Annotated in this window: 64 protein-coding genes, 2 pseudogenes and 1 other annotated feature (1 of these 67 only partly in view); of the genes and pseudogenes, 42 read left to right on the forward strand and 24 right to left on the reverse strand. The window is 36.2% G+C overall.

Going from position 1 to position 56124, the window contains the following annotated elements:
* Window positions 1-999 carry a catabolite control protein A gene (gene ccpA / locus AC0OM3_RS00235; protein WP_001103300.1) on the forward strand — a complete coding sequence of 333 codons (999 nt, stop codon included), beginning with the start codon at window positions 1-3 and terminating at the stop codon, window positions 997-999.
* A gap of 34 nt (window positions 1000-1033) precedes the next feature.
* Here the strand turns inward: ccpA and AC0OM3_RS00240 are convergent, their stop codons facing one another.
* Together AC0OM3_RS00240 and AC0OM3_RS00245 are read right to left on the reverse strand one after the other, a co-directional pair.
* Complete coding sequence (locus tag AC0OM3_RS00240) at window positions 1034-1396, reverse strand: DUF4288 domain-containing protein (RefSeq protein WP_003302999.1); 363 nt, start codon at window positions 1394-1396, stop codon at window positions 1034-1036.
* A gap of 1 nt (window position 1397) precedes the next feature.
* Window positions 1398-1634, reverse strand: coding sequence for a DUF3949 domain-containing protein (locus tag AC0OM3_RS00245; protein ID WP_000637900.1), 237 nt, complete (start codon window positions 1632-1634; stop codon window positions 1398-1400).
* Between the two features lie 334 nt (window positions 1635-1968).
* Here AC0OM3_RS00245 and AC0OM3_RS00250 point away from each other — a divergent pair, with 334 nt between their 5' ends.
* On the forward strand, window positions 1969-2241 hold the full coding sequence (locus AC0OM3_RS00250; protein ID WP_000636586.1) for a DUF3917 domain-containing protein: 273 nt from the start codon (window positions 1969-1971) through the stop codon (window positions 2239-2241).
* Between the two features lie 50 nt (window positions 2242-2291).
* Here AC0OM3_RS00250 and mscL read toward each other — a convergent pair whose 3' ends face one another.
* The 3 genes from mscL to AC0OM3_RS00265 form a co-directional block, all read right to left on the reverse strand.
* A complete protein-coding gene (gene mscL / locus AC0OM3_RS00255; protein WP_000266999.1) occupies window positions 2292-2690 on the reverse strand; it encodes a large-conductance mechanosensitive channel protein MscL in 399 nt (132 codons plus the stop codon).
* A 128-nt stretch (window positions 2691-2818) separates the two neighbouring features.
* The gene (locus AC0OM3_RS00260) at window positions 2819-3745 is read right to left on the reverse strand and encodes a Gfo/Idh/MocA family protein (RefSeq protein ID WP_001039692.1); all 927 of its coding nucleotides are present in this window, start codon (window positions 3743-3745) and stop codon (window positions 2819-2821) included.
* A 79-nt stretch (window positions 3746-3824) separates the two neighbouring features.
* Entirely contained in the window at window positions 3825-4505 is a 681-nt protein-coding gene (locus AC0OM3_RS00265; RefSeq protein WP_000475117.1) for an ankyrin repeat domain-containing protein, read from the reverse strand.
* A 149-nt stretch (window positions 4506-4654) separates the two neighbouring features.
* On the opposite strand from AC0OM3_RS00265, the gene AC0OM3_RS00270 reads away from it, so the two are divergent.
* The 3 genes from AC0OM3_RS00270 (at window position 4655) to AC0OM3_RS00280 (ending at window position 7191) form a co-directional block, all read left to right on the forward strand.
* Window positions 4655-6109, forward strand: a complete 1455-nt coding sequence (locus tag AC0OM3_RS00270; RefSeq protein WP_474210978.1) for a sensor histidine kinase — start codon at window positions 4655-4657, stop codon at window positions 6107-6109.
* 1 nt (window position 6110) lies between these two features.
* Window positions 6111-6800 (forward strand): response regulator transcription factor, encoded by a 690-nt coding sequence (locus AC0OM3_RS00275; protein ID WP_033673118.1) that lies wholly within the window; start codon window positions 6111-6113, stop codon window positions 6798-6800.
* 118 nt (window positions 6801-6918) lie between these two features.
* Complete coding sequence (locus AC0OM3_RS00280) at window positions 6919-7191, forward strand: hypothetical protein (protein ID WP_000502923.1); 273 nt, start codon at window positions 6919-6921, stop codon at window positions 7189-7191.
* Between the two features lie 219 nt (window positions 7192-7410).
* On the opposite strand, the gene AC0OM3_RS00285 is transcribed toward AC0OM3_RS00280, so the two are convergent.
* From AC0OM3_RS00285 to acuA, 4 genes are all read right to left on the reverse strand, one after another.
* Window positions 7411-8271, reverse strand: coding sequence for an alpha/beta fold hydrolase (locus AC0OM3_RS00285; RefSeq protein ID WP_474210979.1), 861 nt, complete (start codon window positions 8269-8271; stop codon window positions 7411-7413).
* 235 nt (window positions 8272-8506) lie between these two features.
* A complete protein-coding gene (gene acuC, locus AC0OM3_RS00290; RefSeq protein ID WP_474210980.1) occupies window positions 8507-9673 on the reverse strand; it encodes an acetoin utilization protein AcuC in 1167 nt (388 codons plus the stop codon).
* Window positions 9670-10314 (reverse strand): acetoin utilization AcuB family protein, encoded by a 645-nt coding sequence (locus AC0OM3_RS00295; RefSeq protein WP_474210981.1) that lies wholly within the window; start codon window positions 10312-10314, stop codon window positions 9670-9672. The genes acuC and AC0OM3_RS00295 overlap by 4 nt, the downstream gene beginning before the upstream one ends.
* A gap of 17 nt (window positions 10315-10331) precedes the next feature.
* Window positions 10332-10964, reverse strand: a complete 633-nt coding sequence (gene acuA, locus AC0OM3_RS00300; protein WP_000581396.1) for an acetoin utilization protein acetyltransferase AcuA — start codon at window positions 10962-10964, stop codon at window positions 10332-10334.
* Window positions 10965-11140: 176 nt separating this feature from the next.
* On the opposite strand from acuA, the gene acsA reads away from it, so the two are divergent.
* The 3 genes from acsA to tyrS all read left to right on the forward strand — a co-directional run bounded on the left by acsA (window position 11141) and on the right by tyrS (window position 15237).
* A complete protein-coding gene (gene acsA / locus AC0OM3_RS00305; protein WP_474210982.1) occupies window positions 11141-12859 on the forward strand; it encodes an acetate--CoA ligase in 1719 nt (572 codons plus the stop codon).
* Window positions 12860-12943: 84 nt separating this feature from the next.
* Window positions 12944-13504 carry a maltose acetyltransferase domain-containing protein gene (locus tag AC0OM3_RS00310; RefSeq protein WP_002026426.1) on the forward strand — a complete coding sequence of 187 codons (561 nt, stop codon included), beginning with the start codon at window positions 12944-12946 and terminating at the stop codon, window positions 13502-13504.
* A gap of 176 nt (window positions 13505-13680) precedes the next feature.
* Window positions 13681-13910: a binding site (T-box leader), on the forward strand.
* A gap of 70 nt (window positions 13911-13980) precedes the next feature.
* On the forward strand, window positions 13981-15237 hold the full coding sequence (gene tyrS / locus AC0OM3_RS00315) for a tyrosine--tRNA ligase (protein WP_000512092.1): 1257 nt from the start codon (window positions 13981-13983) through the stop codon (window positions 15235-15237).
* Between the two features lie 78 nt (window positions 15238-15315).
* Here tyrS and AC0OM3_RS00320 read toward each other — a convergent pair whose 3' ends face one another.
* A complete protein-coding gene (locus AC0OM3_RS00320) occupies window positions 15316-15705 on the reverse strand; it encodes a YjdJ family protein (RefSeq protein ID WP_081114006.1) in 390 nt (129 codons plus the stop codon).
* A gap of 63 nt (window positions 15706-15768) precedes the next feature.
* Between AC0OM3_RS00320 and AC0OM3_RS00325 the strand changes: the two genes are divergently transcribed.
* Entirely contained in the window at window positions 15769-15897 is a 129-nt protein-coding gene (locus AC0OM3_RS00325) for a hypothetical protein (RefSeq protein ID WP_000050940.1), read from the forward strand.
* Window positions 15898-15984: 87 nt separating this feature from the next.
* Here AC0OM3_RS00325 and AC0OM3_RS00330 read toward each other — a convergent pair whose 3' ends face one another.
* On the reverse strand, window positions 15985-17133 hold the full coding sequence (locus AC0OM3_RS00330; protein ID WP_474210983.1) for a type I restriction endonuclease: 1149 nt from the start codon (window positions 17131-17133) through the stop codon (window positions 15985-15987).
* Window positions 17134-17345: 212 nt separating this feature from the next.
* A complete protein-coding gene (rpsD, locus tag AC0OM3_RS00335) occupies window positions 17346-17948 on the reverse strand; it encodes a 30S ribosomal protein S4 (protein WP_000135311.1) in 603 nt (200 codons plus the stop codon).
* 399 nt (window positions 17949-18347) lie between these two features.
* On the opposite strand from rpsD, the gene megL reads away from it, so the two are divergent.
* Complete coding sequence (gene megL, locus AC0OM3_RS00340; protein ID WP_474210984.1) at window positions 18348-19523, forward strand: methionine gamma-lyase; 1176 nt, start codon at window positions 18348-18350, stop codon at window positions 19521-19523.
* A 61-nt stretch (window positions 19524-19584) separates the two neighbouring features.
* Here megL and AC0OM3_RS00345 read toward each other — a convergent pair whose 3' ends face one another.
* Window positions 19585-20064, reverse strand: a complete 480-nt coding sequence (locus AC0OM3_RS00345; protein WP_000494343.1) for a GAF domain-containing protein — start codon at window positions 20062-20064, stop codon at window positions 19585-19587.
* Between the two features lie 147 nt (window positions 20065-20211).
* On the opposite strand from AC0OM3_RS00345, the gene refZ reads away from it, so the two are divergent.
* Window positions 20212-20850, forward strand: a complete 639-nt coding sequence (gene refZ, locus AC0OM3_RS00350) for a forespore capture DNA-binding protein RefZ (protein ID WP_000814921.1) — start codon at window positions 20212-20214, stop codon at window positions 20848-20850.
* Between the two features lie 11 nt (window positions 20851-20861).
* On the opposite strand, the gene AC0OM3_RS00355 is transcribed toward refZ, so the two are convergent.
* Window positions 20862-21806, reverse strand: coding sequence for a DMT family transporter (locus AC0OM3_RS00355; protein WP_002181039.1), 945 nt, complete (start codon window positions 21804-21806; stop codon window positions 20862-20864).
* 124 nt (window positions 21807-21930) lie between these two features.
* Here AC0OM3_RS00355 and AC0OM3_RS00360 point away from each other — a divergent pair, with 124 nt between their 5' ends.
* The 8 genes from AC0OM3_RS00360 to AC0OM3_RS00395 all read left to right on the forward strand — a co-directional run bounded on the left by AC0OM3_RS00360 (window position 21931) and on the right by AC0OM3_RS00395 (window position 31671).
* Window positions 21931-22770 (forward strand): LysR family transcriptional regulator, encoded by an 840-nt coding sequence (locus tag AC0OM3_RS00360; protein WP_000362521.1) that lies wholly within the window; start codon window positions 21931-21933, stop codon window positions 22768-22770.
* A 210-nt stretch (window positions 22771-22980) separates the two neighbouring features.
* The gene (gene ezrA, locus AC0OM3_RS00365) at window positions 22981-24693 is read left to right on the forward strand and encodes a septation ring formation regulator EzrA (RefSeq protein WP_000377300.1); all 1713 of its coding nucleotides are present in this window, start codon (window positions 22981-22983) and stop codon (window positions 24691-24693) included.
* A 378-nt stretch (window positions 24694-25071) separates the two neighbouring features.
* Entirely contained in the window at window positions 25072-26214 is a 1143-nt protein-coding gene (locus AC0OM3_RS00370) for a cysteine desulfurase family protein (RefSeq protein ID WP_089148223.1), read from the forward strand.
* Window positions 26215-26221: 7 nt separating this feature from the next.
* On the forward strand, window positions 26222-27436 hold the full coding sequence (thiI, locus tag AC0OM3_RS00375; RefSeq protein ID WP_074593284.1) for a tRNA uracil 4-sulfurtransferase ThiI: 1215 nt from the start codon (window positions 26222-26224) through the stop codon (window positions 27434-27436).
* Between the two features lie 80 nt (window positions 27437-27516).
* The gene (locus tag AC0OM3_RS00380) at window positions 27517-27714 is read left to right on the forward strand and encodes an alpha/beta-type small acid-soluble spore protein (protein ID WP_000091640.1); all 198 of its coding nucleotides are present in this window, start codon (window positions 27517-27519) and stop codon (window positions 27712-27714) included.
* A 196-nt stretch (window positions 27715-27910) separates the two neighbouring features.
* On the forward strand, window positions 27911-29497 hold the full coding sequence (mbcS, locus tag AC0OM3_RS00385) for an acyl-CoA synthetase MbcS (protein WP_474210985.1): 1587 nt from the start codon (window positions 27911-27913) through the stop codon (window positions 29495-29497).
* Window positions 29498-29599: 102 nt separating this feature from the next.
* On the forward strand, window positions 29600-30031 hold the full coding sequence (locus AC0OM3_RS00390; protein ID WP_000600361.1) for a VOC family protein: 432 nt from the start codon (window positions 29600-29602) through the stop codon (window positions 30029-30031).
* Between the two features lie 71 nt (window positions 30032-30102).
* Window positions 30103-31671, forward strand: coding sequence for an amidohydrolase (locus AC0OM3_RS00395; RefSeq protein WP_474210986.1), 1569 nt, complete (start codon window positions 30103-30105; stop codon window positions 31669-31671).
* Window positions 31672-31823: 152 nt separating this feature from the next.
* On the opposite strand, the gene AC0OM3_RS00400 is transcribed toward AC0OM3_RS00395, so the two are convergent.
* Window positions 31824-32627: an NAD kinase gene (locus AC0OM3_RS00400; RefSeq protein ID WP_000785185.1), complete on the reverse strand. Its 804-nt coding sequence runs from the start codon at window positions 32625-32627 to the stop codon at window positions 31824-31826.
* A 205-nt stretch (window positions 32628-32832) separates the two neighbouring features.
* On the opposite strand from AC0OM3_RS00400, the gene AC0OM3_RS00405 reads away from it, so the two are divergent.
* The 5 genes from AC0OM3_RS00405 (at window position 32833) to ackA (ending at window position 37192) form a co-directional block, all read left to right on the forward strand.
* Complete coding sequence (locus AC0OM3_RS00405; protein ID WP_002164202.1) at window positions 32833-33471, forward strand: DUF2953 domain-containing protein; 639 nt, start codon at window positions 32833-32835, stop codon at window positions 33469-33471.
* Window positions 33472-33483: 12 nt separating this feature from the next.
* Entirely contained in the window at window positions 33484-33879 is a 396-nt protein-coding gene (gene ytfJ / locus AC0OM3_RS00410; RefSeq protein WP_000350003.1) for a GerW family sporulation protein, read from the forward strand.
* A gap of 134 nt (window positions 33880-34013) precedes the next feature.
* Window positions 34014-34514 carry a thiol peroxidase gene (gene tpx / locus AC0OM3_RS00415; RefSeq protein ID WP_000024529.1) on the forward strand — a complete coding sequence of 167 codons (501 nt, stop codon included), beginning with the start codon at window positions 34014-34016 and terminating at the stop codon, window positions 34512-34514.
* Window positions 34515-34712: 198 nt separating this feature from the next.
* A complete protein-coding gene (locus AC0OM3_RS00420) occupies window positions 34713-35699 on the forward strand; it encodes a class I SAM-dependent methyltransferase (protein WP_000084367.1) in 987 nt (328 codons plus the stop codon).
* Window positions 35700-35998: 299 nt separating this feature from the next.
* Complete coding sequence (gene ackA, locus AC0OM3_RS00425) at window positions 35999-37192, forward strand: acetate kinase (protein ID WP_000034575.1); 1194 nt, start codon at window positions 35999-36001, stop codon at window positions 37190-37192.
* 23 nt (window positions 37193-37215) lie between these two features.
* On the opposite strand, the gene AC0OM3_RS00430 is transcribed toward ackA, so the two are convergent.
* Entirely contained in the window at window positions 37216-37650 is a 435-nt protein-coding gene (locus AC0OM3_RS00430) for an NUDIX hydrolase (RefSeq protein WP_000283502.1), read from the reverse strand.
* A gap of 70 nt (window positions 37651-37720) precedes the next feature.
* On the reverse strand, window positions 37721-38356 hold the full coding sequence (locus tag AC0OM3_RS00435) for a DUF1796 family putative cysteine peptidase (protein WP_001054295.1): 636 nt from the start codon (window positions 38354-38356) through the stop codon (window positions 37721-37723).
* Window positions 38357-38493: 137 nt separating this feature from the next.
* Here AC0OM3_RS00435 and AC0OM3_RS00440 point away from each other — a divergent pair, with 137 nt between their 5' ends.
* The gene (locus AC0OM3_RS00440; protein ID WP_001256852.1) at window positions 38494-39327 is read left to right on the forward strand and encodes an EcsC family protein; all 834 of its coding nucleotides are present in this window, start codon (window positions 38494-38496) and stop codon (window positions 39325-39327) included.
* Window positions 39328-39358: 31 nt separating this feature from the next.
* Here AC0OM3_RS00440 and AC0OM3_RS00445 read toward each other — a convergent pair whose 3' ends face one another.
* A complete protein-coding gene (locus AC0OM3_RS00445) occupies window positions 39359-40012 on the reverse strand; it encodes a YitT family protein (protein WP_001244525.1) in 654 nt (217 codons plus the stop codon).
* 855 nt (window positions 40013-40867) lie between these two features.
* On the opposite strand from AC0OM3_RS00445, the gene AC0OM3_RS00450 reads away from it, so the two are divergent.
* Window positions 40868-41077 (forward strand): hypothetical protein, encoded by a 210-nt coding sequence (locus AC0OM3_RS00450; RefSeq protein ID WP_474210987.1) that lies wholly within the window; start codon window positions 40868-40870, stop codon window positions 41075-41077.
* A 14-nt stretch (window positions 41078-41091) separates the two neighbouring features.
* Here AC0OM3_RS00450 and AC0OM3_RS00455 read toward each other — a convergent pair whose 3' ends face one another.
* Complete coding sequence (locus AC0OM3_RS00455; RefSeq protein ID WP_000417120.1) at window positions 41092-41409, reverse strand: hypothetical protein; 318 nt, start codon at window positions 41407-41409, stop codon at window positions 41092-41094.
* 166 nt (window positions 41410-41575) lie between these two features.
* On the opposite strand from AC0OM3_RS00455, the gene AC0OM3_RS00460 reads away from it, so the two are divergent.
* On the forward strand, window positions 41576-42781 hold the full coding sequence (locus tag AC0OM3_RS00460; protein WP_000412307.1) for an argininosuccinate synthase: 1206 nt from the start codon (window positions 41576-41578) through the stop codon (window positions 42779-42781).
* On the forward strand, window positions 42778-44166 hold the full coding sequence (argH, locus tag AC0OM3_RS00465; protein WP_000041258.1) for an argininosuccinate lyase: 1389 nt from the start codon (window positions 42778-42780) through the stop codon (window positions 44164-44166). Before AC0OM3_RS00460 ends, argH begins: the two co-directional genes overlap by 4 nt.
* A 66-nt stretch (window positions 44167-44232) precedes the next feature.
* Here the strand turns inward: argH and AC0OM3_RS00470 are convergent, their stop codons facing one another.
* A complete protein-coding gene (locus AC0OM3_RS00470) occupies window positions 44233-44418 on the reverse strand; it encodes a hypothetical protein (RefSeq protein WP_000342764.1) in 186 nt (61 codons plus the stop codon).
* Between the two features lie 95 nt (window positions 44419-44513).
* Here AC0OM3_RS00470 and AC0OM3_RS00475 point away from each other — a divergent pair, with 95 nt between their 5' ends.
* Window positions 44514-45209, forward strand: coding sequence for a hypothetical protein (locus AC0OM3_RS00475; protein ID WP_001252920.1), 696 nt, complete (start codon window positions 44514-44516; stop codon window positions 45207-45209).
* A 41-nt stretch (window positions 45210-45250) separates the two neighbouring features.
* On the opposite strand, the gene AC0OM3_RS00480 is transcribed toward AC0OM3_RS00475, so the two are convergent.
* Window positions 45251-45709, reverse strand: a complete 459-nt coding sequence (locus AC0OM3_RS00480; RefSeq protein ID WP_001066673.1) for a universal stress protein — start codon at window positions 45707-45709, stop codon at window positions 45251-45253.
* A gap of 147 nt (window positions 45710-45856) precedes the next feature.
* Here AC0OM3_RS00480 and AC0OM3_RS00485 point away from each other — a divergent pair, with 147 nt between their 5' ends.
* From AC0OM3_RS00485 to AC0OM3_RS00525, 9 genes and pseudogenes are all read left to right on the forward strand, one after another.
* On the forward strand, window positions 45857-46648 hold the full coding sequence (locus tag AC0OM3_RS00485) for an SDR family oxidoreductase (protein WP_033703588.1): 792 nt from the start codon (window positions 45857-45859) through the stop codon (window positions 46646-46648).
* 213 nt (window positions 46649-46861) lie between these two features.
* Window positions 46862-47995, forward strand: coding sequence for an alanine dehydrogenase (gene ald, locus AC0OM3_RS00490; RefSeq protein WP_001219405.1), 1134 nt, complete (start codon window positions 46862-46864; stop codon window positions 47993-47995).
* A 139-nt stretch (window positions 47996-48134) separates the two neighbouring features.
* A pseudogene (locus tag AC0OM3_RS00495) lies at window positions 48135-48562 on the forward strand (hypothetical protein).
* A gap of 44 nt (window positions 48563-48606) precedes the next feature.
* The gene (locus AC0OM3_RS00500) at window positions 48607-48939 is read left to right on the forward strand and encodes a cupin domain-containing protein (RefSeq protein ID WP_000450939.1); all 333 of its coding nucleotides are present in this window, start codon (window positions 48607-48609) and stop codon (window positions 48937-48939) included.
* Entirely contained in the window at window positions 48936-49724 is a 789-nt protein-coding gene (locus AC0OM3_RS00505; protein ID WP_061884663.1) for a GNAT family N-acetyltransferase, read from the forward strand. The genes AC0OM3_RS00500 and AC0OM3_RS00505 overlap by 4 nt, the downstream gene beginning before the upstream one ends.
* A gap of 2 nt (window positions 49725-49726) precedes the next feature.
* The gene (locus AC0OM3_RS00510) at window positions 49727-50071 is read left to right on the forward strand and encodes a DUF6176 family protein (protein WP_001100236.1); all 345 of its coding nucleotides are present in this window, start codon (window positions 49727-49729) and stop codon (window positions 50069-50071) included.
* Between the two features lie 72 nt (window positions 50072-50143).
* Window positions 50144-50599: a GNAT family N-acetyltransferase gene (locus AC0OM3_RS00515; RefSeq protein WP_000703676.1), complete on the forward strand. Its 456-nt coding sequence runs from the start codon at window positions 50144-50146 to the stop codon at window positions 50597-50599.
* A 137-nt stretch (window positions 50600-50736) separates the two neighbouring features.
* Window positions 50737-50929: pseudogene (locus AC0OM3_RS00520) on the forward strand (anti sigma factor C-terminal domain-containing protein); the annotation flags it as partial.
* 63 nt (window positions 50930-50992) lie between these two features.
* Window positions 50993-51199 carry a hypothetical protein gene (locus AC0OM3_RS00525; protein ID WP_001248905.1) on the forward strand — a complete coding sequence of 69 codons (207 nt, stop codon included), beginning with the start codon at window positions 50993-50995 and terminating at the stop codon, window positions 51197-51199.
* Window positions 51200-51213: 14 nt separating this feature from the next.
* Here the strand turns inward: AC0OM3_RS00525 and AC0OM3_RS00530 are convergent, their stop codons facing one another.
* Window positions 51214-52041: a DUF2785 domain-containing protein gene (locus AC0OM3_RS00530; protein ID WP_000941450.1), complete on the reverse strand. Its 828-nt coding sequence runs from the start codon at window positions 52039-52041 to the stop codon at window positions 51214-51216.
* 93 nt (window positions 52042-52134) lie between these two features.
* Here AC0OM3_RS00530 and AC0OM3_RS00535 point away from each other — a divergent pair, with 93 nt between their 5' ends.
* Both AC0OM3_RS00535 and AC0OM3_RS00540 read left to right on the forward strand, forming a co-directional pair.
* Entirely contained in the window at window positions 52135-52509 is a 375-nt protein-coding gene (locus AC0OM3_RS00535; RefSeq protein WP_000816729.1) for a hypothetical protein, read from the forward strand.
* A 20-nt stretch (window positions 52510-52529) separates the two neighbouring features.
* Window positions 52530-52886: a DUF3221 domain-containing protein gene (locus AC0OM3_RS00540; protein ID WP_001079381.1), complete on the forward strand. Its 357-nt coding sequence runs from the start codon at window positions 52530-52532 to the stop codon at window positions 52884-52886.
* Between the two features lie 30 nt (window positions 52887-52916).
* Here AC0OM3_RS00540 and pepQ read toward each other — a convergent pair whose 3' ends face one another.
* A complete protein-coding gene (gene pepQ, locus AC0OM3_RS00545; RefSeq protein ID WP_000994016.1) occupies window positions 52917-54014 on the reverse strand; it encodes a Xaa-Pro dipeptidase in 1098 nt (365 codons plus the stop codon).
* Between the two features lie 149 nt (window positions 54015-54163).
* Here pepQ and AC0OM3_RS00550 point away from each other — a divergent pair, with 149 nt between their 5' ends.
* A complete protein-coding gene (locus AC0OM3_RS00550) occupies window positions 54164-54847 on the forward strand; it encodes a metal-dependent hydrolase (RefSeq protein WP_000868924.1) in 684 nt (227 codons plus the stop codon).
* Between the two features lie 40 nt (window positions 54848-54887).
* Here AC0OM3_RS00550 and AC0OM3_RS00555 read toward each other — a convergent pair whose 3' ends face one another.
* Window positions 54888-55049, reverse strand: a complete 162-nt coding sequence (locus AC0OM3_RS00555; RefSeq protein ID WP_061884660.1) for a hypothetical protein — start codon at window positions 55047-55049, stop codon at window positions 54888-54890.
* A 244-nt stretch (window positions 55050-55293) separates the two neighbouring features.
* Here AC0OM3_RS00555 and AC0OM3_RS00560 point away from each other — a divergent pair, with 244 nt between their 5' ends.
* Window positions 55294-56124, forward strand: partial view of a CBS domain-containing protein gene (locus tag AC0OM3_RS00560; protein WP_000201574.1) — the 5' portion only. It continues 483 nt past the right edge of the window; only the first 831 of its 1314 coding nucleotides appear in the window; it begins with the start codon at window positions 55294-55296; its stop codon lies off the right edge, out of view.

Genomic DNA, 56124 nt, shown 5'->3' on the forward strand with positions numbered 1-56124 from the left:
ATGAACGTAACAATATATGATGTAGCGCGCGAAGCAAACGTTTCAATGGCTACCGTATCACGCGTTGTGAACGGTAACCCAAATGTAAAGCCTACAACAAGAAAGAAAGTATTAGAAGCAATTGATCGTTTAGGATACCGCCCAAATGCGGTAGCACGTGGACTAGCAAGTAAGAAGACAACTACAGTAGGTGTTATTATTCCTGATATCTCAAATACGTTTTATGCAGAACTTGCACGTGGAATTGAAGATATCGCAACAATGTACAAATATAACATCATTTTAAGTAACTCTGATCAAAACAAAGAGAAAGAGTTCCATTTATTAAATACGATGCTTGGAAAACAAGTGGACGGAATTGTTTTCATGGGTGAAGATATTACAGACATTCACATTGAAGAATTTAAAAAATCTCCAGTACCAATTGTATTAGCAGCGTCATTTGATGAGCAAAATGAAACGCCATCAGTAAATATTGATTATACACAAGCAGCTTATGATGCAATGAAGCACTTTATTGAGCAAGGACATAAGCGTATCGGTTTCGTCTCTGGTCCTTTCATTGATAAAGCAGGAAGTGCGAAGAAGTTACAAGGTTATAAAAAAGCTCTAGAAGAAGCAAGTATTTCATATGATGAAAATCTTGTAATCGATGGAGATTACACATATGATTCAGGTATTGAAGCATTCGAAAAGCTTTGGAGCAATGATGAAAAGCCAACAGCAATCTTCGTGTCTTCTGATGAAATGGCACTAGGTGTAATCCATGCAGCACAAGACGCTGGATTAAACGTACCAACTGACGTAGAAGTACTTGGTTTCGATAATACACGTCTTGCATTAATGGTTCGTCCGCAGCTTTCAACAGTTGTTCAACCGATGTATGATATCGGTGCAGTAGCAATGCGTTTATTAACAAAGTATATGAACAAAGAAAAAGTGGAAGATCACACTGTTATCTTACCTCACCGTATCCAATTTAGAGATTCAACCAAGTAAGTATAAAAAAGCTCACAGCATTTGCTGTGAGCTTTTATTCGGATTCAGGATAGTATTTTTGTACGACTGTATCCACCGCTTTATTTTTCTTAACGTGTAAAAATCTTGCGTACAATTCTTTTCCAGTTTTAAAGGGGGTATCGTCTAATTCAAACACATGCAACACTTTTCGAAACGTCCACGTTACTTGCTCATCGTACATATTATCGTACGTATCTTCAGATTGCATAGCAATTTTTTTACCAAGTTCGTGAGCATCCTCTAAACTGTTTGCTTTAACAAGAATAATGCTTTCTTCAAAAAGTGTATTGTGATTCTCTTCATAATGCCCATCAATTTTCGTAGAATTAGGCTCACTAGAATGAACAGACTCAAACAATAATTTTACAGCGTACATATTATGCTGCATGTTTCACTTTATAAACAATACTTGCGACAAGCGAAGCAGGTATTGTAAATACGTTACTTTGATAATGGTAATGTACTTGGGATTCTTCATAAGACATATTGTCATATAGTTCGTTTTGTGAGACATTCATTTTTTTCTGTTTTTCTTTGAGCATTTTAATGTAGTTGTACTGTATTGGGACGAGAATGATGAAATAAGCTAATACGATTAGTGAAATCCAAATCATTATGAACACTCCCTTACAAAGGATATTTGTATATGGTAATTATATCAATTCACATGAGGGATATCCATATTTTTCTAGTGGTCAATTTCTTTTCCAAAATGCAAAAAGTTCTTCAGGACTTCGTAAATTATGTTCAAGGCATGTTTGTGAAGTGCGTTTAAAATATCCTACAATATCATCTTCCAATTGAAATCCTCCCTAGTATATAGCTTACCTGGAAGAGTTCTCTATAGATTGTATGATTCCTTGTTATATGTCACATAAGTGTAAAAATAACTATTATAGGGCAATGTCATGTATAATAGAAAGAAAAGGCTTGTGAGGGGGAAAAGAGATGATCGTTCTTTGGATAATTACGCTTTGTATGACTGCTATTTTTGCATATATGACGTTAAAACAAAATGGTTTAAAGCGATTTGTTCCAGGAAGTATTCTTGCAGGAATTGCCCTTATCACGTATGTAATTTCTATTTTTATTGAAAGTGTATCAGTAGATATGAGCAAAAGTTTAATGTTTATTGGTATTACACTATTTGCAGGTAGCATTATGGTACTTATGGTTGCTGGTATTATTTTATTTATTCATATGAATTCGGAAACGTTATAGCATATAGAAAAGGCATGTCCCCTTGGGGACATGCCTTTTTATCCGTTCAATTATGCTCTATCTTTAGAAGAATTTTGTTGCTTTAATAAGTCACGAATTTCGCCAAGAAGTTCTTCTTCTTTTGTTGGTTCCGGAAGTGCCTCTTCTTTTTCTTCTTCTCTCTTAGATGTTAGTTTGTTGAATACTTTAACGAACATAAAGATAGCCGCTGCAATAATTAAGAAATCAAAAATAGTTTGGATGAAGTTACCGTACATAATAGATGATTTACCGAATGTAATTTTTAAATCTGTAAAGTCAACGCCACCTAATACCATACCAAGTAATGGTGTGATGATATCTTTTACTAAAGAACTAACGATTTTACCGAATGCAGCACCGATTACAACCCCGACAGCTAAATCGATTACATTCCCTTTGAAGGCGAATTTTTTAAACTCGTTCCACATGTGTTAATCCCATCCTTTCCACGATTCATTATGAAATTTATAATTCCTATCAACATATTCTATAGAAATTTGTGACAGAAATAAAGGGGGAATGGGAATGAAAGTAAATTCTGAAAAATGTATCCGTTTTAATTTTTGCTTACATTATCTAGTAGAGATTGCAATAGTTGCTGCGTTTTTAATCCTTCTAATCCATCTACAACAGGCTTTGTATCTCCGTGTACACATTCAATAAAATGACGAACAGCATCTTCAAAACCACGTTGTTTTAACGTCGTATCCCATGATGGGGAACCACTTTGTGAAACTGAGTTTTCCTGTTCAATTTCAAATGTATTCATATTTTTTACGCGAATGATTTTCCCTGGCGTTACAAGTTCAATTTGTTCTAAATTAGTACCGGCATGGCGATGCATTGCAGTAGAAAGTAATAGTCCACTTGGAGTTGTATATGTATGATGTCCGTAAAGAAGTTCATTCTTTTCATTGATTTGTATCATATTGTGAACGGCGTTAAGGTCATCATTAGCTAACCAGCGAGCAGTATCTACAATGTGTAAATAATCATCTAACATAGTGAAGTCGTACGTATATGGCCCGACTTTATTTGTACGATGCTTTTCAATTCGAATCCATGAAATATCATTAGCCTGTTCTTTGGCAGCGACATACATAGGAACGAATCTGCGATTAAATCCGACCATTAATTTTCGGTTATACTTCTCGCTTAACTCGACTAGTTGCTCAGCTTGTTCCACTGTAGCTGCTAGTGGCTTATCAACATAAACGTCGATTCCCTTTTTCAGAAGTTCAGAAACGATTTCATAATGTGAAGCAGTTGAACTATGAACGAAGATTGCATCGCATTCCGAAGCTAACATTTCAATAGAATGAAAGTCTTGAATACGGTATTGCTGGCAAACTTGTTTTCTTTTCTCAGCGTTAGGTGTAAACGCCCCTACAAAATTCCAATCTGTTTCTTTTGTAAGTGTTGGAAGGTAGGCTTTTTGCGCAATACTTCCAAGTCCAATCATCCCAATTTTAGGTTTGTTCATGTGTATTCCCACCCTATTAATAGTAATGTAACGGGTTAAATGTAGCATAGGGTGGGGGAGGAAGGCAAAAAATAGCTTTTTACTTATTCCCTTCTAACAAAATCTTCTCTATCTCTTCAAAGTTATGAGCACGAGCATGCTCTAGCGGGGTAACACCATCGTTGTCTGGAATAGTTACATCTGCGCCGTGCTCAATAAGAAGGCGAATGACTTGTTGCTGTGTTTCGTTTCCGTTACTTAGTACGATGGCTTCCATTAAAGCTGTCCATCCCAGGTTATTTACATGATTTACATCAATATTTGTTCGAGTGAGGAGTTCTTTTATAACGTCAATATAGCCATGTTCTGAGGCTGGGATAAGAGCTGTTCCGCCGTAAAGATTTGTAATCGTAGGATCTGCACCAGCATCAATTGTTAGTTTTAAAATGTCTAAGTAACCTTCCGCACCGGCGTATAGAAAGGGATTGTTTTTCATGTCATCTTGGATATTTACGTCAGCACCAGCTTCGATAAGTGCTTTTGCGGTTTTTACATCATTTTTGTATGTAGCAATCATAAGAGGGGTACGTCCTTGATTATCCGTCGCATTTATATTTGCACCTTGTTTTAGTAAAGATATAACAGTATTCGTTTCATTTTTTTCAGTAGCTGCTAGTAGTGCAGTCTCCATGTTTGTCATCTCCTTTTTGACTTCTTGTTCTTGCGAGCATCCTTGTAAAAAAATTACGCAACATATCATACTGAATGTTTTTTTGAACATGGAATTTCAACCTCCTAATTTCAACTGTAAAATAGGAACATTAAATTTTTATAAACTGACGCTAAAATTACTATAAAATTGCTTGAGTAATTGAACATATATTTTTATGCTTATAAATAATAAGGTTTGATAAAGTGAGGATTTAAGATATGTCTATTAAAACAAGGTTTTTATTTTCTTATATTGCTGTTATCCTCGTTTCCATTACGCTTATATTAGTCGCGGGATTTTTAATCGTTTTTTCGATAACAGGTGACTTGGAAGCAGTAAAAAATTTCTATAAAAGTTCTTATATTCAAAAGCCACTTACACTAGAAGAAGAGAATGCCTATCTTGAGTTGAAGTCAGCAGCTAAACAGCATCAATCTCAATTGTTAGATGAGTCGTTTGTCTCAGCAATAGAAAAAGAGGGTGTGAAAATAGTAGTAAGAAAAGGAGAAACACTTTCATATGCTTCAAACGTATTTGAAAGTGTATCTTTAAAAGAAGCCCTTCCGAAATTTGAAGCGGCAAATATTAATAGTCGTGGTACAACGGAACTAGGCGATACATTTTATCGATATGTAAAGTTTGATTTTTATTTTCCTCAGGAAGAAGAGGGAAGTATATTTGTACTAAAAAAGCAAAGTTCATTTGTAGATCTTACACAAAAATTATTTCCAATCTTATTCGTATCTCTCTTACTACTAGCCATTTTACTCATTGGATTATTAAGTTACCTCGTTTCAAGAAGTGTAATAAAACCAATTTTTGTATTGAAAGGCGCAACGGAGAAAATTAAAGAAGGAAATTTAGATTTTCAAATACCAGTTACATCACACGATGAAATAGGGCAATTAAATCAAGGATTTGAGGAAATGAGGAAGAGATTAAAAGAATCGATAGAGATGCAAACACAGTATGAAGAAAATAGAAAAGAGCTTATTTCAAACATCTCTCATGACTTAAAAACACCGATTACATCAATTATCGGATATGTAGAAGGAATAAAGGACGGGGTAGCAAATACGCCAGAAAAAATGGATAAGTATTTAACAACTATCCATACGAAGGCAAAACATATGGACACACTAATTGATGAACTCTTTTTGTTTTCGAAGCTCGATTTGAATCGAGTTCCCTTTCAGTTTGAAACGGTTGAATTAAATATGTTTATGCAAGAGTTAATCGAAGAGATGCAAATGGATTTAAGTAAAGAAGGTATAGAAGTTAACTTACAATTACATGCATCACCACTATATGTAACGGCTGATTGCGAAAAGATCAATAGAGTTATATCAAATTTAATTCATAATAGTGTGAAATACATGGATAAAGAAGAGAAGAAAATTACTGTAACAGTATCGAGTGATAATAATAAAGTTATTGTGAAAGTGATGGACAATGGATCAGGTATAGAATCTGATACATTGCCGTATATCTTTGAACGTTTTTATCGTGCAGAACAATCGCGGAATTCTAGCACAGGTGGAAGTGGACTTGGTTTAGCAATAGCGAAGCAAATTGTTGAAGAACATGGCGGGGAAATTTGGGCGGAAAGCGAGCTTGGTAAAGGGACAAGCATTTTCTTCTCATTGGAAAAAGTAGAGGAATGTGGTGAGTAAATTGAAAAGAATTTTACTAATAGAAGATGAAGTAAGTATTGCAGAATTACAGCGAGATTATTTAGAAATTAATGATTTCCAAGTTGATGTAGAGCATTCAGGAGAAATAGGTTTACAAACAGCCTTGCAAGAAGACTATGATTTAATTATTTTAGATATTATGCTTCCGAAAATGAACGGATTCGAAATTTGTAAACAAATACGTGCTGTAAAAGATATCCCGATTTTACTTGTTTCAGCAAAAAAAGAAGATATAGATAAAATTCGCGGACTCGGATTAGGAGCGGATGATTATATAACGAAACCGTTTAGCCCGAGTGAATTAGTCGCAAGAGTAAAAGCACATATTGCCCGTTATGAAAGATTATTAGGAAATGTGAGTAAGCAACGTGATACGCTATATATTCACGGAATTTCTATCGATCAACGAGCGAGGAAAGTTTTTATAAACAATGAAGAAATCGCGTTTACAACGAAGGAATTTGATTTATTGACATTCTTTGTAACGCATCCAAACCAAGTATTAAATAAAGAACAGTTATTTGAACGCATTTGGGGATTAGATTCCGCTGGTGATTTAGCCACTGTTGTCGTCCACATTAGAAAACTACGTGAAAAAATTGAAAGAGATCCTGCTCACCCGCAATACATTGAAACGGTATGGGGAGCTGGTTATCGTTTTAATGTGTAGGGAACCTGTCAAAGTTTTGGCAGGTTTTTTTATGTGATCAAAAGGGGAAAATAGGTAATTTATGTTAAAATATAAAGAGAGATAAAACATAGGAGAGTGTGAGAGGGCGTGCTACATTTTGGGAGATACATTAAAAGATAATAAATCAAACAAGGCTTTAAAGATTGGAACCAATATCATACTTATCTTATTAATTATCGGTGCAATACAAATGTTTTATGATGAAGATTATACAAATGATCATTTTGGTTGGTTATTTATGATGGTCTTTTTTGCAATTAAAATAGTTTCTAGTTTTCTAATAAGTTTAAAAGAAGGAGATAAAAAGGCAGTATTTATTGATTTAGGTTTAGTGGTTTTGTGTGTTCTTCTTTTAATTGTTACTAGTTGAAATACTTCTTTTGAAAAAAGCTCATAGTCTCATAGAGGCTGTGAGCTTTCCTTAATAATAACGGTACTGGCGTAATGATTTATCCCGCATTTAACGGGCAGTAAGACCCCCACCTCAAAATTCAGCGAAAGCAAAGAAGTAAGGTGGGGGATCAACTGCCCGTAAAAGCCCGATTGGTTCAACTAATAATCAGTGGGGGATGAACAAAACCCTCACTGATTAAAGTTTCACTTTATAAAATGTTTGAGTAGTAGAAGTAAACTGAGCAGCTTCTTCTAAAAAAGGATAATGGTTACTCTCCTCAAATGGAATAAAGATAGAATTACGTATACTCTTATGCATCTCGATAGAATATTGAATCGGGCACTGTACATCATGTCTTCCGCATATAATAAGTGTATTTGTTTGGATGGAAGGTAAATTTTCTCTTAAATCAAATGAGGGATACTCTTTATTAAAAACGTTCATCCGGCTAGCGGACATAGTTTTTTGGATTGGTTTACAAAAATAAGAGTTGTAGTTTTCTGGTTTATACAATGATAATTTTGTTCTCTCAGTAGATAGTTCTTTTCGTTCTTCATTTGTAAGGTGAGAGCTTTTTAAGTTTTCGATGAGTTTTTGCATATAATGAAACTGTGGATGTGCTGGGTGATAAATGCAAAATGGTGTTTCGGTATAGTTACTTGCTGCAGCGCCTGCTACGACTAATGATTGTAAGGAATTTGGATATGTAATCGCATATAAAAGTCCAAGCATACCACCTGTTGAATGACCGGCGAAATGCCATGTTGGAAGTTGTAATGCTTCTCGTATGGCTTCTAAGTCGTGGATTGTTTCAATCATGCTTAATTCGTTTTCTGACTGGGCGGTTACAGAGCGACCAGTATCTCGTAAGTTAATGAGGAATACACGATGCGTAGCAGTGAAAACATCCGCAAAGTAATCACCAGTTTCATTAAATTGTGAATAGTGATGTGTAATACAAAGAGGTTCACCATTTCCCTTTGTAAAAAGTTCAAATGTGCCACGTTTCGTGTTGATTATTTGTTGTGTCCACATAATATCACGACCTTTTCTCATAAAAGTTGGGCCAGACTGTTATGAAATAAAAATATATCAGCGATTATTAGAATATATCAGCGATTATCAAAATATATCGGCGCAATTCGGAATATATCAGCGATTATCAAAATATATCGGCGCAACTCGGAATATATCAGCGATTATTAAAATATATCGACTTACCGACAGAAAACGACAATAATAGCAAGCTTTAAATAAAAGGAGGCTATTCAAAAACGAGCCTCCTTTTCGTTTAGTATAAAGATTTTGTCATATTATTCCGAATAATTTCAAGGGATTTCGCTACAGTTAATGCGTTTTTTTCTTCAATTTCTGGTTTACGGGGGATAGGTTTATACATGTTGTCTGGATCTTCCCATGTGAGGGGAAGTTCTGTTTCTGCTTGTTCTTTCCAAGCTTCAATCCATTCTGGAGGGAGATAACCTGAGATGTTTTGGATGTTGTTCATTTCGAGCCAAATGAGTGCCCAAGCTCTTGGAACGACGCGCCAGTGATCATAGCCACCGCCGCCGACAGCAATCCAGCGACCGTCGCAATATTCGTTAGCGATTTCGCGAGCGAGCTTCGGTATTTCGCGGTAAATATTCATTGTCGCACAAAGATGTGTAAGTGGGTCGTAGTAATGTGCGTCAGCACCATTTTGCGTTAAAATAATATCCGGTTTAAAGTACGCTGCAACTTCTTTTACAACAGTTCGATATGATTCTAAAAACGATTCATCTTCTGTAAAAGCATCGAGTGGAACGTTAAAAGAATAACTATAACCATTACCTTGTCCACGTTCGTTTACAGCGCCAGTTCCAGGGAATAAATAGCGACCAGTTTCATGCAGTGAAACGGTGCATACGTTAGGGTCATCATAAAACGACCACTGTACGCCATCACCGTGATGAGCATCTGTATCAATATATAAGACGCGTAAACCGTATTTCTTTTGAATATATTTCATTGCGATGGAGCTATCGTTATAAATACAAAAGCCAGATGCCTTGCCGCGAAAGCCGTGATGTAAGCCGCCGCCCAAATTAAGTGCATGTTTTACTTTCCCGGAAAGAACAGCATCGACAGCTGTTAACGTACCACCAACGAGCAATGCGCTTGCTTCGTGCATATTTGGGAACATCGGTGTATCTTCTGTTCCGAGTCCATATGTCATCGCAATTGATTTTTCTAACTTTCCTTCTCCAGCACGTTTTACCGCATTTATGTACTCCTCTGTATGAACGTAGGCAATCTCTTCATCTGTAGCCATCCGTGGTGAGATGATTTGAGAGGGAGAGATGAAACCGCCCTTTTGTAATAAATCATACGTAAGTGTGACGCGCAGTTGGTTAAAAGGATGATCAGGGCTAAATGAATAGCCCAGAAAATCATCCGAATAAATAAACGCGCTACTCATGCTTGCATCCCCATGATGTTTGGCCATAATACGCGGTAGCCTTCTGCTTCAAGTGCATCAATCACTTTTAGAGGATTCATCGTTTGAATGCGGAAAACGAGTACTTTATCATTCTCATCTTTTGCTGGGTAGACGAGAACGCTCACGATATTTATTTGTAACTCACTAAAAATAGCAACGACTTTTCCAAGAATACCAGGTTCATTTTTTACTTGAATTTCAATTTGCGAACTTGGTTGATGTGCTCCTGTTAATTTTACTAACGTGTGCAGTACTGTAGATTCAGAAATAATTCCAACTAACTTCCCAGCCTTTGTAACAGGAAGACAGCCAATTTTATTTTCAAAAAATAAAGTAGCAATTTCCTCAACGAAATCGAGAGGGTGGCAAGTCATTACAGGATGTTTCATAATAAGTTCGAGCGGTTGCTGTAGCATATCGAGTGAAACTTGTTCATCTAGAATAGACGGACTTGCATCTCTTACATCCCGATCAGAAATAATGCCTACGACGTGATTATTTTGATCGACAATTGGAATGTGCCGAATGCCTTTCGTGCGAATCGTTCGGATTGCTGTTTCGATTGTATCGTTTGGATGTAGTGTCACTACATTTTGATTCATAATTTCTTCTACAATCATTCCAGTTGCCCCCTTTATTAATACATAAAACGATTGTGAAAACGTAGACGATCAAAAGCTTGAATAGAATCCGTATCAACGCGTTTACCGATGCGGACCATTAAACAGTTGGCGGGATGTGAACAAATTTCAGGATCATCTGTAGCCATCCATTGTAACCCGCCGGCATTCATCATCTTTTCCATTACTTTTCGGTACTCCCAAACATTTAAGCCTGTTTGTTTTAAATCCCAGTGCCAATAATATTCAGTCGTCAATATAATGTAATCTTCCATATAATCGTCCATCATTGAAACTTCTAGTAAGTTCTTTCCGACAGCGCAACCGCGGAAGGCAGGGACAACTTCAATCGCCCCGAGTTCAATTAAGTTTTCCATTTTTCCTTCTGACCATCGTTCAAGTGGATCAGGATACAAGTATGTAACATATCCAACAATCGTTTGGTCATGTCTAGCAATAATGAGACGAGCTTCTGGTAATTTAGAAATTTCGACAATTGCTTTATATTGCTGCTCGGCAGGACGAAACGCAACTAAATCTGGATGAAATTCATACATTTCTAAGTTATGTGTAGAGACAGGACCTTCAATAATTAAAGTGCCTTTCGCTGTTTTCAAGTTTCTGGCATTATATATTTTTTTATGAATCAATGTATTGCTCACCACCTTGAGGGTTTGTGAATCTATTAATATCGTACTTTATAATATATGCGATGTGAATCGAAATTTGTCATTAAAAATTTGTCTAAAAATCAACAAATATACTGAAAATTTTAAATAATGTTATTATAATAGATAATAGAATACATAGGAGGGGGATGTAAAGTATGAAAGTAGAAACGCTTCCTGTCATTAAAGGAGAAAATAATTTGCCGAATTATGATGAGGCATACGCGAATTTTAACTGGGAAGAGGTTAATAAAAACTTTACTTGGAATGAGACAGGCCGAGTGAATATGGCGTATGAGGCAATTGATAAGCATGCGAAATCCGATCGAAAGAATAAAGTAGCTCTTTATTATCAAGATGGATCTCGAAAAGAGAAGTATACATTTAAGGAAATGAAGGATTTTTCTAATAAAGCAGGAAACGTCCTGAAAAATTATGGCGATGTAGAAAAAGGCGATCGCGTTTTTATTTTTATGCCGCGTTCCCCAGAGTTATATTTCGCACTTCTTGGTGCAGTGAAATTAGGGGCAATCGTTGGTCCGCTATTTGAAGCATTTATGGAAGGCGCAGTTCGTGATCGTTTAGAAGATAGCGAAGCGAAGGTGTTAATTACAACGCCTGAATTGTTAGAGCGTGTACCATTAAATGATTTACCAGCTTTAAAGACAGTCTTCCTTGTTGGAGATAATGTAGAAGAAGGCGGTAAAACGGTAGCGTTCAATCCTTTATTCGAACAAGCTTCAAAAGAATTACATATTGAATGGTTAGGCCGTGAAGACGGTTTGATTCTACATTATACGTCTGGTTCTACCGGTAAACCAAAAGGTGTTCTACATGCGCAGAACGCAATGGTTCAGCACCATCAAACGGCGAAATGGGTATTAGATTTAAAAGAAGACGATGTATATTGGTGCACAGCTGATCCAGGCTGGGTAACTGGAACGGCTTACGGTATTTTCGCACCGTGGTTAGTTGGGGCATCAAATGTTGTTTTAGGTGGACGCTTTAGTCCAGAAGTGTGGTATGAAGCGCTGCAAGATTACGGTGTAACAGTTTGGTATAGTGCGCCGACAGCGTTCCGTATGTTAATGGGTGCTGGACAAGACGCAATTAAAAAATATGATTTATCACAAGTTCGTCACGTATTAAGCGTGGGTGAACCGTTAAATCCAGAAGTAATTCGCTGGGGTATGAACGCATTTGGACTTCGTATTCATGATACGTGGTGGATGACAGAAACAGGTGGACAAGTTATTTGTAACTACCCTTGTATGGAAATCCGTCCAGGTTCAATGGGGAAACCAATTCCAGGTGTGAAAGCAGCGATTGTTGATAATGAAGGAAATGAAGTGCCTCCATACACAATGGGTAACTTAGCAATTGGTAAAGGTTGGCCAGCGATGATGCGTGGAATCTGGAATAACCAGCAAAAGTATGAATCTTACTTTATGCCGGGAGATTGGTACGTATCAGGTGACTCTGCTTATATGGATGAAGATGGATACTTCTGGTTCCAAGGACGCATTGATGATGTAATTATGACGTCAGGTGAGCGCGTTGGTCCATTTGAAGTAGAAAGCAAATTAATCGAGCATGCTGCTGTTGCAGAAGCTGGTGTAATTGGTATTCCTGATCCGGTGCGCGGCGAAATTATTAAAGCATTTATCGCACTTCGAGCAGGATACGAACCATCTGATGAATTAAAAGAAGAAATTCGTCAATTTGTAAAGAAAGGCCTAGCAGCTCATGCAGCGCCACGACAAATTGAATTTAGAGATAAATTACCGAAAACGAGAAGTGGTAAAATTATGCGCCGTGTATTAAAAGCGTGGGAGTTAAACTTACCAACAGGTGACTTATCAACGATGGAAGATTAAGAGAGAAAGGTCTGAACGAAAAATGTTCAGGCCTTTCTTTTTTATGATATCATGAACTTATATATATAAGTTAAAGGGGGTAGTATGATGAAAACAGAAAAGGAAAAGATGATACTAGGAGAAATGTACATACCGGCTGATCCAGTTTTAGTACAAGAAAGAGAGCAAGCACGTATATTAACGAGAAAATTAAATGATACGCCAGAAGAGCAATTGAAAGAGCGTAGCGAAATCGTAAAAGAATTATTCGGAACGACAGGAGATAATATTCATCTTGAATCTTCTTTTAGATGTGATTACGGCTATAACATTCATGTCGGTGAAAATTTTTACGCGAACTTTGACTGTACGATTTTAGACGTATGCCCGGTAACAATCGGAGTGAACTGTATGTTAGCTCCAGGTGTTCACATTTATACAGCAACGCACCCACTTGATCCGGTAGAGCGTATAAGCGGATCAGAATACGGAAAACCAGTTACAATTGGCGATAACGTATGGATTGGCGGAAGAGCAATTATTAATCCAGGTGTAACAATTGGAGACAATGCGGTGATCGCATCTGGTGCTGTCGTAACGAAAGATGTGCCTAATAATGTAGTAGTTGGCGGGAATCCTGCAAAGATTATAAAAAAACTAAAATAATATTTGAACGAAGTGCCTTCCTCACCTGTATACATTTATGAAAGAATAGATGAGGGAGGCTTTTTTATATCTAATAAATTACTCTTTGCGACGTTGTAAAGGATTGGAGAGAAGTGAAATTCCACCTCTATTTGACACGCCTATATAAATGATGGTATAAAGAAAAGTATATGAATAATTGAGCGTGGAAAGGGAGAAGTAGTGATCATTTCCCTGTTTTAGAGAGCTGATGGCCGGTGAAAATCAGCACATAGATGATCGCGAATTACGCCCCTAGAGCATCTTTTTTCGATTGAATTGTATTCAAAAGGGAAAAGACGGTGCTAAGCCGTTATGTAAATAAGGTGGTAGGCTTTTTTTTGCCTGCAACTAGGGTGGTAACGCGATAATCAAAATCGTCCCTTATTTGAAGGGGCGATTTTTTTATGTTTTCAACTTTCACGCCAGTAATGAACTTAAAGGAGAGTATGTAGGATATGGGTATTTTACAAGATCTTGAATTTCGCGGTCTAATTAATCAGCAAACAGATGCTGAGGGCCTTGAGCAATTATTAGAAAAAGAAAGCGTTAAATTATACTGTGGTTTCGACCCGACAGCGGATAGCTTACACATCGGTCATATGTTACCAGTATTAATGTTACGTCGTTTCCAATTAGCTGGTCATCAACCAATCGCACTTGTTGGCGGTGGTACTGGTATGATCGGTGACCCAAGTGGTAAAAAAGCAGAGCGTACATTAAATACGAAAGATACAGTTGCTTACTATACAGAAAGCATCAAAAACCAACTTTCAAACTTCTTAGAGTTTGAAAACGTGGACAATCCAGCAACGATGGCTAACAACTACGACTGGCTTGGTAGCTTAGATGTCATTTCATTCTTACGCGATATCGGTAAAAACTTCGGTTTAAACTATATGTTAGCAAAAGATACAGTAGCATCTCGTTTAGAAACTGGTATTTCATTCACTGAGTTCAGTTACATGATTTTACAATCATACGACTTCTTAAACTTATACCAACAACATAATTGCCGTCTGCAAATCGGTGGTAGTGACCAATGGGGGAACATTACAGCTGGTCTTGAATTAATCCGTAAATCAGAAGAAGATGCGAAAGCATTCGGTTTAACAATTCCACTTGTTACAAAATCTGACGGTACGAAGTTTGGTAAAACAGAAGGCGGCGCAATTTGGTTAGACCCAGAGAAAACAACTCCTTACGAGTTCTACCAATTCTGGATTAACACAGATGACCGCGATGTTGTTAAATACTTAAAATACTTCACATTCTTATCTCATGAAGAAATTCTTGAGCTTGAAAAGCAAGTAGCTGAAGCGCCAGAAAAACGTGCAGCACAAAAAGCGTTAGGTTCTGAAATGACAAAACTTGTTCACGGCGAAGAAGCATTAGAGCAAGCGATTAAAATTTCAGCTGCATTATTCAGCGGTTCTGTAGCAGAACTGACTGCAAGCGAAATCGAGCAAGGATTCAAAGACGTACCATCTGTAGAACGTACTGCAGAAGATACAGTATTAATCGACTTACTTGTAGAAAGCAAAATCTCTCCATCAAAACGTCAAGCACGTGAAGATGTAACGAACGGCGCAATCTACGTAAACGGTGAGCGTACACAAGCATTAGACTACGTTGTAACAGAAAACGACCGCATCGAAGGTAAATTCACAATCATTCGCCGCGGTAAGAAGAAATATTTCTTAATTCGTTACTAATCAGAAACGAATATAAAACAAATAGTACCCCGAATTGTAGGCTGAAAAGTCTATGATTCGGGGTTTTTATGTATGAATTTAGATTGCCTGATCTTTTCTTGTAAATAGAATATGAAGAATTAATATGAGCATATAAAGTAAGCTAATGAGCATAACAACAAATGCTGTTGGATAAAATTTTGCCGCATATATAAAGAAATCGATTTGATAAATATCTTGGTAATTTGAAACGGTACCTTTAAAGTAATTCGTAAACTTAGCGCTATATTTCCATTCATCAGGATAATCTATTAGATTACTCCCCTGATACCAACTTATAAGTGCTGAAGTAATAAACAACATAAATGAACTTCCGAGTTGAACCATTTGGTTTATTGTCAAAAAGAATCCACCTCCTATTTTATGGTTATTATAGCGTGCATTCGTATGCCTGTAACCTTTTTGTTGTAATCTCCTTTTCGAGTTCATACGGAAATCACATGTAAGCGGTATGATAAACGTATAACAATTAGAAAGGAGTGGTAAAACGAAATGTCACTAGAAGCATTGATTATTTTTTCTTTGCTAAACGCGGGTCAACTTGCAGAGAATTCGAAGGTTGATATACATAAAGAGCAGAAAGATGCTTATGTATATGTTCAAAAAGAGGAAAATAAATAACTTTATTTTATATATAAACTTCAAAAGCCAATCCATTGGATTGGCTTTTTGTCAGGTTGTTGGAAAAAGAGCGTACATTTTTCTCTTTTAAACATTAGCTAAAATTTGATCATAGCACGAAGTAATAAGTGCTTCCAGATCTTTTAAGTCATTAACGTTATCAATAAAAATTCTACTCACTCCCTGTGATTTTGGGGCTTGTTCAACCACAAAATTAGGGCATAGCTGTTTAGTAGCTTCTAAATCGAGTCTTACAACTAAGGATTTTGCATCGCCATCAAGGAAGAGACGTATAAACCATTTTGTGATTACACGATTCATGATACAAAAATAACTAATGGTATCTTTATATTTGAGGTTATTGATATCTCTTTGATGCTCAGTTAAAATCCCTTTAACAATGTTAAATGCGGTTAGTTCATTTTCTGTAGTGAAAACTCTATCTGTTTTGTCTTCTTTGTTAATGTCTTCAATTATTTCGGTAGAAGCAGCTGCAACTAGGCTTGTTTCTATTTTCTCCGATGTTTTTGTTTCTTTTGGTGTTAAACCATCACTGATTATTTCTAATAGTGTTCGATTAATTGCTTTTTTAACGATTGGTCGGAATCGCTCTAAAACGTTATTTGTAATTCTAGTTGAGCTAAAGTCTCTAATTAGAAAACGAAGGAAGTCATCTGAAGGATTTTTAAATAGTTCTTTAATTGTAGAGTTTAAATTGGTCATATAAATAAGCTCTTCAGCATATTTTACGATTTCTTCAGCTTCAAAATTTTCTTTTGTAAAAGTTTCAATCGTTTCAATATCTAAATTAGTTAAATTATCCATGCTGAATGTGAAGAAAGGTTTTTCATCCATCACATTGTCATTTGTTAAATCAGTATAAAACTTGTATTCTACACCATTAGTTAGTACCCCTACTTTGACATCAGGTAAGGCATTGAAATATCTAGATAGTTGTGCATCGTGTTTAAGGAGATTTTCTGTTACAGATTTTGCCTCGATTAAAATAATTGGAACCCCATTTTTAAAAACCGCATAATCGACTTTTTCTCCCTTCTTAGTTCCGAAGTCTGCAACATACTCAGGTCTAACTTCTAAAGGATTAAAAACGTCATAACCTAGTTTTTGAAGAAAAGGAATAATTAATGATTGCTTGGTCATTTCTTCATTAGTTATGTACTCTGTTCGTTCTAAAATTTGGTTAGCTATTTTGTTTTTGTCATTTCTGAATTCCATATCAATGTCTCCTCGTTATAAAGTTTAAAAACCTTTAATATTATTGTTATTCCGTGAAAATTCATAATATAACAGAGTTCTTTATGGAAACAGGGAGGTTATTCTTTTTGTTTTAGATGGGAGTATAGGGTATTGGGATTTTTATGTTATGTAGGATATAAAAATAATGAGGGAATTGAAAAAAGCCAATCCACAGGATTGGCTTTTTGTCATTAACGAGAGTAGAACTCTACGATTAATGCTTCGTTGATTTCAGCTGGTAACTCAGCACGCTCAGCGTGACGAGTGTAAGTAGCTTCTAATTTGTCAGCATCGAAAGTTAAGTATTCTGGTACGAAGTTGTTAACTTCGATCGCTTCTTTAACAACAACAAGGTTGTTAGATTTTTCGCGAACGCTGATAGTTTGACCAGGTTTTACACGGTAAGATGGGATATCTACGCGAGCGCCATCAACCATGATGTGACCGTGGTTTACTAATTGGCGAGCTGCACGACGAGTGCGAGCTAAGCCCATACGGTAAACTAAGTTGTCAAGACGAGCTTCAAGAAGGATCATGAAGTTTTCGCCGTGCTTACCAGGCATTTTACCTGCTTGGTCAAATGTGCGACGGAATTGACGCTCAGTCATGCCGTACATGTGACGAAGTTTTTGTTTCTCTTGTAATTGTAAACCGTATTCTGAAAGTTTCTTACGTTGGTTAGGACCGTGAGGACCTGGTGCGTAAGGGCGTTTTTCTAATTCTTTTCCTGTGCCGCTTAGAGAGATTCCAAGACGACGAGACAGTTTCCAAGCTGGACCTGTATAACGAGCCATAGTTGACTCCTCCTTTAAAAATGTTTTTATTTACGTAAAATAAAAACAGACGTAATCGATATTTACGGGCATTTTGTTTTCATGTACCTTCGCTCCAGCAGCAGGGAGTTACGAGATACACCTCCGTAGAGGAACAAAATACAAACGATAAACTCACATTACAAGGCTGCCTTTTTATTTTACACAAACGCTATTATATCTTTTACCCAGAGTTTCGTCAAGCGAGTACGTTTTTGTTTTATGCATAAAAATTTTGGGAATTAATATAAGAAGGAATTTAAAACAATATAGAAGAAGAGATAGAAACACAAATAAAACGCTTACATAAAATGAAGGAAAACGTTCATCAAATTTTTATGGATGAATATGCGGCAATAAAAACATAAGGGGGATGTTTTTATGAAAAAGAAGCATATGGAGACAGCGTTAATTCACCACGGTTATTTACCTGAGGAACATAAAGGAAGTTTAACACCACCTTTATTTCAAACTTCTACATTTACATTTGAAACTGCGCAGCAAGGAGAGGCGAGTTTTGCGGGAGTGGATCCATCTTATATTTACTCACGGCTTGGAAATCCAACTGTGAAATTATTTGAAGAACGTATGGCGGTGTTAGAAGGAGGAGAAGAGGCGCTTGCCTTCGGATCTGGTATGGCAGCTATTTCAGCAACTTTAATTGGTTTTTTAAAGGCTGGAGATCATATTATTTGTTCAAATGGATTATATGGGTGTACGTACGGTTTTTTAGAAGTGTTAGAAGAAAAATTTATGATTACGCATTCGTTTTGTGATATGGAGACAGAGGTTGATATTGAAAATAAAATTCGCCCAAATACAAAGCTTATTTTCGTTGAAACACCAATTAATCCGACAATGAAATTAATTGATTTAAAACAAGTGATTCGGGTTGCGAAGCGAAAAGGCTTACTTGTTATTGTTGATAATACATTTTGTTCACCTTATTTACAAAGACCGCTTGAGCTTGGCTGTGACGCTGTTGTGCATAGTGCGACAAAATATATTGGAGGCCATGGTGACGTTGTAGCGGGCGTAACAATTTGTAAAACGAAAGCATTAGCTGAAAAGATTCGCCCGATGCGAAAGGATATCGGCGGTATTATGGCGCCGTTTGATGCGTGGTTATTATTACGCGGGTTAAAGACGTTAGCAGTAAGAATGGATCGTCATTGTGATAATGCAGAAAAAATTGTATCGTTCTTAAGAAAACATGATGCGGTAGAAGGTGTTTGGTATCCAGAAGGGGAGTTAGCATCTCGTCAAATGAAACACGGGGGCGGTGTTATTTCTTTTTCAGTAAAAGGCGGAAAAGAAGAGACGCAAGCGTTTATTAATGATCTTCACTTTATTACAATTGCGGTGAGTTTAGGAGATACAGAAACGTTAATTCAGCATCCAGCAACGATGACGCATGCTGCGATTCCAGCTGAACTAAGAAAAGAAATGGGCATTTTCGATAATTTAATACGCTTATCAGTCGGTTTAGAATCGTGGGAGGATATCGCTTCTGATTTAGAGCAGGCATTAAAGAAAATATCTACTGTTAATCAATAAAAAAGAGTGAGCTATCGGTTTTGTACAGGACGTACTAAATCGATAACTCGCTCTTTTCTTTTTACATATGTTTTAGGAGTGTTTCCACAAACTTTTCTAAATAGCGCTGATCTACTTCATCAAAACGATTCTTTTCAGGACTATCAATGTCAAGTACACCAATGACAACTCCTTCTTTCACAATCGGTACAACGATTTCTGAATTAGAAGCACTATCGCAAGCGATGTGACCTGGGAATTGGTGAACGTCTGCTACAAGCTGTGTTGTTTTCGTTTCAGCTGCTACGCCGCAAACGCCTCGTCCAAATGGAATGCGCACGCAAGCAGGCATTCCTTGGAACGGTCCAAGAACAAGCTGAGTTCCTTCTGTTACGTAAAAGCCAACCCAATTAACGCGATCTAAAAATTGGTTTAATAATGCGGACGCATTTGATAAGTTTGCGACTACGTTTGATTCGCCAGTTAATAACGCATCCAGTTGTTTAATTACTGTCTCATATTGCTGCACGCGAGATCCTGCATAACTTTCTTTAGTAAACATGGAAACAGCTCCTTTTTTATCGAGATGTGTAAAATATTGGCAAAATACGATGTATTTCACATGACTTTGTCGATAGAAAATTAAAGGAATTTGTCTTAAAAGTCAAGAAATTTAAACTATAGCTGTTCATTGAAGGGAAGTGAGCGCATGAAGCAGACGAAACAAAAAGTAATTGATGCGGCAATATCGTTGTTTAATACGAAAGGTTATGATGGAACGTCGGTGCGAGACATTGCAAAGCGAGCGGATGTGAATGTAGCGAATATTTCATATTATTTTGCTGGGAAGCAAGGTTTATTAGAACAGCTTATTACTGATTTTTTAGAAGGATATATTCATGTGATTGAAATGTCGTTTGAACAGAGAGAGTATTTGTCGGCTAAAGATGTGATGGTGCAAATGGTGCGCGGGATTTTACGATATCAATTTGAAAATAGAGAACTAACACGTTTCTTCTACCGAGAGCTTTCGCTTGATACGACATTAATTCGTGAAGTGATGACCGTTTATTTTTCTAAAGAAAGATATTATATAGAACAAATGATTAGACAAGGACAAATGAAACAAGAATTTCAGAAAGTATCATTTACAATGTTTATGACGCAATTAAAAGGTATGATAAATATGCCGTTTTTATATCCACAATATATATCAGAAGTACTGCATTCTTTCCCATCTGAGACATTTTTCATAGAAATGTATACGAAAGAGATTGAGCAATGGATGGAACAAGCATTATGTAAAGCGAATATGTACCATGAATGGCCAAGAGCTGTTCATATGTGAAGAATCCCCACCTAACGAACTGAGGTGGGGATTTTTATGTTTACTTTTCTTTGCCATAAATTGTTACATAATAGCGCGATAATTGTTAATGCTGCTCCAGCGATTTCAATTTTATCGACTGTATAACCTCGAAAGATAGAACCGATCAGTGCAAGGATAGGAACTAAATTCATAAATAATATGCCGTTAATAGATGAAATATAGCGATTTCCCATATTCCAGCAAAATACAGCGATAACGCCTGCGATAATCGACATATAAAAGAGCTCAAAACGAACGCTCACAACTGTATGCAGTGACGGCATAGTAACTATATTTGTGTACGTTAAGAAAGTAACAATAACGATGAGTGAAATGGAGCCAAATAAACAAGTTAATGTCGTGTACCTAAGTGGTGACCAAGATTGAAAACGAGCACCCCCGTTTGTATAAATGACCCAGCAAGTAACGCCGCATAGCATCAATATGTTTGTTGATAAGTGGCTTGCAGCTCCAAATAATAAGTGAATATTTCCTTTTGAAATGACAAGCATAACACCAAGTAATGCAACGAACATACAAAGGAATGTATAGTTTTGTGGGCGGCAATTTTTCGTTATCCATTGCAGTGATAAGGCAATCAGTGGCATAAGGGATTGAATCATAGCTGCATGGATTGCTCCGGAAGGTCCAGCAAGTTGTTGTCCGTAGAAAACGAGAAAACCATACCCCGCGAAACCGACTGTCCCGTAAAAGAATAGAGAAAGTGTTCTTTTTTCTAAACTGAGCGAAGTCTTTCCTTCAGTAATTAATAGCAAAATAAGAAAAATAATAGCTGCTGATCCATAGCGAATCGTTGTGAAGAAGAACGGATCGATAAATTGCAGAGCATTTGCCATTACAGGAAACATAAATCCCCAGGCAGTGACGGCGAGTAAGCATAGAAAGGATCCGAGTAGCATTTGTTTTTTGTTCAAGAGTATCTTTCCCCTTTACATTTCGTTATAGTAAGTTGATGAAATAAGTATAAAGAGTAATTGTTTATAGGAGGAAATAGAGATTTCTTATAACGGTTATAACTTTTTGTTAGAGGTGTGTACGATGGATTTGGAGGCAGTACGATCGTTTATTGAAGTGAAGCATACGCGAAGTTTATCAAAGGCAAGTAAGATTTTACATATATCTCAACCAGCGCTTAGTAAACAAATTCAAAAGTTAGAAGCGGATTTAGAGGTTACTTTACTTAAGCGTTCTGCGCAAGGAGTAGAGTTAACGGAGGCAGGAGAGTTATTTATAAAAAGAATGCTACCGATTTTGGAGCAAATAAATGAAGTGAAAACAGAAATGAGGGGATATCAAGAGAACCAGAAATTTTCAATTGGTATACTACCGAGTTTAGCAGAGCATTACATATCAGAATGTAAAGATATATTAGGTGATGAGTTCGAATTGGAATGGCAAATCGGGCATACGGAAGTATTAAGAGATTTATTTAAAGCGCGGGAGATTGACGCGATGTTCATCGATTCAATAGTAGAAGGGGCTACGTATATAAAAGAAGTACAACAAGAGAAAATTGTTTGTGCCGTTTCAACTAATCATCCGTACAAAGAGAAGATAGTCATTCAAATAGAAGAGCTGCACAATGAAAAATTAATTGTATATCCAGAAATATGTGATGTAAGGAAAATGATTATGAACATGTTTCATGAAATAGGTGTAAAACCAACTATAGCTGTGGAAACATCTTACGCAGAACCGATGCTTGCAATGGTAAAAGCTGGCCTTGGTATCACGTTACTTCCAGAAAGGGCAGTAGAGCAGTCTGTAAGGCAAGGAAATGTACATGTAATTTCTGTTGAACCACCACTCATGCGGAAAATTTATTTCGTATCCCATACGAAAGATTGTTTGTTATTACAATCATTTGAGGATAGGTAGTGAGGTAGGCGGAATATTGAGAAAGATTACAATCACATTGAAAGAAACATGAAATTTTAAAAAAAACTAGGTCAAAAACAAACCATTACATGGTATGATTAGTACATTGTTAGTTGTTAAATATAGGGGAATTCCCTTTTTATACATAATGCCTTCCATTTCATAAACGGAACGGACAAAAAAAGAGATATAACTAGGAGGCTTTTTTGCATGGATTCTATCCTGACGATCGTTATCATTGTAGTAAGCTCTATTCTAGTGCTGCTCATGATAGAGCTTGTGATAAGAAATCGTTCATATAAAGATATTGAAGCACTGGAGCAGTGGAAACAAGAGATAAAAGATAAACCTGTGGCAGATGAACTAAAACGGGTAAAAGATTTAAACATGACGGGTCAAACAGAAGAACTGTTTGGTAAATGGCGTGAAGAATGGGATGAAATTGTATCAACAACCCTTCCGAAAGCTGACAAAGATTTAGCGCAAGCGCGAAAATTCGCCTCGCAATTCTCCTTCCGAAAAGCAAAGCATGCGATGAACGAATCCATAAGTGGTTTAGATGACGCTGATAATCGTATTACGGACATTTTAAATGAATTACAGCAATTGTTAGAAAGCCATGAGAAAAATAGCTCGGAAATTGAAGGGTTACGTGATACATATCGTAGTATGAAAAAGAGTGTTCTTGCTCATAGACATATGTATGGAGCAGCAGAGCAGAAAATCGAAGAGATGTTAGACGCTGAATCTGAGAAATTTAAAACCTTTGAAGAAGCAACAAACAATGGCGACTATTTAAAAGCGAGAGAAATTGTCATTAGTTTGGAAGAAGGTTTAGCAGATTTAGAAATCATTATTCACCAAATTCCAGATTTATTGGTAGAGTGTCAAGCGACGTTACCAGTTCAACTGGAAGATTTATTACACGGACATAATGATATGGTAAGACAAGGTTATGTATTAGATTATTTGGAAGTCCCTAAAGAAGTTCGCGATATGACGAAACAACTACAAACATGTTTAATGGATATACAGGAGCTTCATATAACAGAAGCGGCTGAAAAAGTAGAAAACTTAAAAACACGTTTAGATGGGTTCTACGATCAGCTGGAACAAGAAGTACATGCGAGACATTATGTGGAGCAAAAAACACTTTCTGTTTATGATGACTTAGAAGAAATGCGCATCGAAACGATTGAAACGAAAACAGAAACACAACTTGTGAAACAAAGCTATCAATTGCAAGATAAGGATATTGAGTCTCAAAAAGTAATTGAAAAGCAAATGCACATTTTAACGAAACGTTTTGAAATGTTGCAATTACGCGTTGCTGAACAAGATATTGCCTTCTCTATTATTCGTGAGGAACTAGAAGAGGTTTATGAGCAATGTGAAACGTTAAAAGTACTTCATGCAGAATATAAAGAAATGCTGCAAGCGATGCGTAAAGAAGAATTTGAAGCGCGTGAGAAGTTACAAGAAATGCGAAATACTATTTTCGAAACGAAACGCTTTATGCAAAAGTCGAATTTGCCAGGTCTTCCAGAGAGTATTATGGAAGATTTAAAAAGAGGGCAAATGGCAATGCAAGCTGTATATGAACAATTAGAAGTGAAGCCGTTAAATATGAACGCTGTAAATAGCAGTTTAGAAGAAGCATATACAACTGTGAACGATGTAGCTGAAATGACAGAAGAGTTAATTGGACAAGCATATTTAGTGGAAAAATTAATTCAGTACGGTAACCGTTACCGCAGTCATGATGAAAACCTAGCAGAAAGTTTAAATTATGCTGAGAAATTATTCCGTGAATACCAATACGATGCAGCTTTAGAACAAGCGGCTTCAGTATTAGAGCAACTTGAACCTGGCGTTGTTCAAAAAATAGCTGAATATGTAGACAATGAACAAACCCTTTCATAAAAGGGTTTGTTTTTTTATGTAATTTTGCAGGCGATGTTGCTATAATGAATAGCGGAATACAGCAAGGTTATTCGTTTCAAAATAAAGTGAAACTCTAATCGGTGGGAGGATTCATCCCCACTGATTACTAGCCTTCACCAATCGGGCATTTACGGGCAGTTAATCTCCCATCTAACTTCTTTGCTCTAACTGGATTTTGAGGTGAGAGTCTTATTGCCCGTTAACGCGGGATAAAGTGAAACTGTAATAGGAGGGCATCCTCGCCAATTATTAGTCTTCACCAATCGAGATAAAACGGAACCTTTGCGTAGTCTTAGCGTAATGACACGTATTTATGATATGATTATACGATGTGATAGCGCTGAAAGGGGAAGAACGATGATCTATTTTGATAATAGTGCGACGACGAAGCCATATCCAGAAGCTCTTCAATCATACGTGACGGTTGCTGGGAAATATTTTGGTAATCCTTCTTCTATTCATTCGCTTGGAGGAGAGGCAGAGCGTCTATTAACACAATCAAGAACGATTGCAGCGCAGCTTCTTCGTGTTAAACCTTCTGAAATTATTTTCACATCAGGTGGAACGGAAGGGAATAACCTTGCGATTAAAGGGATAGCGATGAGGAATCGTTCGCGCGGCAAACATATCATTACAACAAATATTGAACACGCGTCTGTGTTTGAGGCATATAAGCAATTAGAAGAACTCGGGTTTGATGTAACATATTTACCGGTTAACGAGCATGGGGTTGTATCGGTAGAAGATGTGAAACGAGCACTTCGTGAAGATACGATTCTTGTGTCAATTATTCATGTGAACAACGAAACTGGAGCAATTCAGCCCGTTGCTGAAATTGGAACGTTATTATCGAATCATCCGAAAATAAGATTCCATGTAGATCATGTGCAAGGGATAGGAAAAGTACCGCTTGATTTATATGCTTCTCATATTGATCTTTGCTCAATATCTGGACATAAATTCCACAGTGTAAAAGGAACGGGTCTTCTCTATGTACGCGATGGCGTAAGATTAGATCCAATTTTATCAGGTGGTCAACAAGAGCTTAAGTATCGCTCTGGTACAGAGAATTTACCTGGCATTGTAGCGATGGTGAAAGCACTTCGCATGACAATGGAACAAGTGAAAGAAAAGGTAGCTCATTTGCAAAGTTTACAAGCAGAGCTTGTTCGTTTCTTTAAAGAGATGGAAGATGTAACGATTAACACGTCGCTTGCCTATGCAGCACCGCACATTTTAAATGTATCATTTGTTGGTTTAAAACCAGAAGTAGTCGTTCATGCTTTAGAAGAACACGGTGTATATGTGTCAACGAAATCTGCTTGTTCTTCAAAAGCAAATGAAGTGAGCAGAGTGTTAGTGTCAATGGGAGTGCCGCATGCAGCAGCTGCAAGCGCTATTCGTATTAGTTTGGCACCAGAAAACACAATGGAAGAAGTAAAACAATTTGAAGGTATTGTAAAAGAGACGATACCAAAATTATATGAAGTGATGAGGTAAAGAAATTATGTTGAAATATGAATATATTTTAGTGCGTTATGGAGAAATGACGACAAAAGGTAAGAACCGTTCTAAGTTTGTAAGCACATTAAAAGATAACGTGAAGTTCAAACTGAAAAAATTCCCAAATATTAAAATCGATGCAACACATGATCGTATGTACATCCAGTTAAATGGTGAAGATCATGAAGCAGTCTCTGAAAGATTGAAGGATGTATTCGGTATTCATAAATTTAACTTAGCGATGAAAGTACCATCAGAATTAGAAGACATTAAAGAAGGTGCATTAGCAGCTTTCTTACAAGTAAAAGGTGATGTGAAAACATTTAAAATTACTGTACACCGTTCTTATAAGCATTTCCCAATGAGAACGATGGAATTATTACCTGAGATTGGCGGACATATTCTAGAAAACACAGAAGATATTACAGTAGATGTTCATAATCCAGATGTAAATGTACGCGTAGAGATCCGCAGTGGCTATAGCTATATCATGTGCGATGAGCGTATGGGAGCTGGCGGTTTACCAGTTGGCGTTGGCGGAAAAGTAATGGTACTTCTTTCTGGTGGTATTGATAGCCCAGTAGCAGCGTACTTAACGATGAAACGCGGCGTATCTGTGGAAGCAGTTCACTTCCATAGTCCACCTTTCACAAGTGAGCGTGCAAAACAAAAAGTAATCGATTTAGCGCAAGAGTTAACGAAGTATTGTAAACGAGTAACGCTTCACCTTGTTCCGTTTACAGAAGTGCAAAAAACGATTAATAAAGAAATCCCATCTAGCTATTCAATGACGGTTATGCGCCGTATGATGATGCGTATTACAGAACGTATTGCTGAGGAGCGTAACGCACTTGCAATTACGACTGGTGAAAGTCTTGGACAAGTAGCAAGCCAAACGTTAGATAGTATGCATACGATTAACGAAGTAACAAACTACCCAGTTATTCGTCCGCTTATTACGATGGATAAATTAGAGATTATTAAAATCGCTGAAGAAATCGGCACATATGATATTTCAATTCGTCCATATGAAGATTGCTGTACTGTATTCACACCAGCAAGCCCAGCGACAAAGCCGAAACGTGAAAAAGCAAATCGTTTTGAAGCGAAATACGATTTCACGCCATTAATCGATGAAGCTGTAGGGAACAAAGAAACAATGGTATTACAAACGGTAGAAGTAGTGGCGGAAGAAGAAAAATTTGAAGAACTTTTCTAAAACCATAAATTACCATATCTAAAACGTGTATGAAGTCATGTTATTTATCACACTCTATACTCACAAGGAGGTGATATAACATGTCACGTAGCACAAATAAATTAGCGGTTCCTGGTGCTGAATCAGCATTAGACCAAATGAAATACGAAATCGCTCAAGAGTTTGGTGTTCAACTTGGAGCTGATGCAACAGCTCGCGCTAACGGTTCTGTTGGTGGTGAAATCACTAAACGTCTAGTTTCACTAGCTGAGCAACAATTAGGCGGTTACCAAAAATAATCCCATATGATGGCTTAGAAAGAGCGGGTTCTCCCGCTCTTTCTTTTTTGTGTTGTGTCGCTATTTGTGGGTAAGTCGATGTAATTTCGTTTGCTAATTCGACAGAACTGAAAAATTTGTCAAAAGAAGAGGGTTCAAAATTAACAGAAAATTCTTTATTATATAAAGGAGGCATAAAGAAAAGGGAGGATATTTTATGAAGCGAGAAGAATTGTTGGCGCCACCGTCTTATAATTTAGTTTCTGAAATAGAGAAATATACGTGTGATAAAGGGAAGTTAGCTTTAATTTGGCAAGATGATAAAGGGAATCGAAGGGAAGTTACATACGCTGAATTAATGCAAGGTGCGAATAAAATTGGAAACGCTTTTATAAAAAGTGGTTTGCAAAAAGGGGACAAGCTTCTCATTATGATGCCGCGTTTAATTGAAGCGTACATGACGTATATTGCTGCTATTAAAGCAGGATTTGTCGTAATTCCAAGCTCGGAAATGTTACGTAAAAAAGATATAGAATATCGAATTGGACATGGAGAAGTAAAAGCGATAGTAAGTTATGAGCCGTATATTAGGCAATTTGATGATATAAAAGCGATGGAATCTCTTCGAAAATTTGTCCTGAGCGAGCAATCAGTAGATGGATGGGTTAATTTGAAAACAGCGTTAGAAACAGAGAGTGACATGTTAGAAATGGCGAAGACAGATAAAGAAGATATGGTCTTTTTATCTTACACGTCAGGAACGACAGGAAATCCAAAAGGTGTCGTTCATACACATGCGTGGGCATACGCTCATTTACGTACGAGCGCTCCAAATTGGCTCGGAATTGAAGAGAATGATATTGTATGGGCAACAGCTAGTCCAGGCTGGCAAAAGTGGATTTGGAGCCCGTTTTTAGCAACGCTAGGATCAGGGGCAACAGGATTTGTATATCACGGTAAGTTTGAACCGAAAACGTACCTGAATTTATTAGACGATAATAAGGTGAATGTGCTTTGTTGTACACCGACTGAGTATAGATTAATGGCAAAGGTAGAAGATTTAAGCCAGTACAATTTAGAGGCATTACATAGCGCTGTATCCGCAGGAGAGCCGTTAAATAGAGAAGTCATTGAAACGTTCCAAAAGCACTTTCATATTACAGTAAGAGACGGCTATGGGCAAACGGAAAATACATTACTTGTTGGTGTAATGAAAGGGATGGATATTAGACCAGGATCAATGGGGAAACCAACGCCAGGTAACCACGTCGATATCGTAAATGAGGAAGGTACTCCAGTTAAAGTAGGCGAAGTTGGTGATATTGCAGTTCACATTGAAACGCCGGCCCTCTTTAAACAATATTACAAAGACAATGAACGTACAGCGATGCAATTTCGCGGTGATTATTATATTACAGGTGATAAAGCGAAGAAAGATGAAGACGGCTACTTCTGGTTTGAAGGGCGCGGTGATGATATCATTATTAGTTCTGGTTATACAATCGGGCCATTTGAAGTAGAGGATGCTCTTGTAAAACATCCGTACGTAAGAGAATGTGCAGTTGTCGCAAGTCCTGATGAAATTCGTGGAAGTGTCGTGAAGGCATTTATCGTATTAAGAGAGAATATAGAAAAGAACGAAGAAACATTAATTCCAACACTCCAACAACACGTCAAAGAACTCACTGCACCATATAAATACCCTCGCAAAATTGAATTTGTAGATGAACTACCAAAAACGATTTCTGGAAAAATTCGCCGTATTGAACTTAGAAAACAAGAGATGGAGATTCCGTCAAAATAATTTTGAAAACAGTGAAGTAAATAGTTGAATGAAATGCAAAACAATGATAAAATAAAAACGAACACAAGTTCGATTCTATAAACTAAAAAAAGAGGTGTCCGTATGATTTTAGGTATTAATCCGTACTTAGTTTTAGATGGCAGTGGGCAAGAAGCTGTACAGTTTTATAAAGAGGCTTTAGATGCAAAAGTAGAAGTCATGCAAACTTTTGGTGATATGCCTGAAAATCCAGAATACCCGGTTCCAGCTGAAGCGAAAGAGCGCGTTTTACACGCTACTTTAAAAGTTGGTAATACGGATCTTATGATCTCTGATACATTCCCGGGTCAAGAGCATGCAATCGGATCTCAAGTAACAATCGCAATTCAAATTAGTAATGCAGAAAAAGCAAAAGAAGTATTCGATAAGTTACAAGAAGGTGGAGAAGTTATCATGCCACTTCAAGAAACATTCTGGAGCCCAGCATACGGACAAGTAAAAGATAAATTTAATATTGAATGGCAAGTTACAACGTCTACTACTGAACAAAAGTAATTTTAAGAAAAGCACCATATTTTGAAATGGTGCTTTTTTTTATACAATAAAAAATAAAGGAGATGGGATATATGGGAGAAATTTGGTATGGCGGCACCATTTACACAATGAGAGAAGAAAATAAAAAAGTGGACGCAGTTTACGTTGAAAACGGTACGATCGTTGATGTTGGAAGTAAAGAAGAGTTAGAAAACCAATATGCCGCGGTTACATTGCACGATTTAAAAGGCAAAACGATGATTCCAGGTCTCGTTGATAGCCACATGCACCTTATTGGACATGGGGAGAGATTACTTCGTCTAGATTTATCAAATTGCACATCTTATGGTGAAGTGCTTACTCTCGTTCAGAAGCAAGCGGAAGAAGCTCCAAAGGGCGCTTGGATTATTGGAGAAGGATGGAATGAAAATAACTTTACAGATACGAAAGATGTTCACGCGCATGATTTAGATGAAATTTCGAAAGACCATCCCATTTTATTAAAGAGAGTTTGTCGTCACGTTACATGGGTTAATTCATACATACTGCAAGAAGCGAACATAACAGAAGCGACGCAAGATCCAAAAGGCGGAAAAATTGGCAGGGATTCATCAAATAAGTTAACAGGGCTTTTATATGAACAAGGGCAAGAATTAATTAAACACGTTCAGCCAGAAATTGATGAAGCTTATTTGCAAAGAGCTCTGCAAACAGCGATTAAAGATTGCTGGAAATACGGACTTGTTGGCGGGCATACGGAAGATTTAAATTATTATGGTGGTTTTAGAAAAACATATAATGCGTTTTCTCACGTTATAAAAGAAATGCCATTTAAAGCCCATTTGCTCGTTCATCATGAAGTAGCACATGAACGAAAAGAATATGAAAATGAACACTATATTGAATTTGGGGCAATGAAAATTTTCTCTGACGGTTCTTTTGGCGGAAGAACAGCATTATTAAGTGAACCGTATGAAGATGCGAAGGAAACGAATGGGGTTGCGATTTTCTCACGTGAAGAACTTGCGGAATTAGTGAAGAAAGCACGAGAATTACATATGCCAGTTGCGATTCATACTATCGGTGATTTATCGCTTGAATATGTCATTGATGCACTCGAATTATATCCACCAGCAAAAGGGTTACGTGACCGTATTATTCATTGTCAGCTTGCTCGTGAAGAGTTGATAGAAAGAATGAAAAACTTGCAAGCCATTATCGATATACAGCCAGTCTTTCTTTCATCAGATTTTCCGTCAGTCATTGAAAAACTAGGCGAGCGTCGTCTTCGTTATGCGTACGCTTGGAAGACGTTATTGGAAGCAGGATTACACTGCAACGGTGGCTCAGATGCTCCCATTGAACAAGTGAATCCATTTTTAGGCATATATAGCGCTGTTACACGTAGAAGTTTTATTGACGGTGTATGCTATATGCCTGAGGAGAGATTAACGATTTATGAGGCTGTTTCTTTATTTACAACAGGAAGTTCCTATGCAATCGGAAAAGAAGCGAAGCAAGGGCAAATTACAAAAGGATATGAAGCAGATTTTACAATATTAGACCGCAATATTTTTGAAATTGAGGCAGAAGAAATAAAAGAAGTGCAAGCAGAAATGACCGTAATAGATGGCCAAGTTGTCTATAGAAAAGATGAGTAAAAATATATGAGCGATTATTAAAATATATCGACTTACCGACAAAAACTGACAAGAATAACGGCCGGATAGTAAGAGATTATTGTCCGCGTCAATTGGGGTAAATAAATAACCGCAGAATTATGGAATTACATAATTCTGCGGTTATTTTAATTCTATAAAAACGTTCTTTGTACTTTTTCCCAGAAAGAATTGTTTTTTAATTTAACTGTTTTAATTTGTTTATCGCTTAAGCGTACAACAGCTTTTTCTACTTGTTTAATGCTAAGCGCTTCGTTATCCATGCCGATAACAGGATAATCGTTACCGTCTGGTTTTAGTTTTAAAGTTAATGTACGTTCGTGATTTAAAATGAACGGTGAACCGAGTGTACGATATGTGTTGTTATTTAATGATGCTAGTTCGCTTACTTGGAAACATGGGATAAGCGGGTCAACAACTGCACCATGCAATGATTTATTGTAAGCAGTACTTCCTGTTGGGGTAGAAACTACTAAACCGTCCCCTCTAAATGTTTCGAAGTATAAATCATCAACGTGAACATCTACAACGAATGTTTTAATAATACTAGAACGTAATGAGAACTCATTTAAACAATGGAAAGATGTACTATGATCTACATCTACCTGAATTGTTGGATATTTTCGCACTTCAATTTCATTTTTTGTAATTTCTTGAAGGGCTGTATCAACGTGATCAATATGGAAATCGCAGTAGAACGAAGTTTCATCTTTCGTAGAAATCCCTGCGTATAAACAATCTTCTCTAAAACCAGTTTTACGAACGGCTTGTAAGAAAGTTGCATCATCTCCAACACTGACGATAGCGTTTGCATTTTTTGGATGATCTAATATGGTAAATCCATTCTCTTCTAAAATACGATAGATTGGTTTCATTTTTTCAACGAGCGTTGCTTTGTCATCACCATAAAAGAAAAATAAATTGCGACGATCTGCCATTATGTATCCCTCCACTGCAGTTAAATTTTCTGTTTTTCGTGCTACATATCATGAGAGTCTGTTCCTTGATGATATGTTCAAATAATATATTTCGATATAAATTGTCAAAACACCTTTTTATTTTTAGAAAAATTTTTATATTCAATCTTATAGAACTCTGTTTAATGATGCATAAAGTTGTCGATAATGGGTACGGAGTGAAAGGATGATACGTATGAAGTGGCTCGTAATTGGAATAATAATTCTTCTTCTTTTTATTTTGTTTATACTATTGTCGAAAATAAAGCTTAAGGTGACATTTTTATATTCAGAAATGGAAAAGCAATGTTTGCTTCAAGTGAAAATATGGATGATTCGATATACATTTGATGTGTTGGAAAGAATTGAAAAACAGCAGAAAAAGACAGGACAGAAAATCGAAAAAGCTGAAGAAGACGGCGGACTCGATAATAAAATTATGGCGCAACTTGACAGCATTGGTGAACTGATAAAAAAGCTTCAAGAAGTTCATACTATTGTTAAAGATTTTCTCAAACGAGTGAAAATCAATGGTTGGAAATGGCATACACAAATTGGAGCAGGCGATGCAGCTAGTACTGGAATTGTCACTGGATATGCATGGGGGACAAAAGGTATGGTTGCTGGAGTTGTCGGACAATATATGCATATTGTCGACGTACCAGAATTTGAAATTACCCCAGTTTTTCAAGGGAAAGGATTTGCATCAAGATGCGAGTTAACAGCATCTTTTCGTATATTCCGCGCTATAAAAACTGGCGTCAAATTACTCGTCTTTATGAGAAGACAAAGATCTGGTATGGCAGAAAAATCTGTTCAAGCATAGGGGGGATATAGAATGGACCATCCAATTCAAGGTTTAATGACAACAGCAATGCAGCATTTAAAACAAATGACTGATGTAAATACAATTGTTGGTGACCCAATTAAAGCGGCAGATGGAAGCGTAATTCTTACAGTTTCGAAAGTAAGTTTCGGATTTGCTGCTGGTGGAAGTGAATTTGGTAAAGTAGAACATTCAGGCCGTCATCCATTTGGCGGGGGAAGTGGTGGAGGAGTTTCTATTAATCCTGTTGCCTTTCTTGTTATAAATGGAGATGGTGTGAAAGTATTGCATTTAGATAAACAAACACACGTCATCGATAAAATAATTGAATTAGCGCCACAAGCTGTTGATAAAGTGAAAGAAATGATGGATAAACGAAAAGAAGATGATCCAGAATTTCAAATTTAAAGAATAAAGAAGCTAATCAATAGGTTAGCTTCTTTAATTTTTTTGTAAATAAAGCGATTTTATTTGCATTATCGATAGGGACAAACTATCATTTACATTGTACATATTTTGTTTAAATAAGGGAGGATTTTCAAGTGGCAAACGTAACTTTTAAAGGTAATCCAATGACTTTAGTTGGAACAGAAGTTAAAGTTGGCGATCAAGCGCCAAACTTCCAAGTATTAGCAAACGACTTATCTCCAGTAAGTTTAGAAACATACAAAGGCGAAGTGAAATTAATTAGTGTTGTACCTTCAATCGACACAGGTGTGTGTGATGCACAAACACGTCGTTTTAACCAAGATGCAGCAGGTATTGAAAACGCAAAAGTATTAACAATTAGCGCTGATTTACCATTCGCTCAAAAACGCTGGTGTGCAGCAAACGGTTTAGAAAATGTTGTAACACTTTCTGACCACCGTGACCTTTCATTCGGTGAAGCTTACGGCTTAGTAATGAAAGAACTTCGTTTACTTGCTCGTGCAGTATTCGTAGTAGATAGCAATGACAAAGTAGTTTACGTAGAGTACGTAAGCGAAGGTACAAGCCATCCAAACTATGAAGCAGCATTAGAAGCAGCTAAATCTGCGAAGTAATGTGAAGAAAATGACCTCTTATAAAGAGGTCGTTTTTTCTCATATATTGCTCTGTAACGGCATCGATATATGAGAAAAAACGTTATATCACATATAACTAAAGGGGAGCTCTTTACAGGAGGTCGCTTTTTCTTTTTGGAAAAAATCACTTTGTGGTATGATATAAGTTATGTGTAAAAGAGAGAAGGAGGAATGTACGTGAGTCAGACAGTAGAAACATTATTTTCTATTTTTGATTCTTCTGCGGTAGTTTTACGTAAAGAATTAGATGTAACATATTTAGAGGCGCTTGTAGAAACAGGTGATAACTTGTTTGAGGGAGCGATTTTACAAGAGGAATTATCCGAATCAGCAATTGAAAGGCTGAATCGTGAATATAGTACGTTTAATGAAGAAACATATAAAGGTGAAGAAATTCGTAAAGCATTTCAGTTAGCCATCTTAAAAGGAATGAAAGAAGGCGTACAAGCGAATCACGAAATGACACCTGATGCAGTTGGTATGTTCATGAGTTACTTATTCCATAAATTTATGCAAGGTCAAAACGAGATCACAGTTTTAGATCCTGCAATTGGAACAGGAAATTTAATGACTACAGTGTTTAATAGCGCCAAAGAAGGACTAACAATGAGTGGATTTGGTGTAGAAGTGGATGAAGTGCTAATTAAACTTGCTTTAGTAAATGCAAATTTACAAAAGCATGCAATCGAATTCTTCCATCAAGATGGACTAGCACCACTTTATATCGATCCAGTTGATGCAGTCGTTTCAGACTTACCGGTTGGTTATTATCCAAACGAAATCGGTGCAAGTGAATATAAATTAAAAGCAGATGAAGGAATGTCGTATGCCCATCACTTATTTATTGAACAAAGTGTGAAACATACGAAAGAGGGCGGGTACTTATTCTTCTTAGTACCAAACTTCATTTTTGAAAGTGACCAGGCACCAAAATTACATGCATTTATTAAAGAAACATGCTTTATTCAAGGGTTATTACAGCTTCCTGTTTCCATGTTTAAAAACGAGAAAAATGCAAAAAGTATATTTGTTCTCCAAAAGAAAGGCGCTAATGTAACAATGCCAAAACAGGCGTTATTAGTGGAATTGCCTAAATTCTCTAACATGAAGGCAATGGAAGACATTATGGATCAATTAAATACTTGGTTTGCAACACATAAATAAAGCTAGGTATATGTAACAGTATTAGTGATTTATGTAGTACAGTTTTATATAATATGTCATATTTTTAAATATATACAAGATTTAACTGAATTTTTTTGAAATCTGTAATATATATTTTTTCTTGGTGTTACAATTTTTTCACTTGAAATATATGTCGGACGATGTTTAAATTAAAATCGTGAGTATAAAATTTGCTAATGATGAAACGTTTTCATATTTGGTGAATTTGATCAGATAAAATCGAGCGGTTTGTGGAAACATCCACACAACTACCAAGAGAAAAAGGGGCGAAAGACTAGATGTCAAAAATCATCGCGATTAACGCAGGAAGCTCTTCCTTAAAATTCCAATTATTTGAAATGCCAAGTGAAACAGTATTAACAAAAGGTTTAGTAGAACGTATCGGTTTAGAAGATAGTATCTTCACTATTACTGTAGATGGCGAAAAACAAAAAGAAATTACAAACATTCCAGATCACGCAGTAGCAGTTAATATGCTTCTTAAAAAATTAACTGAAAACGGAATCGTTAAATCTCTAGATGAGATTGGCGGTATCGGTCACCGTGTTGTTCACGGCGGCGAAAAATTTGCTGACTCTGTTTTAATTACTGATGAAGTATTAGCTGATATCGAAGAATTAAGCGATTTAGCACCACTTCATAACCCAGCAAACGTTGTTGGTATTAAAGCATTCCAAGAAGTATTACCAAACGTACCAGCAGTAGCAGTATTCGATACAGCATTCCACCAAACAATGCCGGAATCTGCATTCCTATACAGCTTACCATATGAGTACTATGAAAAATTCGGCATCCGTAAATACGGTTTCCACGGAACTTCTCATAAATATGTAACTGAGCGTGCGGCTGAATTATTAGGTCGTCCAATTGAAAGCTTAAGCTTACTTTCTTGTCACTTAGGTAACGGTGCAAGTATCGCAGCAGTAGAAGGCGGTAAATCTATCGATACTTCTATGGGCTTCACTCCACTTGCTGGTGTAACAATGGGTACACGTTCTGGTAACCTTGACCCTGCGTTAATTCCATACATCATGGAAAAAACAGGCCAAACAGTAGAAGAAGTAGTTAACGTATTAAACAAGAAAAGTGGTATGTTAGGTCTTACTGGATACTCTAGTGACCTACGTGACATCATTGCGAAAGAAGAAGAAGGCGACCACCGTGCGAAAGTAGCACTTGATGTATTCGTAAGCCGTATCCACAAATACATCGGTTCTTACACTGCTCGTATGAAAGGTGTAGACGCAATCATCTTCACAGCTGGTGTAGGTGAAAACAGTGCGATTATTCGTGAGCGCGTATTAGAAGGCCTTGAGTACATGGGCGTATACTTCGATGCAAAACGTAATAACGTATTCGGTGAAGAAGCATTCATCAGCTTCCCACACTCTCCAGTAAAAATTATCGTAATTCCAACTGACGAAGAAGTTATGATCGCTCGTGACGTACTACGTCTTGGAGATATTGGTTAATATATGAAAAGAAAGACGAGATCCTATAGGATTTCGTCTTTTTTCTTTTGGATGTATTTTAAAACTCCATCCGGATATAATGTTTTTTCTTTCTGAATGAATGCCGTAATAGGAATCCATTTCGCATACGATATTGTTTGCTCATCTTGTATATTCACTTTTTCCATTTCATATAGTGACGTGTCTAATAAACGTAAAGAATATAGTTGAATGATTTCATGAGCAATTTCTCGATCTAGATGAAAGACATTTTCTAAACAACCTAAATAATTGGTGATTTCTATCTCCGTATGAAGCTCTTCTTTAAACTCCCGAATAACAGTATGTGCTGATTTTTCACCAAGTTCAATTGAACCGCCAAGAGGACGATAATATATTTCGCCTTCTGTATAATATTCTTGTACGAGAAGGCGATCTTGATGTACAGCAAGACCGAAAGCTTTTGCACGTGGATACATATACAATCACTCCTTATTTGTTTTGTATAAGGACGATTATAATGTATGGTGTGATAAAAGTATCGTGTATTTAAGTGTGCGGTCTAACTGTAATTCCATCAAATAAGTCTTTCCAAAATGCTTCATTGTATTGGTATACATCCATAATAGGGCATTTTATAACGCAAATATTTTGTAATCCCCAATCTTCTTGGGTGATGGTTGGTACATCTTCAGGAATGAGTAATAGGACAGAGAATGTATGTGTAACGATTTGAGATAAAATTTGTTCTAGGGAACATGCTTCTTCATATGTTCCTCCAGTTCGAATAAATAATATGGATGCTGCTGTTTCAATTGTAGCTAGAAAACGATTAATACGATGTTCATAGTTTAACTTAATTTCTGTATAAGAAGGCCAAGAAGCTGGTGTGTTTACATCTGTTTTAAAGTCGTGGCAAGAGTCGATTTCATATAGATTATCACGGAGTCTTAATTTTGCACCATCATCCCAAAATGAGATGAAGGATAAATTTTCGAAATTTAAAAAGCGGTCAAATCGATTTTGTAATAATACATTCACTTTTTCTAATGAGGGGCTTAGCATAAAATCAATAACGCCAAAAAAAGGTGATAATTCGAATTGATATAATGCCCAAGCAGGCCAGCAGTTTTGTCCTAAGCTGAATACTGCGTTATAATTTTGTTTTAGATTGGATAGATTCATGTGATGCAACTCATCCTTTTTGCTATTATTTTATGTCGCTTATAAAGGGTATGTGAAAAGAGATATACAAGCATATTTGTAAAGAATAAGCAGAAATATGTTACAATAGAAAAAAATCGAACGAGGTGGTTGTTACGATGCGATCGAAGCGAGAACAAGCCATTTTAGACAATATAAAAGAATGGGAAGCGCAATTAGTTGAGCAAGAAGCGACCGATTTTCAAAAAGTGTTTGATAAATGGTTACATACTGCAGTTGCGAAATTACCTGAGAAAAAGCGAAAAGAATTCTTCACGAAAGCAGATGGATGGCTCTTTCATTTGCATGCATTTATTCAAAGTTCACAAGCACAGTTAGATGCACGTAATCGGATTTTAGGAACATCAAGATTATTTGATGAATCGATTGAACAGCTTGAAGATTTGAAAGCATTATCTATTGATCAATTAACATACATAGCAGAGCAGCAAACAGCACGTCATCGTCTATATTCATTTGTACAAGGCGGGGCAACAGGTGCTGGAGGTTTATTATTATTAACGGCGGATTTTCCGGTTATGATCGCGTTAAATGTGAAGGCAGTCCAACTTATTGCCACATCATTTGGACATGATGTGAACAAGCCGTATGAAATGATGCTTGCGTTAAAGGTGTTTCATGCATCATTACTACCAGGAAGACTTCAGCAATATGCATGGTACAATTTATTGCAAGAGCTGGAACAAGAAGATTCGTTCTTCTACGAAGGAGACGAAGCAGTGCTACAAACAGCTTCTACTGAGGTTGTGTTAAAACAAATTTTGAAGACATTTTCGATTTATGCTCTTCGTCGTAAATTATTCCAAGGTATACCGGTAATTGGAATGGCAATTGGATCTACAGTGAATTATCGTTTAACAAGAAACGTTACTGAATTTGCAAATAGATTTTATCAAGTGCGTCACATAGTCGAGAAAGAAAAAAGAGCATAAAAAAAGCGAGAGGCCGAAGCCTTTCGCTTTTTTAATTTGTTGCATGCTTTTTGGACATTGGAATAGATACTGGTTGCTTTTCTTCTGCTTTTGGATAATAAATTAAATCCAATGTTTTTGCCTGTACGGCAATTGAAAGAATAGTAAAAGCAATTTCTGTCCAATTTAAATAATATAATGAAAGCGCAAGAACAATCGCGTCAAAGACGAAGAAAATTTGCCCAATTGTAAAACGTGTTTTTTTACTTAATACAATTGTTAAAATATCGTCTCCACCGGTTGCACCGCCAAATCGCAATATAAAACCGAGTCCAATACCAGCTAACGCACCGCCAACTACTGCAGCTATAAATAAATTGTTTGATAAATCGACCGTAAATGGAGAATAATTTTCCATAAGAGAATAAAATACTCCGAATGAAATTGAACCTAAGAATGAATAGCCAACCATTTTTCTACCTAACAATGAAGCACATAGTAGAATAATTGGGATATCCATTATTACAGTTGAAATAGATGGTGAAATATCATAAAAATTTTGGATGAATAGTGCGATACCTACAAAGCCACCTTCTGTTAAGTGGTTTTGGAAGTGAATGTGATATAGCGCTGCTGCTAAAATAAATGAACCGATTAAAACCATAAAAACTTCTTTAATAATTTGTCGACTTTGGATGTTCCTCATCGTTATTCCTTCTTTCCGTAGTTAGTAGTCCTTTTTGTGTTGTAAACTAACTACGAGCTCACATGTAGCTTTCAGTTAGTTTACGAAAAAAACTAACTACGCTATATGTCGCTGAAGAAATAACGAATAATCCTCTCGTCCATCAATTCTCCCTACCTTCGTTTTAGTTTAAGTCTTAAAACGACTAAACAAAACGTGGAGTAGGATTCGTCATTTAGCAATCCTGCTCTTCTTTGTTTTGTTTAGCTAGTAACAATTAAGTCCTAAACAAAACGCTATGTGTAAGAAGAGTCTTTTTTTTGCCAAATTATCCTTCGGGCAATCATAATTTCCCCACTCTCGTATTTTTTTCGCTAGACTAAAGTATCTGAGCTGAAAAATACGCTACGTGTATGATTCGTCAATACGATGCCACATGCTCCTTCGAGCGATCATGATATCAAAATCCCTTCCTTCAAGATTTATACTATTATATCATACTTTTAAAAAATGTATGCGGATGGAAACCGACAATAAACGGAGGGAATCTACAAAAAATGTTATGTTTAAATATTTTTGTAGAAAAGCCTAAGTTATTTCTTACTTATTGGACAGTTTGTAACGGTTTGTCCAATAAGTAAGAAAAAAAGGGTTTTATTCCGTTGTATTCTTTTCATCACTTTTATCTTTAAAAAACGCATCCCAACTAATCACACTTAAAAAAGTTAAAGCGATAATAACGAAAGCACGCATAAGCTTTAGACCTCCTTTTGTACATAGTATATGAATCATTCGATTCGGAATGTGTCATTTTTTTACAAGTCTTAACTGTTATGAGAGTATATTAATATAGATAGATGATGGGGGAGTGAAGGTATGCTAAAAGAAATGTTCAAAAGAAAAGAATTAATATGTATTTCATGTCAGAAAAAAATTCAATATGAAGAAGAACTCGTCGCTTTTGTAAAGTTGCCGAAAGAAAGAAGTATATTAGTTGGTCCATTCGATGTATGTTTGGCGAAAACAGCACAAGAAATATATTGTAAATCATGTTACGACAAAAAAAGCATGATCCAAAGTAATTGAGGGGCATGCTTTTTTCATTGGTGTGCTTTCCCCTCAGATACATTTTGAGTGAGTCGATACCAAAGCCAAAGGTCATTAATGATGGAAGCAAGATCGGCAATTTCTGAATTTAGTTTACAAGAAACTTCGAAGTCTTCTTCGTTATTTAAATAATGTTGTTTTGTATTAATATAGTGCTCAAGTTCTTTTATACGATCAGGAATTTTCCCGCGAACTTGTTCCCATTTTAATAAAATAGCGTGTTGCATTTTTTCGGGGATATCTTCCCAATCTTCTTGTAAATGCGGAATTTCAATGCCGAGATGTTCATCGTAAAAGAAATACTTTTCCATAAGTTCACCCCCGTTTTCCTGCTTATATTGTACATAAAAACAGAAAGAAGTTCGACGGAATTGTTTGAAAAAATTTGAAAATGACTCTTGATACATTTTGTAAAAGGTGTTAAAGTTTGAATTATTATAAAAGAAAATGAATATTTATTCTTTAGGGGGATGCAAAATGGAGAAGAAAAAAGTTGTATTAGCATATTCCGGAGGTCTTGATACTTCCGTTGCAATTAAATGGTTACAAGAGAAGGATTATGATATTATCGCGCTTTGTTTAGACTTAGGGGAAGGCAAAGACTTAGCATTTGTAAAAGAAAAGGCACTTTCAGTAGGTGCAATTAAATCATATATGATTGATGTTCAAGAAGAATTTGCAAACGAATATGCATTGATGGCGATGCAAGCACACACATTATACGAAGGGAAATATCCTCTTGTTTCGGCGCTATCACGCCCACTTATCGCGAAGAAATTAGTAGAAATTGCAGAGCAAGAAGGAGCGACTGCAGTTGCACATGGATGTACAGGGAAAGGAAATGATCAAGTTCGTTTTGAAGTTTCTATTCAAGCATTAAATCCTTACTTAGAAGTGATTGCACCTGTACGTGAATGGAAGTGGTCACGTGAAGAAGAAATTGCCTATGCAAAAGAAAACGATGTACCAATTCCGATTAATTTAGATAGCCCATTTTCAATCGATCAAAACTTATGGGGACGCAGCAACGAATGTGGAATTTTAGAAGATCCATGGGCAGCACCGCCAGAAGATGCATATGAGATGACACTGGCATTAGAAGATACACCGAATAAACCAGAGTTTGTAGAAATCGGATTTGAAGCAGGCGTACCGACGACTTTAAATGGTACTGCATATTCACTTGCAGAATTAATTAAAACGCTAAATGCACTTGCTGGAAAACATGGCGTTGGACGTATTGATCACGTAGAAAATCGTCTTGTCGGTATTAAATCTCGTGAAGTATACGAATGCCCAGCAGCAATGACGTTAATTACTGCGCATAAAGAGTTGGAAGATTTAACACACGTAAAAGAAGTAGCGCATTTTAAACCAGTGATTGAACAGAAAATAACAGAACTTATTTATAATGGTTTATGGTTCTCGCCTTTAAAACAAGCGCTTCATGCATTTTTACAAGAAACGCAAAAGAATGTAACAGGTACAGTGCGTGTGAAATTATTTAAAGGTCATGCGATTGTAGAAGGACGTAAATCTGAATACTCTTTATACGATGAAAAATTAGCAACATATACTGCTCAAGATGAATTTAATCATGATGCAGCAGTTGGATTCATTTCATTATTCGGTTTACCGACGAAAGTATACAGCCAAGTGAATCAAAAGAAGGTGGAAGCGTGAGCAAACTTTGGGGCGGACGTTTTACAGAAGAAGCGGAAGCATGGGTTGAAGAGTTCGGAGCATCCATCTCCTTCGATCAACAATTAGTAAATCAAGATATAAACGGAAGTATTGCACACGTAACGATGCTAGCAAAGCAAGGCATCGTTACGAAAGAGGAAGCCGAGAAAATAAAGATAGGTCTTCAATATTTATTAGAAGAAGCGAAACAAAATAAATTGCATTTTTCAGTTGAAGCGGAAGACATTCATTTAAATATCGAAAAGATGTTAATTGAAAAAATCGGTGAAGTGGGAGGGAAACTTCATACTGGCCGAAGCCGTAATGATCAAGTAGCGACAGATATGCACTTATATTTAAAAGAAAAAGTAGAACATATTATAAAAGCTACAAAACAATTGCAGACGGTTCTTGTTCATCAAGCAGAAAATAATATTGAAACGATTATGCCTGGCTATACGCATTTGCAGCGTGCTCAGCCGATTTCATTTGCTCATCATATTCTCGCTTATTTTTGGATGTTAGAGCGTGATGTGAATCGTTATGAAGATTCGTTAAAGCGTATTAATATTTCGCCGTTAGGGGCAGGAGCGTTAGCAGGGACAACATTCCCGATTGACAGAGAATATAGTGCGGAGCTTCTTGGATTTAATGGAATCTATGAAAATAGTTTAGATGCAGTAAGCGATCGTGATTTCATACTGGAGTTCCTCAGTAACTCATCTATGCTTATGATGCACTTATCACGCTTTTGCGAAGAACTTATTTTATGGAGTAGCCAAGAGTTTCAATTTATTGAAATGAGCGATCAATACGCAACGGGAAGCAGCATTATGCCGCAAAAGAAAAATCCAGATATGGCGGAACTTATTCGTGGTAAAACAGGTAGAGTGTACGGTAATTTATTTAGTTTACTTACAGTCATGAAAGGATTACCGCTCGCTTACAATAAAGATTTGCAAGAAGATAAAGAAGGAATGTTTGATACAGTAAAAACAGTAGAAGGCTGCCTTCATATTATGGCAGGTATGTTAGAAACGATGACTGTCAACAAAGAAAAAATGGGGCAAGCTGTAACGCAAGATTTCTCTAACGCAACAGAAATTGCTGACTACTTAGCAAGTAAAGGACTACCGTTTCGTCAAGCTCATGAAATTGTTGGGAAGCTAGTGCTACACTGCACACAAAAAGGAATTTATTTAGTAGATGTACCACTTGAAACGTATAAAGAAATGAGCTCGTTATTTGAGGAAGATTTGTATGAAGTTCTTTCACCGTATGCAGCTGTAAAGCGTCGTAACAGTGCTGGCGGGACAGGTTTTGAGCAAATTGAAAAAGCTTTGGAGAAGGCGAAAGGATTAGTTGGAGAGTTTGTTGGAAGTTGATTGATAGGAAAGAAGGTACGCTAACCTTAGTACAGGAAAGCGTACCTTCTTTTTGATTTTTACAGCTTAAAATGAATCATACTTATGTCGATCTTCCGTAATTCGAATATACTCAATATCCATTAAATCTCGTAGTAATGCACCGTTACTTAGTTCAATTCCGTGTGTCTCTTTAAAATGTTCACGGATTGTCTCTAACATTTCAATTTCTTTCCCATTCACATCTAAAATAATACGTTCAGAATCATCCATATAGCATCCTCCTTTTTTAAACATATATATTTTGTCCGTCTATTCCTAAAAAATGTATGTTAACCTAATGTTAGGAAATAAGAAAGGGATGGAAAATGAGACGTATTTATTTTGTAGGATTAATTTTGTACACGCTAATCGTATTACACGCTGCATTTCCAAACATCTTTTCATTTAAGGATGTAGAAACAGTACACGTTGGGATATTTATCTTTATTCTATTTGTAGTAGATTGCTGCATTTCGATATGGCTTTCGAAAAGAAAATATGTACAAGATAAAAAAGAAATGGAACGGAAAAAGAGAAAACGTTCATTTTGGATGATGACGTACTGTTTATCTTTAGTACTTACTGCTGCTTTTTTTAGTGAGCATATTCCATTAGAAAGAGTAAATATTGGATTTGGAGCATTCGTATTTGCATACTATTTTTTCATGCACTTTCTTCCTTATATGAAAGAAAAGCGAGGAGAAGGGGAAGATCCGCTTGTAGAAGAAGCGAGAGAACAAGAGCATAAGAGAATAGAAGAAGATATAAAGAAACTCGGAGAACAAAAGTGGTATTTGAAATCAAAAATCATATATGTTCTTTGCTTTATTACGCCGCCAATTGGTTATTTATATGTTTTCTTTCTTCGTAAAAAAATGACAGAAGGTGCAAAGCAAACGTACTTAATGGTTGCGACGATTATGATGGCATTATGGTCTTTGAAGTTTTTACCTCCTTATGTATTGGCAATTACCGTTGTTGTTATAGCTTGTCTTGTATTTATAGTAAAATATGTGAAATGAAAAACACCAAGCCCATGTGGACTTGGTGTTTTATCTATAAATTAAAGCTCACCTTGTTCCTCATCACCACGAACAACAAGGACATCGCATTTCGCATAGCGAATAATATGTTCAGAGACGCTACCAATTAGGAAACGCTCAACAGCATTTAAACCAGTCGCGCCACACATAATTAAATCTACTTTATGGTTTGGAGCGATTTCTTTTGAAATTTTAGATTTAGGGTTACCAAATTCTAATACAGTTTCAATTTTTTCAAGACCAGCTTCAAGCGCAGTTTTTTTGTAGTCTTCTAATAAGTCTTCTGCAAATAGATTTGCACGTTCAGCAATTGCACGGCTATAAGCCTCTACTGCTGAGTACGCTTTTACATCAACGATATGAGCAATTGTTAATGTTGCATTATTGCGCTTTGCGACTTGAATTGCTTTTTTAAAGGCTTTTTCTGCTTCTTTAGAACCATCCACCGCGATTAAAATATTTGTATATGTATTATTCATAGTAAATTCCTCCCAATCTGTTTTATAACTGTTTACAACTTAATTATAAAACAAATTTTGGTAACGTGCTTGCCAGAAACGTTACAGAATTTTGAAAACTCTGTTTCAATTCATTTTAGTTGTAATTGGAGCGAGAACTTGTTACATATGAAGTATAGCAATTTAAAAGGGGGCAGTTTTGTGAGACATGCGCTCATTACAGCCGGTACGAAAGGTTTAGGAAAGCAAGTAACAGAAAAGTTATTGGCTAAAGGCTATTCAGTAACAGTAACATATCATAGCGATATAACGGCTATGGAAACGATGAAAGAAACATATAAAAACGTAGAAGAGCGTCTACAATTCGTGCAAGCGGATGTCACGAAAAAGGAAGATTTACATAAAATGGTAGAAGAAGCGATAAGCCGTTTTGGCAAAATTGATTTCTTAATTAATAATGCTGGTCCATATGTATTTGAACGAAAAAAGTTAGTCGATTATGAAGAAGATGAATGGAATGAAATGATTCAGGGTAATTTAACAGCGGTATTTCATTTGTTGAAACTTGTCGTTCCGGTTATGAGAAAACAGAACTTTGGCCGTATTATTAATTACGGATTCCAAGGGGCAGATAGTGCACCGGGATGGATTTATCGTTCAGCTTTTGCAGCAGCGAAAGTAGGACTTGTTTCATTAACGAAAACTGTTGCTTACGAAGAAGCAGAATATGGAATTACTGCAAATATGGTATGCCCTGGTGATATTATTGGTGAAATGAAAGAAGCGACAATTCAAGAAGCACGTCAGTTGAAAGAACGTAAAACACCAATTGGTAGATCTGGAACAGGCGAAGATATCGCAAGAACGATTTCGTTTTTATGTGAGGAAGATTCCGATATGATTACCGGTACAATTATTGAAGTAACTGGTGCAGTAGATGTTATTCATAGACATCGATAGAGAAAAATAAAGTGAAGATTCGAATGATTGGACAGTTTATCCTTTATGCTGATAGGTGCGGATAATACTGTCCTTTAATATAAAATTAAATCTATCGGAAAACTTATATTATTTTTTGTCAAATATTGAGATATTATGTTAAAATATAAGAGCGTAGAAAGCGCTTTAAAAAATGATTCAGGGGTCATTTCATAACTCAAGGGGGAACTAATAATGCGTATCGGTATTCCAACAGAAATTAAAAACAATGAAAACCGCGTGGCAATGACGCCAGCGGGAGCAGTACATTTAGTGCAAAATGGTCATGAAGTTTTTGTTCAAAAAGGAGCAGGTTTAGGGTCTGGCTTTACGGATGAAGAATACGTACAAGCTGGTGCGAAACTTGTTGAAACTGCTGAAGAAGCATGGAATCAAGATATGGTTATGAAGGTAAAAGAGCCAGTAGCAAGTGAATACGGCTATTTTCGCGAAGGTTTAATTTTATTCACATACTTACACTTAGCTCCAGAACCAGAATTAACGAAAGCATTAATTGATAACAAAGTTGTATCAATTGCATACGAAACAGTACAATTAGATAATCGTTCATTACCATTACTTGCACCTATGAGTGAAGTAGCAGGTCGTATGTCTGCACAAATCGGTGCACAATTCCTTGAGAAAAACAAAGGCGGTAAAGGTATTTTACTTGCAGGCGTTCCAGGGGTAAAACGCGGCAAAGTAACAATTATCGGCGGTGGTCAAGCTGGTACAAACGCAGCGAAGATTGCAGTAGGTTTAGGTGCAGATGTAACAATCATCGACTTAAGCGCAGAACGTCTTCGTCAACTAGATGACATTTTCGGTAACCAAGTAAAAACATTAATGTCTAATCCATACAACATTGCAGAAGCTGTAAAAGAATCTGACCTTGTTATTGGTGCAGTATTAATTCCAGGTGCAAAAGCGCCAAAACTTGTAACTGAAGAAATGATTCAATCAATGGAACCAGGTTCTGTCGTTGTAGATATCGCGATTGACCAAGGTGGTATTTTCGAAACAACTGATCGTATTACAACTCATGATAACCCAACTTACGAAAAACACGGCGTTGTTCATTATGCAGTTGCTAATATGCCAGGTGCGGTTCCACGTACGTCAACTCTTGCATTAACAAACGTAACAGTACCATATGCAGTGCAAATTGCGAACAAAGGCTACAAAGATGCTTGCCTAGGCAACACTGCATTATTAAAAGGTATTAACACATTAGACGGATATGTAACATTCGAAGCAGTTGCAGAAGCGCACGGCTTACAATACGCTGATGCGAAAGAGCTTCTTGAAAAAGCTCCTGCTTTATCATAATAGAGACAAATTCAAGACCTTCCTTTATGAGGAGGGTCTTTTTTTATGGAGAAATAACATGTGAATAATTGTTATTTATTGGTGTAAATTGATTTTCATTATGATAATTTAGAATTATATAACAAAAAGAGGGGGTTCAATGGGGAGCAAAAAGAGGAAGAAAAAGCAAGCTAAAAGACAAAAGTATATAAAGAAAAAACAGGAACAGAACATACCTCTTTCAAAAAAGTGGTCATTATGATAGAGAAAACATTTCGGTATATTTGTATGGCTCTGTATGTGATTTTGTGTATGTATTCATTTGGAGTGTTGTACAGTTTTGAGATAACCCCCAATATTATTGAGAGCATTCTAGAAGTTACACTTGTCGTAATAGAATTAGCCTTATTCGTTATACTCTTTGCTACAGTATGGCCTAGTCATGAAAGTAAGAAAGATAAGCAAAGAAAAATGAGAAAAAAATCTTCATATGCTTCAAGTTCATCAAGTGGATTCGGTGACTACAGTAGCAATGATTGTAGCAGCTCAAGTGATGGTGGGGGAGATTGCGGAGGTGGTGGAGACTAAGCTAGTTTTTCAGAAGAACGACTAATGAAAGGATGAGACGAAAGATGGAAACTGTGAACTTAATAGAATTAACAAAGGACATTCAAGATCAACATAAAAACTTCGTCGTTTCAAATGTAAATAGTCATTGCTTACGAATCGCTGTATTTACTGGTGAATATGATTGGCACTATCATTCTAATTCGGATGAATTATTCATTGTATTAGAGGGAGAATTACTTATTGATTTTGAGGATGGAGAAACAGCGGTATTAAAGCCAAATGATTCTATTTTAATTCCAGCATGTACGATTCATAGAACGAGAGCATTAAAGAGAACGGTAAATCTTTGTTTTGAAAATATAGAGGCGGATACAATTATAGTGGAGCAATTATGAAAAAATTATCTGTAGCCGAGTATAGAAAAATCCTTCCGATTTTAGAAAGTCATACAAAAACGACGACGTTTGCTTATGCGGTATGTGATCAAATGATAGATGGTGAAGTTTTTACAAACGGGCAGTTAACAGCAGGATTAATTATTACAGGTAACGGTATCTATTATTTATTTGGTGATACGGATGATCACAAGTATAACGAAAATTTATTTGCATATTTAAAAATGGCTATTGAAAAAACAGAGAAGAGATTTACACTCTTTACTTCAAGTGAAGAGTGGGAAATGATGATAGAAGGGCGATTTAGTAATATACTTCGGAACATTCCGCGAATGAAATTTCAAAGCATAACCTTTGAAGAGAAAAAACAAGATTGTAACATAAATACATATGAAGTGAAGCGTATTGATAGAAAAGATATAGCACAAAGCAATGAATTTACAGAGGAATATTATAAAGAATATTGGGGATCAACTAAAGTGTTTTTAAATAATGGCTTTGGATTCTGTATAGAACAAGATGGGATAATTGTAGCGGAATGTGTTTCGATATTTAACGGGAATGGATTTGCTGAAATTGATATTGTAACGCATGAAGCATATCAAGGGAAAGGATTAGCCCAAGCTGTTGCAATGCGGTTCATTGAACATTGTATGAAAAATAATATTACACCGTGCTGGGATTGTTATGTAGACAATATTCCTTCGCAAAAATTAGCTAGTAAATTAAGTTTTTATCATCCAATAGAATATAGATTGCTTGTACGTAAGAAAACGGGGGAATAAAAATGAATGTGGAGTTAACGAGATTCAAAGTGAAACAAGGTAAAAGTCGTCGTGTAGATGAATGGATGCAGCTTCTGAATGACAATATGAAAGAAGTGCTGTTGACACTAAACGACGAAAAAATGTACGTTGAGACAATTTTCCGGGAAATAAGAGATGGAGAAGAGTACTTATATTGGTATTCTGTGCAAGGAAAAGGTGGTATTTTTGTCGAAAATTCGCATCATGAAATTGATAAAAAGCATTTAGCGTTTTGGTATGAATGTATTGATGAAGAAGCACCATCTGTTGATATGAAAACAGAAGTTGTTATGATTCAAGATGTTGTGAAGGAAGCGATGAAATAATAGATTGTTATTTTATAACCGTAAAATGGTCTTCTTTTTTGTTGGAATATATATTATTGGAGATGCTGTAGGATGAAAATTAGTAATAAATATATCACTCTCGATGAAATAGAGATAATAAGAGAATCCTTAAATAAATTGCATGAATATCATAATAATAAATCAAAATATTTTTCTGGCGATTATCCAAGAATGACATTTGAGGAACGTATTGAAAATTATAAAAAGAACTCAAAGTACGGAGAATATAGAATTGAATTATTGATTGAATCAGAAACAGATAATATATTAGGATTTTGTATAGCGTATAGTAAAAGCGTAAGCGGGAAGGTTGAAGTTTTATTTGTCGATGAAAAATACCGAAGAAACGGATTTGGTTTGAAATTAATGAATGGTGCAGTGGAATGGTTTAAAGAAAAGAAGATAGATGAAATTGAATTAACAGTAGTATACGGAAATGAAGCTGTATCGTTTTATGAAAAGCTGGGGTTTTATCCTCGTTCAATTATTATGGCAACTAAGTCATAACGGTAGTATGGGGAGAGAGGAGTGGAAGTCTTTGTTTGAAAAAAATGATTCATATTTTACTAGAATATATGTGAAGAGCGCATCAAAATAGATGTGCTTTTTATTATGAAAAAATTTATAAAAGCTGCATTTGGATATCTTTAAGTGAAAATAAAGAGGGATATCGAGAATATTTTAGGATAAACTATAAAGAAATAAAAAAACACCAAACCAAAAGACTTACCAATATACGGTGTAGTCGTAACAGGGAAAACAGAGGATTTACAAAGTTTACAAGGGTCACCGTATATTAAGGCTGCTGTAAGAGGTGTAACAGTTGAGAAATATTAATTACAGTCTATTAATGTGAATAATCAGAAAATTTATGGTATACTATGTGAAAAGGAGGTTTATATGAGGCAAATACATGGAGCAATTTATATTTACATAACAATGTTTTTCGTGGCGATATCCTATGGATTAGGGCACGTGTATTCGCATCCTATACTAACTTTTTTAAGCGGAGCATGTATGGCGTTTGCGCTTCTTGTCCACCTTTTCTCAGTTTGGATCGTGAAATTTCAATTAAATATTAGTGAAATAGAAGAAGGCACTTTCTAAGTGGCCTTCTTTTTTTAATAATATTTTCGAAGTTCTTGTAGCAATTTTTCAATTTCGCATTCAGTTTCTTTACATATAGACATTGTACGTAATCTGAAAAATAAGCTACGTAAGAAAGATTTTATATTTCCGTATAGATACTCGTACGATTCAATATGTAATGTTTGTTTTTTGACGGGTAATTGAGCTACTAAATCATGAAGGGCTAATATGAGTACTTCTTCTTTTAGACCACTTTGGAGCATTGCGACAATCGGATAAACGAGACGTTCATCTTCCTCATATTTGTAGTAAATAGAATGGACGCAAACTTTGTTTAATAAAGTTTGTAATATTTCCTCGTAATATAAAGTTTCCAGTTTAGGACTACGAATAAGCGCCTCAAATGTATCAGAAGCGTGAGCGATACTATGTGCCCAGCCGTGGTCTTGCACATATCCGCGGAAATCATGCTCGTTGTTCATATATAGAACTAATTGATCTTTTACATGTAAAAGATCAGCCTGTGATAAGAAATTATGGTTTGTATCGGCATCAATAATGAGTGTAATTAATAATGTTGTAAAGGCGCGGGTAAATACCGCATCTTCGTCATCCGAATGAATTTTATACAATAAATATTTGTCACTGATGCTTTCTGATAATAGTTTCTGTAAGTGTGTGTGTGAAATATAGTCCTTCTTGATTAGGTGATAAAAAGTAGAGTAGATAAGTTTATCTCTTAAATAACTATCAGTATCCCCAATATGCTCCAGCATACTGGAACTTAAAGGATCGATATTGAGGACATTATTGATTACGTAATTATTATTACAAATTTCTTCTAACTGTTGTTGTAACATATAAACCTCCTATTTTAGAAAATTCTGTATTTTGATAGTATAATAAGAGGAAGAAATAGACAATAAATAAATGCTTTTGAATGGAGGGGCATGATGAAGAGAGCATTATTCTTTTTCATTAGTATTTTCTTTTTAGGGAGTTGTTCGATTTGGTATGTTACTTTTTCTAGCGAGAGCAAAAGTTGGACGGGACAATATAAGGGCCATATTAAGGACGACAGTGAAGATGGAGTGTTTACGTTTCAGTACAAAGGCGGAGATGGGAATACAGAATTTAAAAATTTAGAGATTGCTATTAATGGAGCCTTTAGCACAATGACACAAACGTCAGAAAGTCATAAAGGAGCAAAGATTGAAATGAAATCATCTTGTGTAAGTTGTGCGCCTTTATCTAAAGATGAACCGATAGAGGTTGTGATTAAATGGGATGATAAGTATGAGGAGAAGATGGTGTTAAATTTGAAATAGCCTAGAGTAAGGAGTTAAAAATGAATAGGCATATGAAAAAATTAATGTTTATAAATGTATTTCTAATCATATTATCAGCGTGCACTACAAAACAAGTAGAGGTAAAAAAAGTACCTGAAGAAGGGTATGTCATAGTAAGAAATGACACGGTATTTTTCGTCAGTGATAAAACGTTTGAAACAAAAATAGAGTTACAAAATTATATAGAACAACAAATGAATAAAGAGTATCCATCACATATAGTTTTGAGCTTTAAGGATAAACGTGCATATAATCAATTAAAAACAGGGGATAAAATAAAATTATGGTCTTCTCAAATGCTTGAAAGTTATCCAGCAAAAATGATTGTAGAGAAATTTGAAATAGTAGAGAAATAGAAAAAGGCAGCAACCAAGCTGCCTTTTTTCTTATTTTACAAATTGTAATTCTTTCGGGAACTTCGTTAAAATTTCTGATCCGTCTTTTGTGATGTAAATATCATCTTCAATACGAACGCCACCTACGTTTGGTACGTAAATACCTGGCTCGATTGTGAAGACCATACCTTCTTTTAATGGAGACTCGTTACTAGCTTTTACATCTGGATATTCGTGTACGCTAATTCCAAGTCCGTGACCAAGGCGGTGCGGGAAGAAGTCACCGTAACCTGCATCTGCGATAACAGAACGAGCAGCATTGTCGATTGCGCCAAGTGTAACACCTGGTTTACATGCTTCAACTGCTTGTAGTTGTCCAGCAAGTACAGTGTTGTAAATACGAGTTTGCTCTTCAGAAATCCCACCGAATGCCACTGTACGTGTAATATCAGAGCAATAACCATCAATGATTACGCCTAAATCAAATAGTACGAAATCGCCGCGTTTCATTTTGTTTGCGCCAGGAATACCGTGTGGAAGAGCTGAGTTCGCACCTGCTAATACCATCGTATCAAATGACATTTTATGTATGCCTTTTGTTTTTAATTCGTGTTCAATAATTGCTAATACTTCTAGCTCGCTGCGGTTTTCTTTAATTGCATTTACACCAACTTCAACAGCATAGTCCGCCATTTTAGCTGCTTCGCGTAAAATAGAAAGCTCTTTTTCATCTTTAATTAAACGAAGTTCACGAACTTTCTCTTCAGCTGATTTGAAAGCTGCATTTGGGAATAGTTTTGTTAATTCTTCGTAGCGTTCTACGTTTAAATGTTCTTTTTCAATTGCAACTGCATTTGCATTGATGCCGCGGTCTTTAATTGCTTTTGCAATCATATCCCATGGTCGATCAGTGTCAGTGAATCCGATAATTTCATGTGCCCAGCCAGCGTTACGAGCTTGACCTTCTTCCATTTTAGGACAAATTAAAATAGGTTCTTTTTCTTGGAATACAAACATACCAAGTAATCTTTCATGTGGTTCACAGTGGAAGTTTGTCATGTAGAAAACGTTCGGTGTAGAAGTTAAGAACGCAGCTTCTATGTTTTTTTCTTTTAGCCATTGCATTAAATTTTCTAATCTAGCATTCATCGATTGGCACCCCCGAGATATTTAATTACAAATATAACTTTAACTCGGAAGAAAGCGTTATGACAAGTAAATAGATGTTAGAAAAGACAGGGGATTCAAAAATCATGTAGAATAAAAAGTGAGAATGTGAATAGGGGAGGAATGTAATAATGAAAGTATCTTATCATGGACATTCAGTTGTGAAAATTGAGGCGAATGGAAAAGTTATTTTAATTGACCCGTTTTTAACAGGTAATCCGAAAACAGATTTAAAAGCTGAAGATGTAAAAGTGGATGCAATTCTTTTATCGCATGGACACGGTGATCATGTTGGAGATACAGTAGAGCTTGCGAAGAAAAATAATGCAGTTGTTGTAGCGCCATTTGAATTAGCAACATTTTTAAGTTGGCAAGGTGTAAATACACACCCGATGCATATTGGTGGTTCACATGAATTTGACTTCGGAAAAGTGAAGTTTACACAAGCATTCCACGGCTCTAGTTATATTGATGAAGAAAATAAGACGATTACATATACAGGTATGCCAGCAGGTATTTTATTTACAGCAGAAGAGAAAACTGTATACCACGCAGGAGATACTGCACTATTCTCTGACATGAAGTTAATTGGGGAATTAAATAAAGTTGATCTAGCATTTTTACCAATTGGTGATAATTTCACAATGGGACCAGAAGATGCTGTACTAGCGGCAAAATGGATTAATGCGAAAACTGTTGTACCGATGCATTACAATACGTTCCCAGTTATTGAACAAGATCCATATCAATTTGTAGAAAAGCTACAAAATTGTACAGGGAAAGTATTAGAAGCTGGAGAAAGTATTACACTATAGAAAAGAAACCCTTCATTTGAAAAGAAAAGTGAAGGGTTTTTTACGTGTGTAGGACAGCTTTTAATGCTTGTATTTGTTTTGGTGATTCTTTTCTTTTGGTAAGTGGTTGTTCAGGTGTTTCATTCAATTCTATTGCAACCTTTTTCCCATCTACGAAAGCTAAAAATACAGCACCTACAACCTCTAAAAATTTTTTCATCATGTGTTCGCTCCTTTGTTTTATTTCTTGTCTTAATTGTATAGGTAATCAAGTGTACGAACTATCGAATGAGATGACGATAGCATTACATTGTTGTAATAGAATGACTGGTGGAATGTAAGAGTCATTTTGTTATAAAAAAAATAGTACAGGTATGCAAAGAGAGAGTGTAACAGTTTTGAAAATATAGTATACTAAAAGTACAACACATGAAGAATTTAGGGAAAAGAAAGTATGGTGAAACCATTTGGCTACCAAGCATAACCAAATTTTAGAACATATTAATAGCCTGCCAGTAGGCCATAAAATTTCTGTAAGACAAATTGCGAAAGATTTGAGTGTAAGTGAAGGGACCGCTTACCGTGCAATTAAAGATGCAGAAAATAAAGGATATGTTAGTACAATTGAACGTGTCGGAACAATTCGAATTGAACAAAAGAAGAAAGAAAATATCGAAAAACTGACATATGCAGAAGTCGTTAACATTGTCGATGGTCAAGTACTTGGGGGCAGAGAAGGACTACATAAAACATTAAATAAATTCGTAATCGGAGCTATGAAATTAGAAGCGATGATGCGCTATACAGAAGCTGGGAATTTACTCATTATTGGTAACCGTACGAATGCACATGAATTAGCGCTAGAAACTGGAGCTGCTGTATTAATTACGGGCGGGTTTGATACGGAAGATCATGTGAAGAAATTAGCAGACGAATTAAAGCTGCCGATTATTTCAAGTAGCTACGATACATTTACGGTTGCAACGTTAATTAACCGTGCAATTTATGACCAACTTATTAAGAAAGAAATTGTACTCGTTGAAGATATTTTAACGCCAATTGAAGAAACGTTATATTTAAGGCCGAGTGATACAGTACAGCAATGGCATGCGTATAACGAAGAGACAATGCACGGAAGATATCCAATCGTCGATGAAAATAACAAAGTGCTAGGAATCGTAACTTCAAAAGATATGATCGGTGTAGCGAAAGAAACACCAATTGATAAAGTAATGACAAAACACCCAATTACAGTGAACGGTAAAATGTCTGTCGCGGCTGCGGCACGTATGATGGTG

Source organism: Bacillus sp. FAU20, from assembly GCF_056033865.1.

Excerpts from the sequence above, each read along its gene's own strand:
- AC0OM3_RS00500 (WP_000450939.1), top strand. The coding sequence starts at position 48,607 with ATGGAAACTGTGAACTTAATAGAATTAACAAAGGACATTCAAGATCAA.
- acsA (WP_474210982.1), top strand. The coding sequence starts at position 11,141 with ATGAAAGTAGAAACGCTTCCTGTCATTAAAGGAGAAAATAATTTGCCG.
- ezrA (WP_000377300.1), top strand. The coding sequence starts at position 22,981 with ATGGATTCTATCCTGACGATCGTTATCATTGTAGTAAGCTCTATTCTA.
- AC0OM3_RS00250 (WP_000636586.1), top strand. The coding sequence starts at position 1,969 with ATGATCGTTCTTTGGATAATTACGCTTTGTATGACTGCTATTTTTGCA.
- AC0OM3_RS00325 (WP_000050940.1), top strand. The coding sequence starts at position 15,769 with ATGTCACTAGAAGCATTGATTATTTTTTCTTTGCTAAACGCGGGTCAA.
- AC0OM3_RS00395 (WP_474210986.1), top strand. The coding sequence starts at position 30,103 with ATGGGAGAAATTTGGTATGGCGGCACCATTTACACAATGAGAGAAGAA.
- AC0OM3_RS00260 (WP_001039692.1), bottom strand. The coding sequence starts at position 3,745 with ATGAACAAACCTAAAATTGGGATGATTGGACTTGGAAGTATTGCGCAA.
- AC0OM3_RS00525 (WP_001248905.1), top strand. The coding sequence starts at position 50,993 with ATGAGGCAAATACATGGAGCAATTTATATTTACATAACAATGTTTTTC.
- AC0OM3_RS00360 (WP_000362521.1), top strand. The coding sequence starts at position 21,931 with ATGGATTTGGAGGCAGTACGATCGTTTATTGAAGTGAAGCATACGCGA.
- thiI (WP_074593284.1), top strand. The coding sequence starts at position 26,222 with ATGTTGAAATATGAATATATTTTAGTGCGTTATGGAGAAATGACGACA.
- AC0OM3_RS00265 (WP_000475117.1), bottom strand. The coding sequence starts at position 4,505 with ATGTTCAAAAAAACATTCAGTATGATATGTTGCGTAATTTTTTTACAA.
- AC0OM3_RS00380 (WP_000091640.1), top strand. The coding sequence starts at position 27,517 with ATGTCACGTAGCACAAATAAATTAGCGGTTCCTGGTGCTGAATCAGCA.
- AC0OM3_RS00345 (WP_000494343.1), bottom strand. The coding sequence starts at position 20,064 with ATGTTTACTAAAGAAAGTTATGCAGGATCTCGCGTGCAGCAATATGAG.
- AC0OM3_RS00245 (WP_000637900.1), bottom strand. The coding sequence starts at position 1,634 with ATGATTTGGATTTCACTAATCGTATTAGCTTATTTCATCATTCTCGTC.
- AC0OM3_RS00460 (WP_000412307.1), top strand. The coding sequence starts at position 41,576 with ATGGAGAAGAAAAAAGTTGTATTAGCATATTCCGGAGGTCTTGATACT.
- AC0OM3_RS00440 (WP_001256852.1), top strand. The coding sequence starts at position 38,494 with ATGCGATCGAAGCGAGAACAAGCCATTTTAGACAATATAAAAGAATGG.
- AC0OM3_RS00435 (WP_001054295.1), bottom strand. The coding sequence starts at position 38,356 with ATGAATCTATCCAATCTAAAACAAAATTATAACGCAGTATTCAGCTTA.
- pepQ (WP_000994016.1), bottom strand. The coding sequence starts at position 54,014 with ATGAATGCTAGATTAGAAAATTTAATGCAATGGCTAAAAGAAAAAAAC.
- AC0OM3_RS00285 (WP_474210979.1), bottom strand. The coding sequence starts at position 8,271 with ATGAGAAAAGGTCGTGATATTATGTGGACACAACAAATAATCAACACG.
- AC0OM3_RS00550 (WP_000868924.1), top strand. The coding sequence starts at position 54,164 with ATGAAAGTATCTTATCATGGACATTCAGTTGTGAAAATTGAGGCGAAT.
- AC0OM3_RS00400 (WP_000785185.1), bottom strand. The coding sequence starts at position 32,627 with ATGGCAGATCGTCGCAATTTATTTTTCTTTTATGGTGATGACAAAGCA.
- AC0OM3_RS00515 (WP_000703676.1), top strand. The coding sequence starts at position 50,144 with ATGAAAATTAGTAATAAATATATCACTCTCGATGAAATAGAGATAATA.
- ytfJ (WP_000350003.1), top strand. The coding sequence starts at position 33,484 with ATGGACCATCCAATTCAAGGTTTAATGACAACAGCAATGCAGCATTTA.
- AC0OM3_RS00405 (WP_002164202.1), top strand. The coding sequence starts at position 32,833 with ATGATACGTATGAAGTGGCTCGTAATTGGAATAATAATTCTTCTTCTT.
- AC0OM3_RS00240 (WP_003302999.1), bottom strand. The coding sequence starts at position 1,396 with ATGTACGCTGTAAAATTATTGTTTGAGTCTGTTCATTCTAGTGAGCCT.
- AC0OM3_RS00445 (WP_001244525.1), bottom strand. The coding sequence starts at position 40,012 with ATGAGGAACATCCAAAGTCGACAAATTATTAAAGAAGTTTTTATGGTT.
- ald (WP_001219405.1), top strand. The coding sequence starts at position 46,862 with ATGCGTATCGGTATTCCAACAGAAATTAAAAACAATGAAAACCGCGTG.
- refZ (WP_000814921.1), top strand. The coding sequence starts at position 20,212 with ATGAAGCAGACGAAACAAAAAGTAATTGATGCGGCAATATCGTTGTTT.
- AC0OM3_RS00370 (WP_089148223.1), top strand. The coding sequence starts at position 25,072 with ATGATCTATTTTGATAATAGTGCGACGACGAAGCCATATCCAGAAGCT.
- AC0OM3_RS00310 (WP_002026426.1), top strand. The coding sequence starts at position 12,944 with ATGATGAAAACAGAAAAGGAAAAGATGATACTAGGAGAAATGTACATA.
- AC0OM3_RS00270 (WP_474210978.1), top strand. The coding sequence starts at position 4,655 with ATGTCTATTAAAACAAGGTTTTTATTTTCTTATATTGCTGTTATCCTC.
- AC0OM3_RS00390 (WP_000600361.1), top strand. The coding sequence starts at position 29,600 with ATGATTTTAGGTATTAATCCGTACTTAGTTTTAGATGGCAGTGGGCAA.
- AC0OM3_RS00535 (WP_000816729.1), top strand. The coding sequence starts at position 52,135 with ATGAAGAGAGCATTATTCTTTTTCATTAGTATTTTCTTTTTAGGGAGT.
- ccpA (WP_001103300.1), top strand. The coding sequence starts at position 1 with ATGAACGTAACAATATATGATGTAGCGCGCGAAGCAAACGTTTCAATG.
- AC0OM3_RS00475 (WP_001252920.1), top strand. The coding sequence starts at position 44,514 with ATGAGACGTATTTATTTTGTAGGATTAATTTTGTACACGCTAATCGTA.
- megL (WP_474210984.1), top strand. The coding sequence starts at position 18,348 with ATGAAAAAGAAGCATATGGAGACAGCGTTAATTCACCACGGTTATTTA.
- mbcS (WP_474210985.1), top strand. The coding sequence starts at position 27,911 with ATGAAGCGAGAAGAATTGTTGGCGCCACCGTCTTATAATTTAGTTTCT.
- AC0OM3_RS00455 (WP_000417120.1), bottom strand. The coding sequence starts at position 41,409 with ATGGAAAAGTATTTCTTTTACGATGAACATCTCGGCATTGAAATTCCG.
- AC0OM3_RS00330 (WP_474210983.1), bottom strand. The coding sequence starts at position 17,133 with ATGGAATTCAGAAATGACAAAAACAAAATAGCTAACCAAATTTTAGAA.
- AC0OM3_RS00505 (WP_061884663.1), top strand. The coding sequence starts at position 48,936 with ATGAAAAAATTATCTGTAGCCGAGTATAGAAAAATCCTTCCGATTTTA.
- AC0OM3_RS00530 (WP_000941450.1), bottom strand. The coding sequence starts at position 52,041 with ATGTTACAACAACAGTTAGAAGAAATTTGTAATAATAATTACGTAATC.
- rpsD (WP_000135311.1), bottom strand. The coding sequence starts at position 17,948 with ATGGCTCGTTATACAGGTCCAGCTTGGAAACTGTCTCGTCGTCTTGGA.
- AC0OM3_RS00430 (WP_000283502.1), bottom strand. The coding sequence starts at position 37,650 with ATGTATCCACGTGCAAAAGCTTTCGGTCTTGCTGTACATCAAGATCGC.
- AC0OM3_RS00540 (WP_001079381.1), top strand. The coding sequence starts at position 52,530 with ATGAATAGGCATATGAAAAAATTAATGTTTATAAATGTATTTCTAATC.
- AC0OM3_RS00510 (WP_001100236.1), top strand. The coding sequence starts at position 49,727 with ATGAATGTGGAGTTAACGAGATTCAAAGTGAAACAAGGTAAAAGTCGT.
- AC0OM3_RS00555 (WP_061884660.1), bottom strand. The coding sequence starts at position 55,049 with ATGATGAAAAAATTTTTAGAGGTTGTAGGTGCTGTATTTTTAGCTTTC.
- AC0OM3_RS00485 (WP_033703588.1), top strand. The coding sequence starts at position 45,857 with ATGAAGTATAGCAATTTAAAAGGGGGCAGTTTTGTGAGACATGCGCTC.
- AC0OM3_RS00480 (WP_001066673.1), bottom strand. The coding sequence starts at position 45,709 with ATGAATAATACATATACAAATATTTTAATCGCGGTGGATGGTTCTAAA.
- ackA (WP_000034575.1), top strand. The coding sequence starts at position 35,999 with ATGTCAAAAATCATCGCGATTAACGCAGGAAGCTCTTCCTTAAAATTC.
- AC0OM3_RS00450 (WP_474210987.1), top strand. The coding sequence starts at position 40,868 with ATGCTAAAAGAAATGTTCAAAAGAAAAGAATTAATATGTATTTCATGT.
- AC0OM3_RS00320 (WP_081114006.1), bottom strand. The coding sequence starts at position 15,705 with ATGAACTCGAAAAGGAGATTACAACAAAAAGGTTACAGGCATACGAAT.
- tyrS (WP_000512092.1), top strand. The coding sequence starts at position 13,981 with ATGGGTATTTTACAAGATCTTGAATTTCGCGGTCTAATTAATCAGCAA.
- mscL (WP_000266999.1), bottom strand. The coding sequence starts at position 2,690 with ATGTGGAACGAGTTTAAAAAATTCGCCTTCAAAGGGAATGTAATCGAT.
- AC0OM3_RS00295 (WP_474210981.1), bottom strand. The coding sequence starts at position 10,314 with ATGATTGTAGAAGAAATTATGAATCAAAATGTAGTGACACTACATCCA.
- AC0OM3_RS00470 (WP_000342764.1), bottom strand. The coding sequence starts at position 44,418 with ATGGATGATTCTGAACGTATTATTTTAGATGTGAATGGGAAAGAAATT.
- acuC (WP_474210980.1), bottom strand. The coding sequence starts at position 9,673 with ATGAGTAGCGCGTTTATTTATTCGGATGATTTTCTGGGCTATTCATTT.